Source organism: Pseudomonas sp. YA1, assembly GCF_058680555.1.
In genome coordinates this window covers 1-55,345 of record NZ_JBZWBG010000005.1, presented here as the reverse complement: position 1 = coordinate 55,345, position 55,345 = coordinate 1, and the positions used below count along the sequence as shown (strand labels likewise).

53 protein-coding genes and 2 pseudogenes (1 of these 55 cut by a window edge) are annotated in these 55,345 nt (G+C 65.0%); 20 read left to right on the top strand and 35 right to left on the bottom strand.

Going from position 1 to position 55,345, the window contains the following annotated elements; genetic code table 11:
* A protein-coding gene (locus AC4OR5_RS08280) for a thioesterase family protein (protein WP_003096359.1) crosses the window boundary here: on the top strand, nt 1-91 show its 3' end. It extends 383 nt beyond the left edge of the window; only the last 91 of its 474 coding nucleotides appear in the window; its start codon lies beyond the left edge, outside the window; it ends in the stop codon at nt 89-91.
* Here the strand turns inward: AC4OR5_RS08280 and AC4OR5_RS08275 are convergent.
* From AC4OR5_RS08275 to AC4OR5_RS08250, 6 genes are all read right to left on the bottom strand, one after another.
* Entirely contained in the window at nt 76-558 is a 483-nt protein-coding gene (locus AC4OR5_RS08275) for a YaiI/YqxD family protein (RefSeq protein ID WP_023097069.1), read from the bottom strand. The two genes, AC4OR5_RS08280 and AC4OR5_RS08275, sit on opposite strands and share 16 nt — an antisense overlap.
* Before the next feature lie 66 nt (nt 559-624).
* Entirely contained in the window at nt 625-2,526 is a 1,902-nt protein-coding gene (locus AC4OR5_RS08270; RefSeq protein WP_058155651.1) for a cytochrome c/FTR1 family iron permease, read from the bottom strand.
* A gap of 104 nt (nt 2,527-2,630) precedes the next feature.
* Entirely contained in the window at nt 2,631-3,260 is a 630-nt protein-coding gene (locus AC4OR5_RS08265; RefSeq protein WP_003096365.1) for a LysE family transporter, read from the bottom strand.
* A gap of 229 nt (nt 3,261-3,489) precedes the next feature.
* Entirely contained in the window at nt 3,490-4,248 is a 759-nt protein-coding gene (locus AC4OR5_RS08260; RefSeq protein ID WP_003123699.1) for a TerC family protein, read from the bottom strand.
* A 6-nt stretch (nt 4,249-4,254) separates the two neighbouring features.
* A complete protein-coding gene (locus AC4OR5_RS08255) occupies nt 4,255-4,833 on the bottom strand; it encodes a mechanosensitive ion channel family protein (protein ID WP_003123700.1) in 579 nt (192 codons plus the stop codon).
* Nucleotides 4,833-6,749 (bottom strand): ATP-binding cassette domain-containing protein, encoded by a 1,917-nt coding sequence (locus tag AC4OR5_RS08250; RefSeq protein ID WP_031693195.1) that lies wholly within the window; start codon nt 6,747-6,749, stop codon nt 4,833-4,835. The genes AC4OR5_RS08255 and AC4OR5_RS08250 overlap by 1 nt, the downstream gene beginning before the upstream one ends.
* 45 nt (nt 6,750-6,794) lie before the next feature.
* Between AC4OR5_RS08250 and AC4OR5_RS08245 the strand changes: the two genes are divergently transcribed.
* Complete coding sequence (locus tag AC4OR5_RS08245) at nt 6,795-7,274, top strand: TIGR02444 family protein (protein WP_023094253.1); 480 nt, start codon at nt 6,795-6,797, stop codon at nt 7,272-7,274.
* Here AC4OR5_RS08245 and algP read toward each other — a convergent pair.
* The gene (gene algP / locus AC4OR5_RS08240; protein ID WP_058161019.1) at nt 7,271-8,293 is read right to left on the bottom strand and encodes an alginate regulator AlgP; all 1,023 of its coding nucleotides are present in this window, start codon (nt 8,291-8,293) and stop codon (nt 7,271-7,273) included. The two genes, AC4OR5_RS08245 and algP, sit on opposite strands and share 4 nt — an antisense overlap.
* 125 nt (nt 8,294-8,418) lie before the next feature.
* Here algP and AC4OR5_RS08235 point away from each other — a divergent pair, with 125 nt between their 5' ends.
* A complete protein-coding gene (locus AC4OR5_RS08235) occupies nt 8,419-9,048 on the top strand; it encodes an FKBP-type peptidyl-prolyl cis-trans isomerase (RefSeq protein WP_058161018.1) in 630 nt (209 codons plus the stop codon).
* 61 nt (nt 9,049-9,109) lie between these two features.
* Here the strand turns inward: AC4OR5_RS08235 and rsd are convergent, their stop codons facing one another.
* From rsd to algZ, 8 genes are all read right to left on the bottom strand, one after another.
* Nucleotides 9,110-9,592, bottom strand: a complete 483-nt coding sequence (rsd, locus tag AC4OR5_RS08230; protein ID WP_003120370.1) for a sigma D regulator — start codon at nt 9,590-9,592, stop codon at nt 9,110-9,112.
* A 279-nt stretch (nt 9,593-9,871) separates the two neighbouring features.
* Nucleotides 9,872-10,363, bottom strand: coding sequence for a disulfide bond formation protein B (locus AC4OR5_RS08225; protein ID WP_003099230.1), 492 nt, complete (start codon nt 10,361-10,363; stop codon nt 9,872-9,874).
* Between the two features lie 179 nt (nt 10,364-10,542).
* Nucleotides 10,543-11,781, bottom strand: coding sequence for a heme biosynthesis protein HemY (locus tag AC4OR5_RS08220; protein WP_058161017.1), 1,239 nt, complete (start codon nt 11,779-11,781; stop codon nt 10,543-10,545).
* On the bottom strand, nt 11,778-12,908 hold the full coding sequence (locus AC4OR5_RS08215) for a uroporphyrinogen-III C-methyltransferase (RefSeq protein ID WP_003096392.1): 1,131 nt from the start codon (nt 12,906-12,908) through the stop codon (nt 11,778-11,780). Before AC4OR5_RS08215 ends, AC4OR5_RS08220 begins: the two co-directional genes overlap by 4 nt.
* A gap of 26 nt (nt 12,909-12,934) precedes the next feature.
* A complete protein-coding gene (locus AC4OR5_RS08210) occupies nt 12,935-13,690 on the bottom strand; it encodes a uroporphyrinogen-III synthase (protein WP_003114032.1) in 756 nt (251 codons plus the stop codon).
* A complete protein-coding gene (gene hemC, locus AC4OR5_RS08205; RefSeq protein WP_015503830.1) occupies nt 13,687-14,628 on the bottom strand; it encodes a hydroxymethylbilane synthase in 942 nt (313 codons plus the stop codon). Before hemC ends, AC4OR5_RS08210 begins: the two co-directional genes overlap by 4 nt.
* A gap of 108 nt (nt 14,629-14,736) precedes the next feature.
* Nucleotides 14,737-15,483, bottom strand: a complete 747-nt coding sequence (gene algR, locus AC4OR5_RS08200) for an alginate biosynthesis regulator AlgR (RefSeq protein WP_003096397.1) — start codon at nt 15,481-15,483, stop codon at nt 14,737-14,739.
* Between the two features lie 4 nt (nt 15,484-15,487).
* Nucleotides 15,488-16,564 carry an alginate biosynthesis two-component system sensor histidine kinase AlgZ gene (gene algZ / locus AC4OR5_RS08195; protein WP_058134490.1) on the bottom strand — a complete coding sequence of 359 codons (1,077 nt, stop codon included), beginning with the start codon at nt 16,562-16,564 and terminating at the stop codon, nt 15,488-15,490.
* A 224-nt stretch (nt 16,565-16,788) separates the two neighbouring features.
* Here algZ and argH point away from each other — a divergent pair, with 224 nt between their 5' ends.
* Complete coding sequence (gene argH, locus AC4OR5_RS08190; protein ID WP_034025728.1) at nt 16,789-18,183, top strand: argininosuccinate lyase; 1,395 nt, start codon at nt 16,789-16,791, stop codon at nt 18,181-18,183.
* A gap of 130 nt (nt 18,184-18,313) precedes the next feature.
* Here argH and AC4OR5_RS08185 read toward each other — a convergent pair whose 3' ends face one another.
* The 6 genes from AC4OR5_RS08185 to AC4OR5_RS08160 form a co-directional block, all read right to left on the bottom strand.
* Nucleotides 18,314-19,387, bottom strand: coding sequence for a hypothetical protein (locus tag AC4OR5_RS08185; RefSeq protein ID WP_029528779.1), 1,074 nt, complete (start codon nt 19,385-19,387; stop codon nt 18,314-18,316).
* Nucleotides 19,388-19,439: 52 nt separating this feature from the next.
* Entirely contained in the window at nt 19,440-22,964 is a 3,525-nt protein-coding gene (locus AC4OR5_RS08180; RefSeq protein WP_058161016.1) for a toxin VasX, read from the bottom strand.
* Nucleotides 22,961-23,842 carry a DUF4123 domain-containing protein gene (locus tag AC4OR5_RS08175; RefSeq protein WP_058161015.1) on the bottom strand — a complete coding sequence of 294 codons (882 nt, stop codon included), beginning with the start codon at nt 23,840-23,842 and terminating at the stop codon, nt 22,961-22,963. The genes AC4OR5_RS08180 and AC4OR5_RS08175 overlap by 4 nt, the downstream gene beginning before the upstream one ends.
* Nucleotides 23,832-25,874 carry a type VI secretion system Vgr family protein gene (locus tag AC4OR5_RS08170; RefSeq protein ID WP_122379275.1) on the bottom strand — a complete coding sequence of 681 codons (2,043 nt, stop codon included), beginning with the start codon at nt 25,872-25,874 and terminating at the stop codon, nt 23,832-23,834. The genes AC4OR5_RS08175 and AC4OR5_RS08170 overlap by 11 nt, the downstream gene beginning before the upstream one ends.
* 195 nt (nt 25,875-26,069) lie before the next feature.
* Nucleotides 26,070-26,588 (bottom strand): Hcp family type VI secretion system effector, encoded by a 519-nt coding sequence (locus AC4OR5_RS08165; RefSeq protein WP_003083317.1) that lies wholly within the window; start codon nt 26,586-26,588, stop codon nt 26,070-26,072.
* Nucleotides 26,589-26,880: 292 nt separating this feature from the next.
* Nucleotides 26,881-27,861, bottom strand: a complete 981-nt coding sequence (locus AC4OR5_RS08160) for a magnesium transporter CorA family protein (RefSeq protein ID WP_003096411.1) — start codon at nt 27,859-27,861, stop codon at nt 26,881-26,883.
* Nucleotides 27,862-27,962: 101 nt separating this feature from the next.
* Between AC4OR5_RS08160 and AC4OR5_RS08155 the strand changes: the two genes are divergently transcribed.
* The 5 genes from AC4OR5_RS08155 to AC4OR5_RS08135 all read left to right on the top strand — a co-directional run bounded on the left by AC4OR5_RS08155 (nt 27,963) and on the right by AC4OR5_RS08135 (nt 33,154).
* Nucleotides 27,963-28,238 (top strand): hypothetical protein, encoded by a 276-nt coding sequence (locus AC4OR5_RS08155; protein WP_003114340.1) that lies wholly within the window; start codon nt 27,963-27,965, stop codon nt 28,236-28,238.
* Nucleotides 28,239-28,370: 132 nt separating this feature from the next.
* Nucleotides 28,371-29,138 carry a substrate-binding periplasmic protein gene (locus AC4OR5_RS08150; RefSeq protein ID WP_003096415.1) on the top strand — a complete coding sequence of 256 codons (768 nt, stop codon included), beginning with the start codon at nt 28,371-28,373 and terminating at the stop codon, nt 29,136-29,138.
* A 42-nt stretch (nt 29,139-29,180) separates the two neighbouring features.
* The gene (locus tag AC4OR5_RS08145; protein WP_003096418.1) at nt 29,181-29,414 is read left to right on the top strand and encodes a TIGR02647 family protein; all 234 of its coding nucleotides are present in this window, start codon (nt 29,181-29,183) and stop codon (nt 29,412-29,414) included.
* A gap of 148 nt (nt 29,415-29,562) precedes the next feature.
* Entirely contained in the window at nt 29,563-32,415 is a 2,853-nt protein-coding gene (locus tag AC4OR5_RS08140; protein ID WP_058161205.1) for a class I adenylate cyclase, read from the top strand.
* Nucleotides 32,416-32,455: 40 nt separating this feature from the next.
* The gene (locus AC4OR5_RS08135; protein WP_034016324.1) at nt 32,456-33,154 is read left to right on the top strand and encodes a glycine-rich domain-containing protein; all 699 of its coding nucleotides are present in this window, start codon (nt 32,456-32,458) and stop codon (nt 33,152-33,154) included.
* 43 nt (nt 33,155-33,197) lie between these two features.
* On the opposite strand, the gene rnk is transcribed toward AC4OR5_RS08135, so the two are convergent.
* The 3 genes from rnk to cyaY form a co-directional block, all read right to left on the bottom strand.
* On the bottom strand, nt 33,198-33,602 hold the full coding sequence (gene rnk, locus AC4OR5_RS08130; protein ID WP_003096424.1) for a nucleoside diphosphate kinase regulator: 405 nt from the start codon (nt 33,600-33,602) through the stop codon (nt 33,198-33,200).
* A 135-nt stretch (nt 33,603-33,737) separates the two neighbouring features.
* Nucleotides 33,738-33,947 carry a DUF1289 domain-containing protein gene (locus AC4OR5_RS08125; RefSeq protein ID WP_071536229.1) on the bottom strand — a complete coding sequence of 70 codons (210 nt, stop codon included), beginning with the start codon at nt 33,945-33,947 and terminating at the stop codon, nt 33,738-33,740.
* A complete protein-coding gene (gene cyaY, locus AC4OR5_RS08120; RefSeq protein WP_003121284.1) occupies nt 33,925-34,260 on the bottom strand; it encodes an iron donor protein CyaY in 336 nt (111 codons plus the stop codon). The genes AC4OR5_RS08125 and cyaY overlap by 23 nt, the downstream gene beginning before the upstream one ends.
* Nucleotides 34,261-34,513: 253 nt before the next feature.
* Here cyaY and lptM point away from each other — a divergent pair, with 253 nt between their 5' ends.
* The 6 genes from lptM to AC4OR5_RS08090 are packed head-to-tail and all read left to right on the top strand — an operon-like array spanning nt 34,514 to nt 39,111.
* Nucleotides 34,514-34,654, top strand: a complete 141-nt coding sequence (gene lptM, locus AC4OR5_RS08115) for an LPS translocon maturation chaperone LptM (protein ID WP_003096430.1) — start codon at nt 34,514-34,516, stop codon at nt 34,652-34,654.
* 10 nt (nt 34,655-34,664) lie between these two features.
* Nucleotides 34,665-35,912: a diaminopimelate decarboxylase gene (lysA, locus tag AC4OR5_RS08110; protein ID WP_058161206.1), complete on the top strand. Its 1,248-nt coding sequence runs from the start codon at nt 34,665-34,667 to the stop codon at nt 35,910-35,912.
* Nucleotides 35,913-35,922: 10 nt separating this feature from the next.
* Nucleotides 35,923-36,753, top strand: a complete 831-nt coding sequence (gene dapF / locus AC4OR5_RS08105) for a diaminopimelate epimerase (RefSeq protein ID WP_003098223.1) — start codon at nt 35,923-35,925, stop codon at nt 36,751-36,753.
* Between the two features lie 30 nt (nt 36,754-36,783).
* On the top strand, nt 36,784-37,485 hold the full coding sequence (locus tag AC4OR5_RS08100) for a DUF484 family protein (protein ID WP_003096433.1): 702 nt from the start codon (nt 36,784-36,786) through the stop codon (nt 37,483-37,485).
* Between the two features lie 19 nt (nt 37,486-37,504).
* Nucleotides 37,505-38,416: a tyrosine recombinase XerC gene (gene xerC, locus AC4OR5_RS08095; RefSeq protein ID WP_003096434.1), complete on the top strand. Its 912-nt coding sequence runs from the start codon at nt 37,505-37,507 to the stop codon at nt 38,414-38,416.
* Nucleotides 38,413-39,111: an HAD family hydrolase gene (locus tag AC4OR5_RS08090; RefSeq protein WP_003123715.1), complete on the top strand. Its 699-nt coding sequence runs from the start codon at nt 38,413-38,415 to the stop codon at nt 39,109-39,111. Before xerC ends, AC4OR5_RS08090 begins: the two co-directional genes overlap by 4 nt.
* Nucleotides 39,112-39,141: 30 nt before the next feature.
* Here the strand turns inward: AC4OR5_RS08090 and AC4OR5_RS08085 are convergent, their stop codons facing one another.
* Nucleotides 39,142-40,311 carry an MFS transporter gene (locus tag AC4OR5_RS08085; protein WP_023100054.1) on the bottom strand — a complete coding sequence of 390 codons (1,170 nt, stop codon included), beginning with the start codon at nt 40,309-40,311 and terminating at the stop codon, nt 39,142-39,144.
* A 162-nt stretch (nt 40,312-40,473) separates the two neighbouring features.
* Here AC4OR5_RS08085 and AC4OR5_RS08080 point away from each other — a divergent pair, with 162 nt between their 5' ends.
* Nucleotides 40,474-41,850 carry an aminotransferase-like domain-containing protein gene (locus tag AC4OR5_RS08080; protein ID WP_023876172.1) on the top strand — a complete coding sequence of 459 codons (1,377 nt, stop codon included), beginning with the start codon at nt 40,474-40,476 and terminating at the stop codon, nt 41,848-41,850.
* Nucleotides 41,851-41,874: 24 nt separating this feature from the next.
* On the opposite strand, the gene AC4OR5_RS08075 is transcribed toward AC4OR5_RS08080, so the two are convergent.
* The 5 genes from AC4OR5_RS08075 to glnK all read right to left on the bottom strand — a co-directional run bounded on the left by AC4OR5_RS08075 (nt 41,875) and on the right by glnK (nt 46,070).
* Nucleotides 41,875-42,789, bottom strand: coding sequence for a fimbrial protein (locus AC4OR5_RS08075; protein WP_058161207.1), 915 nt, complete (start codon nt 42,787-42,789; stop codon nt 41,875-41,877).
* A gap of 493 nt (nt 42,790-43,282) precedes the next feature.
* Entirely contained in the window at nt 43,283-43,600 is a 318-nt protein-coding gene (gene sutA, locus AC4OR5_RS08070) for a transcriptional regulator SutA (RefSeq protein WP_003096440.1), read from the bottom strand.
* A 77-nt stretch (nt 43,601-43,677) separates the two neighbouring features.
* Nucleotides 43,678-44,103, bottom strand: a complete 426-nt coding sequence (locus AC4OR5_RS08065; protein WP_003096441.1) for a secondary thiamine-phosphate synthase enzyme YjbQ — start codon at nt 44,101-44,103, stop codon at nt 43,678-43,680.
* Nucleotides 44,104-44,363: 260 nt separating this feature from the next.
* A complete protein-coding gene (locus AC4OR5_RS08060; RefSeq protein ID WP_003109815.1) occupies nt 44,364-45,692 on the bottom strand; it encodes an ammonium transporter in 1,329 nt (442 codons plus the stop codon).
* A 39-nt stretch (nt 45,693-45,731) separates the two neighbouring features.
* Nucleotides 45,732-46,070, bottom strand: a complete 339-nt coding sequence (glnK, locus tag AC4OR5_RS08055) for a P-II family nitrogen regulator (RefSeq protein ID WP_003096476.1) — start codon at nt 46,068-46,070, stop codon at nt 45,732-45,734.
* A gap of 439 nt (nt 46,071-46,509) precedes the next feature.
* On the opposite strand from glnK, the gene AC4OR5_RS08050 reads away from it, so the two are divergent.
* Together AC4OR5_RS08050 and AC4OR5_RS08045 are read left to right on the top strand one after the other, a co-directional pair.
* The gene (locus tag AC4OR5_RS08050; RefSeq protein ID WP_003096478.1) at nt 46,510-46,770 is read left to right on the top strand and encodes an accessory factor UbiK family protein; all 261 of its coding nucleotides are present in this window, start codon (nt 46,510-46,512) and stop codon (nt 46,768-46,770) included.
* Between the two features lie 40 nt (nt 46,771-46,810).
* A pseudogene (locus AC4OR5_RS08045) lies at nt 46,811-47,881 on the top strand (YifB family Mg chelatase-like AAA ATPase); the annotation flags it as partial.
* A 399-nt stretch (nt 47,882-48,280) separates the two neighbouring features.
* Here AC4OR5_RS08045 and AC4OR5_RS08040 read toward each other — a convergent pair.
* The 5 genes and pseudogenes from AC4OR5_RS08040 to AC4OR5_RS08020 form a co-directional block, all read right to left on the bottom strand.
* The gene (locus AC4OR5_RS08040; RefSeq protein WP_019485048.1) at nt 48,281-48,538 is read right to left on the bottom strand and encodes a hypothetical protein; all 258 of its coding nucleotides are present in this window, start codon (nt 48,536-48,538) and stop codon (nt 48,281-48,283) included.
* Between the two features lie 468 nt (nt 48,539-49,006).
* Nucleotides 49,007-49,198 (bottom strand): AbrB/MazE/SpoVT family DNA-binding domain-containing protein, encoded by a 192-nt coding sequence (locus AC4OR5_RS08035; RefSeq protein ID WP_010794463.1) that lies wholly within the window; start codon nt 49,196-49,198, stop codon nt 49,007-49,009.
* 112 nt (nt 49,199-49,310) lie between these two features.
* Complete coding sequence (locus AC4OR5_RS08030; protein ID WP_010794464.1) at nt 49,311-49,595, bottom strand: hypothetical protein; 285 nt, start codon at nt 49,593-49,595, stop codon at nt 49,311-49,313.
* Nucleotides 49,592-49,993, bottom strand: a complete 402-nt coding sequence (locus tag AC4OR5_RS08025; protein WP_010794465.1) for a hypothetical protein — start codon at nt 49,991-49,993, stop codon at nt 49,592-49,594. Before AC4OR5_RS08025 ends, AC4OR5_RS08030 begins: the two co-directional genes overlap by 4 nt.
* A gap of 559 nt (nt 49,994-50,552) precedes the next feature.
* Nucleotides 50,553-50,657, bottom strand: a pseudogene (locus AC4OR5_RS08020) (hypothetical protein); the annotation flags it as partial.
* 78 nt (nt 50,658-50,735) lie between these two features.
* On the opposite strand from AC4OR5_RS08020, the gene AC4OR5_RS08015 reads away from it, so the two are divergent.
* Nucleotides 50,736-53,351 (top strand): AAA family ATPase, encoded by a 2,616-nt coding sequence (locus AC4OR5_RS08015; RefSeq protein WP_034082779.1) that lies wholly within the window; start codon nt 50,736-50,738, stop codon nt 53,349-53,351.
* Between the two features lie 228 nt (nt 53,352-53,579).
* Entirely contained in the window at nt 53,580-55,049 is a 1,470-nt protein-coding gene (locus AC4OR5_RS08010; RefSeq protein WP_010794467.1) for an HNH endonuclease, read from the top strand.
* The last annotated feature ends 296 nt before the right edge of the window (nt 55,050-55,345 follow it).

Below are 55,345 nucleotides of genomic sequence, written 5' to 3'. Positions count from 1 at the left end.
GGGCAACAAGGTCGCAGTGGTGCGCTCGGAACTGCATAGCGACGACGGCACGCTGGTCGCCGTCGGTACCGGTACCTATTTGTGCGGCTGACTCGCGCGTAGATCGGCTTCCCGCTGCAGGCGGGTGAGCAGGCGGTCCAGGGCGTTGGCGAACGCCTGGCGGTCACGCTCAGCGTAGGGCGCCTGGCCGCCGCCCATCTGCCCCTGGTCACGCAGGTCGGCCATCAGGTTGCGCATGGCCAGCTTATCGCCCATGTTCCGCGCGTCGAACTCGCGGCCGCGAGGATCGAGGGCGGCAACCTGTTTCTTGATCAGCCGATCGGCCAGCGGTACGTCGCTGCAGATCGCCAGGTCGCCCGGCTCGGCCTGCTCCACCAGGTAATCGTCAGCCGCATCCATCCCGCTTTCCACCACCACCAGACGCACGCAGGCGAACGGCGGCTTGACCTGCGGCTGGCCGGCGACCATCCAGACTTCCAGCTTGCGCTTGAGGGCGAACTTGCAGACCAGCTCCTTGGCCGCCTTGGGGCAGGCGTCGGCATCGATCCAGATACGCATGAACGGACTTCCGTAGAAATGACGACGGCCAGTATCGCACTGGCCGTCGTGGTTGCGCGAACCCGCTCAGTCGGCGGCGTTGGCCGCCGCACGCCGGCGCTCGACGATCCGGCTACGCCCGTAGAGCAGCGCGATGGCCACCAGCGCCATGGCCTGGGCCGACAGCGAATAGGCGTCGGCCTTGATCCCCAGCCAGTCGAAGTCGAAGAACGGCACCGGACGGGTGCCGATCACCCCGGCTTCCTGCAAGGCGATGACGCCATGTCCGGCAAACACCACCGAGAGCGCACAGAGCAACGCCGCGTTGATGCTGAAGAACAACCCCAGCGGCAGTTTCGCCGAGCCACGCAGGATCACCCAGGCCAGGCCGATCAGCAGGACCACGGCGGTCGCCGCGCCGCCGATCACGGCATTGTGCCCGGCCGGTCCGGCCTGCAACCAGAGGGTTTCGTAGAACAGGATGACCTCGAACAACTCGCGGTAGACCGAGAAGAACGCCAGCACTGCGAAGCCGAAGCGTCCGCCACCGCCCACCAGGCTGCTGCGGATGTAGTCCTGCCAGGCTGCCGCGTGGCGGCGGTCGTGCATCCAGACGCCGAGCCAGAGCACCATCACGCAGGCGAACAGCGAGGTGAAGCCCTCCATCAGCTCGCGCTGGGCACCGCCGATATCGATCACATAGGCGGCCAACGCCCAGGTGGCGAAGCCGGCGACGAAGGCCAGCCCCCAGCCGACGTGCACGCCACGCACGGCACTTTCCTGCCCGGTATTGCGCAGGAAGGCGAGGATGGCGGCAAGCACCAGGATTGCCTCTACCCCTTCGCGCAACAGGATCAACAGGGCGGAAACGAAACTGATGGAGAAGCTCAGCGAGTCGCCGCCAAGCTGCTCGGCGGCCTCCGCCAGCTTGCCCTTGGCCAGCTCCAGCTGTTGCGCCACCTGGGTTTCCGGGAGGCCATCGCGCAACGCCTGGCGGTAGGCCATCAGCTGCTTCTCGGTGGAGCGGCGCAAATCGGCGTCGACGTTGTCCAGCGAGCTTTCCACCAGCTCGAAGCCTTCCAGGTAGGCCGCCACCGACAGGTCGTAGGCCTGGTCGCGGTCGCCTTCGCGATAGACCGCGAAGCTCTTGTCCAGGGTGGCGGCGGTATAGTCGATCAACTGCCCAGGACCGCGCTGCTCCAGCGGCGGATGCGCACGCAAGGCGCGGAAGCTCTCCGCAGCGGCCTCGCCGTCGTGCTCGGCGACTTCGGCCGGAGTCTGCGTGGCCAGGGTCGCCAGCGGGTAGGCATGGGCCTTGTCCGGCTGCGCACTGCCAGCGCTCAGGCCGGCCACATAGCTGGCCAGGTCCCAGCGCTGGCGTTCGTCGAGCTGGTCGGCGAACGCCGGCATGTCGGTGCCGGCCACGCCCAGGCCGATGACGTTACGCAGGTCGTAGAGGCTCAGGTGGTCGAGGCGCTGGCGATCGGTGAGGTTCGCCGGCGGCGGTTCCAGGCCGATGCCGGCGGGGCCGTCGCCCTTGCCCGCATCGCCATGGCAGATCGCGCACTGCTGGGCATAGATCGGCGCTGCGCGGCTCGGGTCGGGGGTGATCGCGGGGGTCTGCACCACCTGGTAGATATCCGCCACCCGTGCCTCGAGGTTGCGCGCCTGGAGGGCCACGTCCCTTCCCGGCAAGCGCTGCTCGATGGCCTGGCGCAGGCTGGCGACGCCCCTCTCCAGCTCGGCGCGCTCGGGGCGCATCGGCAGGGTCAGGACCAATGCCTGCAGGTTGCCGACGAACTCCACCTGTTCCTGGTATTCGCTGGGGTCGACGATCTTGCCGTCAGCCACGGTCGGCGGATAGTCGGCCGCCAGGTAACTCAACAGATGCAAGGCTTGGGAGGGGTCGACGGCCGTGTCGGCAATAGCTCCAAGGCTGAACGCGCAGACCAGCGGCAGCAGCCACAGCAGGATTTTCGGAGGGTGCATGGCGAAGACGAAGTGAGAATGGAAGAGATTAAATTGTCCCTTCGCCTTCCCGCCCATGCAAGAAATACTCTGTAACAATCACGCCCGTCGGCGTGTCGGGCGGCTCAGAGCGGCGCTCGGCGTACCGTCGCCAGCAGCCCCGCGGCGCCGACGAACAGGCTGGCGAAGGTACGGTTCACCAGCTTCTGCTGGCGCGGCGAACGCAGTACGCGTAGCACGCGCGCAGCCAGTCCGGTGTAGCCGGCCATGACGATCAGGTCGACGACGATCATGGTGCCGCCCATGATCAGGTACTGCGCCAGCAACGGCTGGTGCGGGTCGATGAACTGCGGCAGCACCGCGAGCATGAAGATCACCGCCTTGGGATTGCTGGCGTTGACCAGGAAACCACGCAGCACCAAGGTCAACGGTCGCCCTAGGGGGCGTTCGCCATCGGTGCTCAAGGCCTGTGGCGGCGCCTGCCACTGGCGCACCGCCAGGTAAACCAGGTAGGCCACGCCGAACCACTTGATCAGGCTGAAAGCCAGTGCCGAGGTCGCCAGCAACGCACCGACGCCGGCGGCGACGATGGCGATCTGCAGGGCCAGGCCGATCTGCAGGCCCAGCGCGTTCCAGTAGCCTCGCGCAAAGCCGTACTGCAACCCGCAGGACATCGAGGCGATGGCTCCGGCGCCCGGCGACAGGCTGATGGCCCAGCAGGCGAGAAAGAAGGCGAACCAGGTACTGACGAGCATTGCACACCTCGGAAAGCGAACGCGGCTGGCGGCGGGAACGAAAAAGCCAGTGTGCACCAAGGCGGAGCAGCCGCACAGGTTTTCCGACCACGCGCCTCGCCCAACCTTTGCGGGCGCAACCTGGCGGACAGAAAAAACCCGGCAGATGCCGGGCTTTCCCGAGGATACGCGCTCAGCCATGTTGGGCGGACCGCCGCGATGCGGCTATTCGCCCTGGCCCCGAACGCTCTCAGTCCGGCGAACCCTTGCGCAGCTTCACCGGCTCTTCGCCGCGCTTGCGCGCCAGGGCCCCGCGCAAGCGGATGTTCAGCGCCTCCACCGCCAGGGAGAAGGCCATGGCGAAGTAGACGTAGCCTTTCGGCACGTGCACTTCGAAGGACTCGGCCACCAGCACGGTGCCGACCACGATGAGGAACGACAGGGCGAGCATCTTCAGCGACGGGTGTTTCTCGATGAAGTCGCTGATGGTGCCTGCCGCCAGCATCATCACGCCGACCGAGATGACGATCGCCGCGACCATCACCGGCACGTTCTGCACCAGACCGACGGCGGTGATCACCGAGTCCAGGGAGAAGATGATGTCGATGATCGCGATCTGGACGATGATGCCCATGAAACCGTGGGCCTTGCCGCCGCTCTTCTGCTCTTCTTCCGCGCCTTCCAGGCTGTGGTAGATCTCCATGGTGCTCTTGAACAGCAGGAACAGGCCGCCGAAGAAGAGGATCAGGTCACGCCCGGAGATGCCCTGGCCGAACAGGTGGAACAGGTCGGTGGTCAGGCGCATGACCCAGGTGATCGAGAGCAACAGCAGGATCCGCGTGCCCATGGCCAGGGCCAGGCCGAAGAAGCGCGCCTTCGGTTGCTGGGCCGGCGGCAGGCGCCCGACCAGGATCGAGATGAAGATGATGTTGTCGATGCCGAGGACGATTTCCAGGGCGGTCAGGGTCAGGAACGCGACCCAGATTTCAGGACTGGCGAGCCATTCCATAGATGGTTATTTCCCGTTTTTTGTTGGAGTTGAAAAACCTGGCCCACGCCAGCGACGCACGGCTTTCTGGAAGAACAGGCTGTTGGGAACCTGCAGCAGCGGGCCCGGCGAGCCATCCTCGAGGGTTTCTTCCAGTGTCGTATACAAGAGATTGATGGCAACCACGCGTCCGGTGACGCCCGGTTTGTCGGCGCTATCGATCAGCTCCACGCGGTCGCCGATGCGGAACGGCCCGACGGTGAAGATCAGCAACGCACAGAACAGGTTGGAGAGCACGCTCCAGATGGCGAAGAAGGCTACCGCCGCCACCGCGGCGAAACCGGTCAGCGCGGTCCACAGCACTTCGGCGGACACGCCCAGGCGCTCCAGCACCATGATCAGTGCGCTGACCATGATCAGCCAGCGCAGGCCGCCACGCAGCGGCAGGAGCAGCTCCGGCGGCACCGGATAACGCTCGCCGATACGGGTCACCGTGCGTCGGACCAGGCGCTGGAGCAGCCAGGCGACCAGCAGGATGAGCAGGATCTGCAGCGCCACCACCAGCGGCCCGCTCCAGGTCTGCGTCAACATCTGCAGGTTATCCATCACTCACTGGCCTCCAGTTCTTTCTGCAAGGCTTCGAGGGTTTCCAGGGCCTCCAGCCAACGTTCCTCCAGCTCGCCTTCGCGAACCTTCAGGCTCGATTGTTCGGACAGCAACTCGCGCAATTCGTCCTTTCGCGATACGTCGTACAGGGCGCTGTCGCCCAGCCGCGCCTCGATAGCGGCTAGCTTTTCGTGCAGGCCGCCGAGTTCGCGCTCCAGCTTGTCGGCCTCGCGCTTGTGCGGCGCCAGCTGCTGGCGCAGCGCGGCCGCTGCCTGGCGCTGGGCGCGCTTGTCGGTGCGTTCGGTCGGCGCGCCCGGCGCGGTCTCGGCCTGCGGCGCCTTGCGCGCGCGATAGTCGACCAGCCAGCGGGCGTAATCGTCGAGATCGCCATCGAACGGCACCACGCGCCCATCGGCGACCAGGAGGAATTCGTCGGTGGTGCTTTTGAGCAGGTGCCGGTCGTGGGAAACCACCAGGACCGCCCCGGAAAACTCCTGTAGAGCCAAGGTCAGGGCCAGGCGCATTTCCAGGTCGAGGTGGTTGGTCGGCTCGTCGAGCAGCAGCAGGTTGGGCTTCTGCCAGGCAATCAGCGCCAGGGCCAGGCGCGCTTTCTCGCCACCGGAGAAGTTCAATACCGGCTCGTCCACCCGAACGCCGCGGAAGTCGAAGCCGCCGAGGAAGTCCTTGAGGGTCTGTTCGCGCTCGCCGGGGGCGATACGCTGCAGATGCAGCAACGGGCTGGCCTGTGGGTCCAGCGAATCGAGCTGGTGCTGGGCGAAGTATCCGATGGCCAGGTTCTCGCCGCGCAGCAGGCGGCCGCCCAATTCGGGCAGGTCCCCGGCCAGGGTCTTGATCAGGGTCGACTTGCCGGCGCCGTTGGGACCGAGCAGGCCGATCCGCGCACCGGGCACCAGTTGCAGCTTGACCTTCTCCAGCACCGCCTTGTCGCCATAGCCGAGACGGCCTTCGCCGAGATCCAGCAACGGCCGGGAGATCTTGTCCGACTCGCGGAAACTGAAATTGAACGGCGAATCGACATGTGCCGGCGCCAGTTCCTCGAGACGCTCCAGCGCCTTGATCCGGCTCTGCGCCTGGCGCGCCTTGGTAGCCTTGGCCTTGAAGCGGGCGATGAAGCTTTCCATGTGCGCACGCTGCGCCTGCTGTTTCTCGTAGGCCTGCTGTTGCTGAGCCAGCCGCTCGGCGCGGGTCCGCTCGAAAGCGGAATAGCCGCCGCGATAGAGGGTCAGCTTGCGGTTTTCCAGATGCACCACGTGGTCCACCACCGCATCGAGGAAGTCGCGGTCGTGGGAGATCAGCACCAGAGTGCCGGGATAACCCTTGAGCCACTCTTCCAGCCAGAGGATGGCGTCCAGGTCGAGGTGGTTGGTCGGTTCGTCGAGCAACAGCAGGTCGGACGGGCACATCAGCGCCTGCGCCAGGTTCAGGCGCATCCTCCAACCGCCGGAGAAATCACCGACCCGGCGCTCCATCTGCTCGCTGCTGAAGCCAAGCCCGGCCAGCAGCTTGCGCGCCCGTGCATCGGCGGTATAACCGTCGGCGTTGTCCAGTTCGGTATGCAGGCGCGCCAGGGCAGAACCGTCGTGCGCCGCTTCGGCGGCGGCCAGTGCCGCCTGGATCTCGCGCAGGCGACTGTCGCCGTCGAGCACGTAATCCACCGCCAGGCGATCCAGGGTATCGACCTCCTGGCGCATGTGCGCGATGCGCCAGTCGGCGGGCAACAGGCAGTCGCCGGCATCCTGGCCGAGCTGGCCGCGCAACAGCGCGAACAAGCTGGACTTGCCAGCGCCATTGGCCCCGATGAGACCGGCTTTCTGGCCGGCGTGCAGGGTCAGTTCAGCAGCTTCCAGGAGGCGCTGCGGCCCGCGCTGTAGCGTAAGATTGAGGAGTCGGATCATGGCGGCGGAGTTTATCAGTTTCGCCCTTGCGGAGCGTGAGGCTGTATGACTGGAAATGTCTGGAAATTCGCGGTGGACGTCTATGCCCAGCCGGGCGTGGAAACGGCTTGCCTCGCGCTTCAGGAGCAAGGTGCGGACGTCTGCCTGTTGCTGGTCGCCGCCTGGCTTGGCAGGCGCGGTGTGAGCTGCTCGAAAGAACGCGCCCAGATCCTGGAGAACGCCGCGCGTCCCTGGCGCGAAACGGTCATCGAACCCCTGCGCAGATTGCGTTGCGCCTGGCGCGAAGCGGCAACCCACGACGCCTGCCTGGCCGAACTCCGCGAGGAAATGAAGGCCCAGGAACTACGAGCGGAACGGGAACACCTGCAACGCCTGGCCGACCTGGCCACAGCCTGGCTGGAGGGCCAGGAGGCGAACCGCAGTGCGGATGCCTGGCTGCAGGCCTGCAGCCGGGACATCTGCACGGAAGCAGAGCGCCGGGCTTTGCTGGTGCTTGGCTCGGCGGCTTTGCAGACAGCGCCTTAGGAGGCGCTGGTCGGGGCGGCGCCGTTGTTGCCCGCGGCAGGCGTTGCCGAAGCAGCGCTGGAGGCGGCTGCCGGGGCGCTGGGAGTCGCCGCAGGCTTCGCAGCAGGAGCGGTGGCGGGCTTGGCTGCGGCAGGTTTCGCGGCTACGGGTTTCGCCGCAGGCTTGGCCGCCGGTTTTGCCGCAGGCTTCGCAGCCGGCTTGGCTGCAGGCTTCGCGGCCGCGGGTTTCGCCACAGGCTTCGCCGCCGGCTTGGCTGCGGGCTTCGCGGCTGCGGTTTTCGCCGCGGGCTTGGCCGCCGGTTTCGCCACAGGCTTCGCCGCCGGCTTGGCTGCGGGCTTCGCGGCTGCGGTTTTCGCCGCAGGCTTGGCCGCCGGTTTCGCCACAGGCTTCGCCGCCGGCTTGGCTGCGGGCTTCGCGGCTGCGGTTTTCGCCGCGGGCTTGGCCGCCGGTTTCGCAACAGGCTTCGCCACCGGCTTGGCTGCGGGCTTCGCTGCCGCGGTTTTCGCCGCAGGCTTGGCCGCCGGTTTCGCCGCAGGCTTGGCCGCAGGCTTCGCCGCTACGGTTTTCACCGCAGGCTTGGCTGCCGCCTTCGCAGCAGGTTTGGTCGCGGGTTTCGCCTTGCGGCTCTCCAGAGCCTTGCCAGCAGCTTCCTTCACCTTGCCGACACCCTGCGCCAGCTTGAGGCTTTCCTGTACGTCGCGCTTGAGGCCGACGATGTAGGTACGGGTGTCCGCCTGCCGGGCCTTCAGGGTATCCAACGCTTCTTCCAGGTCGCTGATGGTCTCGCGCGCCTTGGCCTGTGCCTTGGTCTTGCCGGCCTTGGCAGCATCCTGCAGCTTGGTGCGAGCCTTGTGCAGTTTTTCCTGGGCTTTGCCACGTTGCTTTTCAAGTTTGGCCAGGAGCTTTTCCGAATCGACCAGCGCTTGTTTGCACGCACCTTCCAGGTGCTCGACAAGGCTGTGGGAAAGTTGCTGCAACAGGTGCAAGGGGGTGGTGACGGGCTTCTTGTTGGCCGACATGACGTGCCTCCAGGCGGACGTGGTTGCGCCCATACTAGACCCGCACACCCCCTCTCGCCAACGGGTTCGATGTGCTACAAGCGACGTGCGCCAGGATTGCCCGCCGATTCGTCTGGAGAAACCGCATGCCGCGCCGCCTTTTCATCGGTCTTTTTCTACTGCCGCTGCCGCTTTTCGCCGCGCCCCCCAAGGACGAACTGGCCTATGCCGTAGGCGCCCGCCTGGGCACGCGCCTACAGCAGGAAATGCCCGACCTAGAGCTATCCGAACTACTTCTCGGACTGCGCCAGGCCTATCGCGGCGAGGCACTTGAAATCCCCCCCGAACGCATCGAACAACTTCTGCTGCAACACGAGAACGCCACGACGGAAACACCGCGGATCACACCCGCCGAGGCCCGCTTCCTGGCCAACGAAAAAGCCCGCTTCGGCGTCCGCGAATTGACCGGCGGCATCCTCGTCAGCGAATTACGTCGTGGCCAAGGTAACGGCATCGGCGCGGCAACCCAGGTACACGTCCGCTACCGCGGCCTGCTCGCCGACGGTCAAGTGTTCGACCAGAGCGAAAGCGCCGAGTGGTTCGCCCTGGACAGTGTGATAGAGGGATGGCGCACAGCATTGCGAGCGATGCCTGTCGGCGCGCGCTGGCGAGTGGTGATTCCTTCGGCGCAAGCCTATGGCCACGAAGGCGCTGGCGACCTGATCCCGCCCGACGCTCCGCTGGTCTTCGAGATCGACCTGCTGGGCGTCCGCTGAAATGCAAAAACGGCGCTCTCCCGCATGGAGACGCGCCGTTTCGTAACGACTCGCCGGTGAATCAGACCGGTACTGCCGAACCCTCTGCGCCGCTCTGGCTGTGGGCGTTGTGCAGGACTTCGATGAGGCAGTCCTCCAGCTCGAAGCGTTCGTGCAACTGTTGCCGCAGGACCTTCAGCTCCGCGATGAGGCAGGCTCCTTCACGGCAATCGCCGTTGTCGCAGCGATCGTTGAAGTTCAGCGCGGATTCGGTGATGGCTTCCAGCCGGGGGAAGATCTGCTTGGCCAGCTCCAGGCCGCGCTGATCGCCGAAGGCCTTGCCTTCCGCCGTCAGTTGCTCGTAGACCTCGAAGTGTCCGGCAGATACGTAGTCCAGCAGCAATTGGCAGAAATGCTGGAGTTCTTCGGCGTTGGGCGCCGGTGCCTGAATACCGCTCAGGGCATCGAAGGCCTGCACCAGTTGCTGGCGCTCATGCAGCCAGCGATCGATCAGTTGGTGCACGCCCCCCCACCGCTCTTGGGCATTACGGCAGCTTTCGAGCATGTTGTCCTCGCTTCCCTCTTCGGACGTCCCGGAGAATCATCGTCCGCTCCGAGACGCATTGCTGACGCACTCTCTGCGCTCTGTGGGAGAACGCCTGTGCAAGGGGCGGACTCCGGCGCTACGGAAAGCCAGATTATGCCCCCGGGATGACCCCATCAAGACGCCCGTACAGAAAAATTCATACGGATGTTTGATCGGTATCCCGCATCCGCTCTGGTTTTCGCCAAATCGATACGGCCGACGCTCGAGAGCTGACGAAAGGCCACGGGACAGCCCGCGTCAGGCACGTCGGAGGAACTGCACGATGGAGAAACCGAGATAGGCAACGAACGCCAGCAGGCTCCATTCCGGAATGCTCAGGGTGAACAGCGTCCAGCTCACCTGGGCACAATCCGCGGTGCCATGCAGGACCAGGCGGATCACTTCCTGGAAGGGAAGCGCCTGCATCATGTAGTCGAGGCTGGGCAGGCAGGCCGGCAGTTGGTCCAGCGGAACGGTCTGCAACCATACCTGGCGGGCGGCCGTGGCCCCGCCGCCGAGAGCGAGCAGGAACACCAGCACGGAGTAGATACGCCGCCCACGCAGGCCGGGCCCCTGGATCGCGCCAGCGAGGCAGGTCAGGCCGATCAGGATGAAGAAGATCCGCTGCACGACGCACAGCGGGCAGGCCTCCAGGCCAACCACATGTTCCAGGTACAGCGCCCCGCCCATGATGGCGACGCAGGCCAGGAACGCGAGAAGGAAAAGCTGACGGGGGCTGGCCAGGGGCATGGCGAATCCACAGGTACACAGGGGAAAGGCCGCCTACGGTAGTGGAAAGCCTCCGGCCGTTTCAAGCCGCAAGGCAGCTCTGCGGCAAGACATCCCGAATCATGCCGGGCGCCCGCGACAAGCCGCCACAGTCCTGCCGATGGAGCCGAACGGGGAACGCCGGGTGGCGTTCCCCATGCTCAAATGCCCGCCACCACCACGGGCAGCCCCGGAGTACGCCGATCGAGCAGGACCAGGCCCTCCTGGAACAACTGGTTGCTGCGCTCGACCTCGCCGAGCTGCGCCAGCAGGCGTCCCAGCTCGGCGCAGGTCTCGGCACTGCGCTGGAAGCTCAGGCTGGCCTCCAGGTATTCCCGGGCCTTGCCCCAGAGCTTGTTGACCAGGCACAGGCGCCCCAGGGTCAGCAGCAGGCCGGGATCGTTCGGATGCTCCTTGAGCCAACCTTCCGCGGCCTGCAATTGCTTGCCCGGATCGCGCCCGCGCACCTGCCCGTAGAGTTGCACCAGGGTCGCGTCGAAGCCTTGCTTGAGCGCATGGCGGAGGACTTCTTCAGCCTCTTCCTCGGCGCCCAGGCGAAGCAGTTGGGCGGCATAGCCCGCGACGATCGCCGGGTCTGCACGCAGCGCCGAAGGCACGTTCTGCCAGCGCTGGGTCAGCGGCTGCAACGCCGTCTCGCCCTCGTTCAGTCCACGCTCGCCGGCTTCCTGCAAGGAAGCCACCCAGGCACGGCGTTCAAGGTCGCGCAGTTCGGAATCCTTCAGCACACGCTCCTTGCGCAGCTCCGGCAGCAGGACGCAAAGGGCCTGCCAGTCGTGCTGGGTGACGTACAGCTGCTGCATCAGCCGCAATACCGTGCGGTGCTGCGGCTGGAGCCCGTGCAGCTCTTCAAGGGAATTGCGTGCCTGCGGGTAGTCGCCGCGATTGATCAGCAGTTGCGCACGGGTCAGGCCGACCAGCAATTGGGCGTCCGGCTCGCGCTCGCGAGCCCGGTTCAGCAGGTCGTCGGCCTCGTCGTAGCGTTCGAGTTCGTTGGCGGCCCGCGCCGCGCCGAGGTAATGCATCAGCGGCCGCTCGCCCATCTCCGCCGCCCGCCGCAAGTGACGCAGTGCCTGCGGCCAGTTGCCTTCGCCGAGATCGCGCAGGCCGCTGTGCTCGGCCATCTGCACGCGACGCCGGCGGTTGTAGCGCGACCAGGGGTTGACCACCCGCCCCGAGCTGCCAAGCAGGCGCAGGACCAGGCGCACCAGCACCACCAGCAGCCAGACCACCGCCAGCAGGGCGAGGAACGACCACAGGCTGGATTCGTAACGGAAGCTCTTGTAGGCGATCAGCACATAGCCGGCCTGCTCGGAGATCGCCAGCCCAACCAGCGTGGCGACCAGCACCACCGCCAGGACCAGGAGGTAGATGCGTCTCATGGACGGCCCTCCGTGGCCGGAGCCGCCTGCGCCTCGGGCACCAGGTTGCCGGCCGCCTCGCGGCGCGACACGTAGGCCTGCAAGGCGCTCAGGGCCGGTGCGAGGTCAGGGACCTGCACGGTGACCGGCTGCTTCGCCAACTCATCGATACGCAACTTCAACGCGCGGCTGTCGGCCAGCTCTACGTTGAAATAGCCGTCCAGCACGTCCTGGGCCTGCTTCAGCGCCTGCTCGTAGACTTCCTGCTTGCCATTCAGCGCCGCCCACTGGGCTTGCTCCAGGGCCAGGCCGATGGTCAGGCGCACCTGCGCCAATTGCTCGCCGGCCAGCAGCGGACGAATGTCCTGGCCGGCATTGAAATCGATGCGGATGTAGCGCGAGATCTTCTCCCACCACAGCTCCCAGGTGCTGTTGCCGTCGCCCCAGGCGACATTGCTGGCACCGCTTTCGCCTTCCTTGAAGGTCGGCGTGAGCGGTTGCAACTGGTTGACCTGCTCGCGCAACGCCGCCAGTTGCACGAACAGCCCGGTACGGTCCGGCTCCGGCAACGCGCGCAGGGCCTCGAGGCTGGCCGCCAGCTTGGCGCGGGCGGCATAGGCGCCGGGATCGTTCTGCGCGCGCAGGATGTCATCGGCGCCCTGCACCAGTTCGGTGGCGCTGCCCACGTCCTGCAAGGCGGACAGGCGCAGGCTGGCCAGGCGCAGCAGGTGTTCGGCCTCGGCCAGTCGCCATTGCTGGCGGCTCTGGCCGAGGACCTTCTTCAGTTGCTCGCTAAGATGCTGCTGGTCGCCCTGCAACTCCACCACAAGGCGTCGCCGGGCCTCCAGTTCGTCCGCGGTGGGCAAAGCGTCCAGGCGGGCAGCCAGTTGCTGGTTGCGCTGGGCCAGGGATTCAGTCTTGCCACGGGCATCTTCCAGCTGCGCCAGCTGGTCGCGCTCGGTGCCCTGCAACTGCTGGACCTGCCAGAAGCTCCAGCCACCCGCGCCGAGTCCCGCCACGCCAACCAGCAGGGCGAGCAACGCCAGGCCGGTGGCGGTACCGGAACGCCTGGATGCATCGGGTGCAACGGGAGAAGGGGTGGAAGTGGAAGTTCTTGCGTCGTCTTGGGGAGTGACTGCTTCGCTCACAGGTCCATCCTTTGGTCAAGAAAGTTCTAGGCGGCGCTCGTCAGGGCCGCCAGCAAGGCCGGCGCGCTCGCGCCCCGGCAATCAATCACCCGTTGCGCCCCCAGTTCGCGCGCCATCTCGGCGACCCGCGGGCTGGGTACGAACAGCGGCAACCGGCCTATCTCGGGCCAATCGGCTGCCGCCAACTGATACAGATTTTGCAAACCCTGTCCACTGCTGACCACCAGGCCGTTCAGGCGTTCCGCCCGCACCCTTGCCAGCAGCTCTCCGGCCGGATAGTCCGGAGCCCGGCGCCGGTAGAGTGGCAGGTAGTCCACCTGCACGCCTTGGCCGCGCAGGCGCTCGGCGAGGAATTCTCGGCCACCTTCGCCGCGCATGATCAGCACTTTCGGATCGTGCACGCGCAGGGAATCCTGGAACGCCGGCAGCGCCAGCAACGCTTCGCTGTCGTCGCCCTGTTCAGGGTAGGTTACGTCGAGGCCGTAGGCCTCGAGGATCGCCGCGGTCGCCGCGCCGACGCTGCACCAGGTCTGCTGCGGCGGCTGCGGCCAGTAGCGGTCGAGCCGCTCCAGCCCCAGGCGCGCCGCCGGCTTGCTGACCACCACCACCGCGCAGTAGCGGTCCAGGTCGAGCATCAGCGTACGCTGCTCCGGGGTTTCTTCCAGCGGATCGATCGCCAACAGCGGCAGGCTGCTGCTATGGACGCCCGCCTCGCCGAGGCTGGCGGCCAGGGCCGCGCACTCCTCGTCGGGGCGCGTCAGCAGGAGCCGCCAGCCGCTCACGGATGTCCGGCCTCGCCGTAGACGGCTTCGAGAATCGCTTCGGCGCCCTGTTCCAGCAGGTCCTCGGCCACCCGCACGCCCAGCGCCTCGGCTTCCGCCAGTGGCGCCCGCCCCTCGGCGCGCAGCAACTGGGTGCCATCAGGCTGGCCGACCAGGCCGCGCAGCCACAGTTGGTCGCCCTCGCGGATGGCGTAGCAGGCGATCGGCACCTGGCAACCGCCGTTGAGTCGCTTGTTCAGCGCGCGCTCGGCAGTGACCCGCAGAGCCGTGTCGGAATGGTGCAAGGGTTCCAGCAAGGCATGCAGGTCGCTGTCGGCAGTACGGCATTCGATGCCGACGGCGCCTTGTCCGCCGGCGGGCAGGCTGTCGTCGACATTGATCGAGGAGCGGATGCGCGACTCGAAGCCGAGGCGGATCAGGCCGGCGGCGGCGAGGATGATCGCGTCGTATTCGCCGGCATCCAGCTTGGCCAGCCGGGTATTGACGTTGCCCCGCAGGAAACGGATCTGCAGGTCCGGCCGGCGCGCCAGCAGCTGCGCCTGGCGGCGCAGGCTGGAGGTGCCGACCACGCTGCCGGCGGGCAGTTGCTCGAGGCTGGCGTAGGTGTTCGAGACGAAAGCGTCACGCGGGTCTTCGCGCTCGCAGATGGTGTAGAGGCCGAGCCCCTCGGGAAAGTCCATCGGCACGTCCTTCATCGAATGCACCGCGATGTCGGCGGCGCCTTCGAGCAGGGCGGTTTCCAGTTCCTTGACGAACAGGCCCTTGCCGCCGATCTTCGCCAGCGGTGCGTCGAGCAGCTTGTCGCCGCGACTGGTCATCGGCAGCAGGGTGACGGTCAGGCCAGGATGAGCCTGCTCCAGGCGCGCCTTGACGTATTCGGCCTGCCACAAGGCGAGGGCGCTCTGGCGAGTGGCGATGCGGATTTCGCGGGACGACATGGGATATTCCGTGCACAGGGATGCGCCCATGATAACAGTTCGAACCCGAGTGCGCGGACGCTGGGCCCGATAGCCGCACCCGGGTCGCTGGCGAACCGCCGACCGCCGTCAGAGCTGATGCATCAGACGCCTGACCCCGGCCACGTGCCGCCGGCTGACGGTCAGTGCATCGCCGTCGAGGCCTTTCAGGTAGAGCTGGAAATGCCCCAGCGGCGTACGCTGCAGGCGTTCGATCCGTTCGCGGGCGACCAGCGCGTTGCGGTGGATGCGCACGAAGCGCTCGCCGAACTCGTCTTCCAGCGCCTTCAACGGCTCGTCCAGCAGCACCTCGCCCTGCGCATGGCGCAAGGTCACGTACTTGTGGTCGGCAATGAAGAAGATCACCTCTTCCAGCGGGATCAGCTCGATCCCCTTGCGGGTCCGCGCACTGATGTGGCTGCGCGGACCGCTGCCGCCGGAGGCCGGGGGCTTGGTCAGCGCGGCCAGTTGCACGCGGTTCGGTCGCGAGGCTTTCTTCAACGCCTCGGCCAGGTCTTCGCTGCGCACCGGCTTGACCAGGTAGCCCACGGCGCTGACCTGGAAGGCTTCCAGGGCGAATTCGTCATGGGCCGTGCAGAAGATCACAGCCGGCGGCGCTTCCCGCTCGCAGAGTCTGGCCGCGACCTGGAGGCCGTCCAGACCGGGCATGCGGATATCCAGCAGGACGATATCGGGCTTGAGGCTGTCGATCAGCGTCAGCGCTTCTTCGCCATTGCTGGCCGAGGGCTCGAGGACGCGATAGCCGTCCAGTTGCCCTACCAATCGGGCCAGGCGCTCTCGCGCCAGAGGTTCGTCATCGACAATCAGGACATTCATAAGCTCAGGCTTCCTGCATGAGTCGCGCACATGGATAGCGTAGACAGGTGTAGTGCCGTCCGTCACGGCGCTCGACGCTGAGACTCGCTTTAGGCCCGAAAAGTGCCCCAAGTCGTGCATCGATATTGTGTAACGCCTGTCGCGTGCCTTTCGACGGGGGCGACTCGAGCGCCTCGTCGTAGGGGTTGCTCACACATAGCTGGAACACTCCTTCACGATAAACCGCCTCGACCTGCACCAGGCCACCTTCGACCCGCGGCTGGATGCCATAGATAAGCGCATTTTCCAGCAGCGGCTGCAAGGTCAGTTGGGGGATCGGCAGGTTGGCCGGCACCCCGTGCACCTGCCAGTCCAGTTGCAGGCGATCGCCAAGACGATACTGCTCAATGGAAAGATAGCGCCTTGCCAGCGCCAGTTCCTCCTCCCAGGAAACTAAAGTACCGGGCTTCGCCAGGCTGGCCCGGAACAGGTCGGACAGGTCCAGCACCGCATGCTCGGCCTTCAGCGGGTCCAGCTCGATCAGGCTGGCGATGCTGTTCAGGCTGTTGAACAGGAAGTGCGGGCGAATCCGCGCCTGCAGCGACTCCAGGCGCGCCTGCAACTCGGCCTGCTGCTGCCGGCGCCACTGGCTCTGCAGGTAAAAGTAGCGCAGCACCAGGGCGGACATGATCAGCGCGATCAGCGCGTGCCGCAGATACAGATTGACCTCGCCGGCACGCGTCAGTTCTCCGCCCAGCTGATAGTGCTCGGCGACCGCCGTGCAGCCCAGGGTGAGGGCCACCACCAACAGGCAGCAGGCACTCCCCGCCAGCGCCACCGGCAGGCGCGCGAGCAATGGCCGCAGGCGGCAGAACAGCGCCGCCGAGAGCAGTACGATCCACTGCACGAACAGCGACGCCAGGGCCAGGCGCACCCAGTTGAAGCTCGGCGTCATCGGCTCCGCCAGCACCAGCACAAGCACCAGCAGCTCCGCCAGCAGCACCAGGGTGAACAGGGCTTCGGCTTCGCAGAGCTCGGGAATGAAGAAGTCGTCTTGGACGGCCGGCCGGGTCGAGCGGCCGGGCTTGGATCGGATAGGCATCGACAGAGTTTCCGCAAGGCCCGTGGCGCCCGCAAGACAGCCGCGGGCGTACGGGCGAAATAAAGCACCGAAATGCCATCTGCCGCAAAAAACCGCGAAACAGCGCTCGTTCCGGCTTCGTCGACGAGCCGCCGGTTTTTCCTCCCGGCCTGCTATCATCGTCGCACTTTGCCCGTCACGCAGGCCGCGCGGCCTGTCCGTTTCTTGTTGCAGCGAGAGATACCATGAGCGTAGAGAAGACCAACCAGTCCTGGGGCGGCCGCTTCAGCGAGCCCGTCGACGCCTTCGTCGCCCGTTTCACCGCCTCCGTCGACTTCGACAAGCGTCTCTACCGCCACGACATCATGGGTTCCATCGCCCACGCCACGATGCTGGCCAAGGTCGGCGTGCTGAGCGACGCCGAGCGCGATGCGATCGTCGACGGCCTGCAACAGATCCAGGCGGAAATCGAAGCCGGCAGCTTCGACTGGCGCGTCGACCTGGAAGACGTGCACATGAACATCGAGGCGCGCCTGACCGACCGCATCGGCGTCACCGGCAAGAAGCTCCATACCGGTCGCTCGCGCAACGACCAGGTGGCCACCGACATCCGCCTCTGGCTACGCGACGAGATCGACACCATCCTCGCCGAGATCACCCGCCTGCAGGAGGGCCTGCTGGGGCTGGCCGAAGCGGAAGCCGACACCATCATGCCCGGTTTCACCCACCTGCAGACCGCCCAGCCGGTGACCTTCGGCCACCACCTGCTGGCCTGGTTCGAGATGCTCAGCCGCGACTACGAGCGCCTGGTCGACTGCCGCAAGCGGGTCAACCGCATGCCGCTCGGCTCGGCGGCCCTGGCCGGCACCACCTACCCGATCCAGCGCGAGATCACCTGCCAGTTGCTGGGCTTCGACGCGGTTGGCGGTAACTCCCTGGACGGCGTCTCCGACCGCGACTTCGCCATCGAATTCTGCGCCACCGCCAGCCTGGCGATGATGCACCTGTCGCGCTTCTCGGAAGAGCTGGTGCTGTGGACCAGCGCGCAGTTCCAGTTCATCGACCTGCCCGACCGCTTCTGCACCGGCTCCTCGATCATGCCGCAGAAGAAGAACCCCGACGTGCCGGAGCTGGTACGCGGCAAGTCCGGCCGGGTATTCGGCGCCCTCACCGGCTTGCTGACCCTGATGAAGGGCCAGCCGCTGGCCTACAACAAGGACAACCAGGAAGACAAGGAACCGCTGTTCGACGCCGCCGACACCCTGCGCGACAGCCTGCGCGCCTTCGCCGACATGGTCCCGGCGATCCGGCCCCGGCGCGAGATCATGCGCGAGGCGGCACGCCGCGGTTTCTCCACCGCCACCGACCTGGCCGACTACCTGGTGCGCAAGGGCCTGCCGTTCCGCGACTGCCACGAGATCGTCGGCCACGCAGTGAAGTACGGCGTGGACAGCGGCAAGGACCTCGCCGAGATGAGCCTCGACGAACTGCGCCGCTTCAGCGAGCAGATCGACGCCGACGTCTTCGACGTGCTGACCCTGGAAGGCTCGGTCAACGCCCGCGACCATATCGGCGGCACCGCGCCGAACCAGGTCCGTGCCGCCGTCGCCCGCGGCCGGCAGTTGCTCGCCCAGCGCTGAGGCTCGCGACAATCCGAGCTCGCACCCAGCAGGGTCGGGCGACACGCGGAGCGCAGCCTTAGCGCTCCGTATCCCCCACCTCCGCAGCCGACGACGCTCCGCCAGCTATGCTTCCGGAAACGACGGGCGCTCAGCGCACGCCAGTCGCCGAAGCCTCTCGCCGTACCTCGGTAAATATCTCGATGATCGAGCGTTGCGGATCACGCTGTCGCAAGGCCCTCACCCGTTGACTCTGACGTTGCAGCTCCTCGCTGGGCCTGACCCACTGTTCGGATGGCAGGGGCTGTGACCAGGCACGCATGGCCTCGGGCAACTCCTGGCGTTGCATGCGCTTGACCCGGCGGATTTCCCATTCGACTAGATGGAATGGCAGCGTCCATAAATCCATTGCGTGGTAGAGATACCAACCGACCATATACCAACGCCCTACTTCACCCTCCCGGTAGCGACGATGAGCACGCGCGCGGGCATTGCGGAAGGTGTGCAGCCCCTCGTGAGGCGGGTCGTCCGGGCCTTGCAGGTCGAGTGGGTCCTGGATTTCCTTGAGGCTGTGCACCTCATGCTCCATATAGGCTCGGATGGCCTCCCAGTTGGCGATGGCCAGAGGCAGGCCGGCACAAGGGAACTCCAGGGAGAAGTCCTCGCCGCTGGCGGCATGATGGAAGCCCACACCCATGCCGTATTGGCGCTGGATGCCGTACTGGGTGGCACCCTGGGCCTGGATCACCCAGGCCGATAGGGACTCCCAGGGGACGAAGATGGGGGCGGAGTGGCTTTCTGGGACGAAGCAAACTTCGCGGCGCTGGCGATTGAAGCGAGTAGGGATGATCTTTTTATACTTTATATGATTGGACCACCACGCACTTAACAAGATAAGAAAGCCAAACAGCGCACACCCCGAGCCATATGTTATTCCTATATCAAACAACCCTACAGCCAACTGTTTAGCCGTGCTTATATCACCACCTAACAAAGGCGTGCCGACCATCATTAGGGTTGGAATTAAAAAAACAGATATTATCCAGAGAGTAAATGGGCCACCTAATCTGACCTGCCAGGCAAATGCATTGGGCAGCCCTGTCCCGAAGTCAAGATAAGTATCATTCATTTCCCCCACGGCATGAGAATAGTCCTGTGCGGGCTGGACTGTAGGTAGAGGTAAAGGCGCGAGATAACTGACCAGCCCGCTGGAAAAGGGAACCACATCACCTGCTCGGTGGCTCTCCATCAGTCGCAACGGCGGCACATCCATGGGCTTATCGTTCTGGAGCATCGGCAAAATCCGGCAGCAAACGGGGGTCAATTAGCATCCAGGATGCTTCCTGCCCCTGGATACGTTGTGGCGAAGCAGGATAGTCTCCTTCGCTGTGTGGCGACAGGCGAACCATGTGCCGATCGGCATGATATTGACCCTGCGGGTTCAGTCGTTCGATCTGTACAGCCAGTAATAGATCCTCCGTGACCGAGCCCCCGGTCACACCCTCCAGCGGCGCTAGCCGCGGCACCAGCAACACCAACGGTTCGGCGGACACGACCTGTAGACTGTCGCCGACAACTTCGGTGACGGGGAACCAACGCACCATGGGCGAACCTCTTTCGTATTTCACGCTACGAATGCGGTAGGCCGCCAGGCTCAAGCGTACTTCAGGGCGCCCGGCCAAGGTCTGCTGCAGTGCTCCCAGACTGATACCAGGCAAGGCTAGGCTGATCTCCGCAGTGGCAGGTGAGGAGAGCAGGTCTCGCCACCAACTGCCATGACTCGCGTGCTTGACCTCACCTCTTGGCGTCTGGACGATCCCCAGAAGTCGTTGCTGATAGATTTCCAGGGACTGGTTCAGGCGCCCTCCGATGTCGCGGCTCCAGGGTGTGCTGAGCAACCAATCGTCATGGGGCGTGGTATTACTGCGGTTATACCAATAGGTTCCTACCAGTTCGAGGGCGGTGAAAATGGCGCCGGCGATATTGAATCGAGCAAATATGCTCGAAAGTCGCGTGCCAGCCAATGCCCAGGCTGTACGCTCGGCAGCAGGTGTTGCAGCCCTGAGCACACCTTTTAAAGCATACCCCGTATGCCATACCCCGTAGGCGCTGCTGGCCAGCATTCCGCTGGAGCCAACCATAGCTAAAGCGGCACCTTGCTGGGCTTGAGCATTTCCGCTGCGTATAGCACCAAGCCACTCGCCATAGTGGGTTTGAGTAGCAACAGCTGCTGCAAAAAAACCTGCCGCATATCCCACAAACCCTAGGCGTAAGTGCAGTTTTCCCATTTGTACATGAGCAACTTCCACAGCGTGGTTCTGCAGCCCCTGTGCCAACTGAGCACTTCTGGCCTGAAGAGCTGTATCGGCAATGGCCTGAGCTGCCGCTACGCCCGCAGATATTGTGGTGAAAATAGAACCAGCCAGCGGCATTAGCTCACGCTTATCCGGCGAAGTCGCGATAACCCCCCGCCATACCTGCACCATATTGACAAACTGCGCCACAAACACAGCCAGACCAATTCCATCCCCCACCTTATTGAACGCGGCTGCACTGCTATAGCCATTGCGCAGGTTACGGATACCACTGGCAACTTCCTGTACCTGTGCAGACGGCAGGATCAAGGTGATTCCGGCGCGGCCTGGTGTCGCACCGGCGAGACGGATGCTGTTGTCCGGAAGCTCGGCGATCGGGCTGAGGGCGGCGGCCAGGCGCGGCTCCAGGGCGTTGAGCTGGAGGCGGACACGCTGGATGTCGGCGAGCAAGGCGCGGGCGTCCATCGACTTGTGTCCGGCCTGGCTCTTCACCTGCTTGCGCTGGCGGACCAGCCGGCGCAGCTCCGCGCGCTGTTCGAGCACTTCCTTCAGGTCGGCCTGGAGGATGGCCTTTTCCGCTTCGCTGGCAATGGTGAAGGTCACCCCTTCGCGGACCGCGGCGTCGAGCAGGCGACCAGGAAGGGCCTTGGGCAGCTTGCGGAACAGCGCGTCGAGATCCGGCGCCTGCTGCTGGCCTACGCTCTTGAAGAAGCCCTCCATGGTCCGGCTGATGCCCAGGGTCAACGCCGGGTTGAGCGTGGCCTGGGCGCTGTCGGCAAGCGCTCGGGTGGCCTCCGGCAAGCCGTCGAGAGCGGGCAGCTTGCCCAGCTCCAGCGAGTCGCGCTGCTGCGCCCACTCTTTCAGCTTGGAGAGCCAGAGATGGCCGGGCGGCCCGAGCTGCGCGTATTGCGCGATCAGTTCGGCCTGGGTGTTCAATGGCAGAGTCTGGAACAACGGGCGATCGTATTGCGGGTTTTCCTCCAGGAAGGCGAGCACGGCCTCGCTGGCCTCGTCGCTGCGGCAGATATCCTTCAGGCAGGCGTACTGGGTGGCGAAGGCCAGTCCCAATTGCTCGGCCTGCTGGAAATCGTAGTACCAGGCGGCGCGATGGAATCGCTGCTCGGTAAGCATCTGCGTGCGGTCTGCGCTGATCTGCTCGAGCAGGGCGTTCCAGCGCGCCAGGTTGGGCCTGTTGGCGGCGAGGAAGGCATCCATGGCAGGACGGTCGATCAGGTCGTCGATGCCACGCTGGCCGAATTTGGCGCCATGCAGCGCGTCGTCGACCTTTTCGCCGTGGCTCTTCTTCAGGCGGATCAGGGCGTCCAGGTTGCGTTCGACGAAGGCCGGATCGGCAACCGCCATTTTCCGCTTGGTGAAGTGTCGCTCCACAGGTCTGTGCAGCGGCTCCGGCATGGCGGGGTCCATCGGCTTCGGCAACGGCTCGCCGTTGAGGTAGTCCAGCAAGGCCTGGCGCGATCGCTCCCGCTCGGGAGGTGGCAGCCGGTCGAGATCGTCGAACAGCGGCTGGGCACCCTCGTCGGCCAGCTTGGGCAGTTCCGCGGCGCGGATCTGGGTCAACGACTCGATGTAGCAGGCGATCACGTAGTCGCGCTCGTTGGCCCCGGCCTGGGCGCCGCCCTGCAGCCATTCCTCGAGCCAGCCGACCACTTCGTCCTGGTAGGCGGCTAGGTCGCGCATCACGCCGATGTCGTCGCGCAGCGCCAGGAACAGGGCATCATGCTCGTACTGCGGGAGTACCTGCGCAGTCAACTCGCCGAGCTGGGTATCGCGGAACAGCGGCGGATCCTCCCAGACGTAGTCGCGTCGTTCGTCCGGATGGGCGGCGGGTGGACTGGCCGGGCGCTGCTGGTGGGGCGGGAAGCGCTGCTGGCCCTGCCCGTCGCGATGCACCTTGTTCTGCACCACTTCGGCGAGCCAGGTTTCCGCCTGCCGTCGGGTCAGCAGATGCGGCCCCCCCTGCTGCGGGTCGGCGCGGCGCAGATCGACGGCCTGCATGAAGTGCTCGCGGTCCTTCGGACTGGCGAGCACCTGCATGCACTTGCGCGCGGTCCATTGCAGTTCCGAATAGGCCACGTACAGGATGCTGGTACGGGGAAAGACCAGTTGGGGCTCGCCGACCGCGCGGCTGCGTATGTCGGCGCGAACCTCGGCGTCCTGCCACAGCAGCTTGTCGATAGCGCCCTTGTCGATGCGGTATTCGTGCAGCTTTCCGGTTCCGCCGTCGATCACGTAGAGATAGCCATTGCGCACCAGCCGCAGACCCAGCGGCCGGCTTTTCAGGGCGAAAGGCATCGCCAGCTCGGCGCTCGGATCGACGCCTTCGGTCAAACCGTAGCGCAGCGGCAACAGCTGCACCTTGGCGTTCATCAACGGACAGGTGCCGCTCGGCGAACGACTATCGCTGGACGAGGCTTCGTTTGCCGCCAGGTTGGCGCTGTCTCGCCGGGGTGTGGCCTGCGCAGTCATGAATGCATCCTTTCTGTCTCGGCGGCGCGACGCTCCGCCAGCTCGGCCGCAGCGGCCACCCGCTGCGCCGGGGATTGGCTGGAGGGACCATCGAGCAGCACGGCGATGTCCGCATGCGCGTCCAGCGCATCCTCGCCCAGGTAGCCGAAGATATTGGCGTAGAGCAGGATGTCCCGCGCCGAGCACATCCCGCGACGGTAGGCCTGCTCGGCCAGCATACGCAGGTGCTGGAAGCGCTCTCGGCCGCACAGGGCCGGGCGATAGCCGGGGAAATACAGATTCATGTGGCGATCCATGTCCATGAGGGTCTGGCGGAAGCTGACTTCGCCAAGTGCATCGAATTCGGCCTCGCTCAGACGGTAGGGCTGCGTGCGGTCGCGAGCGATCGCCGAACCGCTTCGCCGGTGTTGCCACCAGCGGATTTCCAGGGCATCTGGAGCACATGCCTGCTCGATCGGACCGAACAGTTCCATGCGTTCATGTTCCAGCAGGCTATGCATCACTGCCGGGTCGGCCAGGCGCAGCAGCACCGGCTCGCCATGGGGAGGTTGGACGCACAGAAGGTCCCGCAGGTGCTGCGACAGGATCGGCAAGCTGACGCGGGCGAAGAGCAGGTAGCCCCATTCCTGTGCGGCGTTGTCGAGGAACGCCTGCAGGATAGGGTCCTGGCGGCCGTCGAGGGCGACCAGGCAGGGCGACAGGTCCAGCAGTTCCTGCCAGCGGCTGTCGCGGTACAGCGGCTCGAAGGTCGGAGTATCGCTCCATTGGTAGAGCTTGCGCGGCAGTTCCGTGACGCTGACGCCATCGAGCAGCAGGTAGGCATTCAGCGTCCAGGGCAGGTCGGCGGGCAAGGCGGGCAGCATCGGTTCAGTGCGCATCGGTTTTCGCCCTGGCCGCTTCGCAGATGGCGCAGATCGGTTTCTTCTGCAGCAATGCCTGGCGCTGCGCGCGGATCAGCAGGGCGCCGGCCTTGTCGCTATCGGCCTGCCGCAGCGGCCCCGGCAACAGCGGCGCCGCGCCGCTGCCGCTGCCCGGGCTGCCGCCGGAGTTGACCCGGACGTTGGCCCCGGAGAGGGTCACGCCGCTGGCGTCGAGCTTGAGGAAGCTGCCGCCGCCCTTCAGGGTCAGTTCGGCGCCGGCCTCCAGCACCACCTTCAGGCCGCTGCTCAGGTGGATCTCCTGGCCGGCCTCGACGAACTGGCCGCTGGCGATCTTCAGGTGCTGGTCGTTGGCTACGGTGAGGTGGTCGTTGGCGCGGATCTCCACCTTGCGCTCGGCGTGGGTGGTGCGGTGTTCCTCGGCCTTGAACTCGCTGTAGCTGTTCGCCTCCACGGTGTCGTGGCGTTGGTGACCGACGCGGATCTTCTGGTCGTGCTCGATGTTTTCGTCCCAGTCGCGCTGGGCATGGACGAAGATCTGCTCCTGGCCCTTGCGGTCCTCGATGCGCAGCTCGTTGTAGCCACCGCCGCCAGGACTGCTGAGGCTCTTGAAGACGCTGCGGGTCTTGTGCGCCGGCAGTTCGTAGGGCACTGGATGTTCCCTGTGGAACAGGCAGCCGGTGACCAGCGGCTGGTCGGGATCGCCTTCGAGGAAGGTCACCAGCACCTCCATGCCGACCCGCGGGATGGCGATGGCGCCGTAGTTCTTTCCCGCCCAGCCGGAGGCAACGCGTAACCAGCAACTGCTGCTGTCGTCGGCCTGGCCCTCGCGATCCCAGTGGAATTGCACCTTCACCCGACCGTAGCGGTCGCAGTGGACTTCCTCGCCCTTCGGACCGGTCACCACCGCGCTCTGCGTGCCGAGGATGCGCGGCTTCGGCGGCGTCGGTGGGGGACGGAAGAACGCCTCCCAGGGCGTGGCCTGGAAGCGGTTGCGGTAACCCTGCCGGAAGTCGTCCGGGCTCGCCGAGGCGTCGGAGACGATGCTTTCTTCCAGCACCTGCGGCTGCCGCCCCTCGTGAATCACCTCGGTGAGCAGCCAGAGGTCGTTCCAGCCCGCCTGGGGATGGGCGGCCAGCGGCAGGAAGTGGCCGCTGAGCAGCAACGGCTGGTCGCTGCGGCCCTCGGCCAGACGGTAGTCGCTGCGCTGCCGTTCGAGGGCACGCCTGGCCAGGTGCTTGCCGCGCTCGCGGTCGACGAAGCGACCGGGATAGTCGTAGTCCTCGAGGTCCGGCCGGGCTTCGCCGCGGGCGGCGCTTTCCAGCGTCAGGCGCGGTTTCTCGAAGTCGTAGTCGCGGCGGGTGACGCGGCTGGTGCGGGTTTCCAGGCGTACGCCGAAGCGCTTGACCGCCGGCCGGTCGGCGACCAGGCCGGAGTCCTGCTGGTAGGCCACCGGCGCGAGCCGCGGGAACACCGTCTGGTCGTCGCCGAATACCAGCAGGTGCGCCGTGGCGCTGTGCTGGAAATGAAAGTGGATGCCCTCCTCGCAGCACAGGCGCTGGACGAACTGCAGGTCGCTCTCGTCGTACTGCACGCAGTATTCGCGCTCGGGGTAGCGGGTGCCGAGCTGGAAGCGGTATGCGTTGGCGAGGATGCCGTGTTCCTCCAGCACCCGGCCGACGATCTGCGGCACCGTGAGGTGCTGGAAGATGCGCTGGTTGGTGCGTTGGGCGAGGTAGGCCAGTTGCGGGACGAGGGTGATGCGGTAGCGGGTCAGGCGCTTGCCCGAGTCGCCCTGTCCGGCGCTGCGCACCAGGCCGTGGATACCGTTGCCGGCGGGCCCGAGGGTAAGGAAGGCGGGTTTGTGCAGCAGGCTTTCGAGGTCCGGCACGGGGCGTTCGCCGACCAGCTCCAGGTCGAAGGCGAACGGCTGGCTGATGGCTTCGCTGCCGCTGAAGGAGAGCACCTGCAGGTCGAGGGCGAGGCCGTCGATGGCGAGGCTGAAGTGGGTCTGGTTGGCTGCTGCGAACATCCGTTGTCCCTCACTGGCGCAGGCGACCGATTCGATTGTCCTGCCTGGCGCGGGCGAGACAAGGGCGCGCAGGCTCGATCGGAAGCTGCCTACAACAAAGCGGCATCGACCCGGCGCGAGCTTTCCTGGCCACGGCGCTATGGGTCATCGAGGGCACGACGGCCAGCGAGGCTGGCCGCGTGCGGCGGTCGCGGCTCAGCCGGCGACCGGGGAGCGCCAGTCGTCGGAGCCGGAGGTGCCGGAGACTTCGTGGGTCCAGGTGATCTTGCGGTAGGTGAAGTGCACGTCTTCCAGGTGGGTGAAGTGGGCGTTGCCCGGGTCCTGGCAGTTGTGCATGTAGTCCTTGATGTCGACGATGATCGCGTCTTCCAGGACGGTGGTGTAGTAGTGCTCCTGGGTGCCGGCGGCGGAGGTGCGGTACCACTGGATCTCGACCTTGGTCAGGCGCTCGCCGGAGGTCAGGGCGGCCAGCAGCAGCGGCGAGGCCTTGTCGAAGACCTTGGTGATGACCACCGGCTTGTGCACGCGCTGGCCGGTCGGCTGGCCGGACTGCGGATCGCGCGGGATGATCACTTCGTGGTTGAAGCCCTGGACCATCACTTGGTCCTCGTGGCCTTCCTGGTAGGTGTTGCCGACCGAATCCTCGGTGAAGGCGCCGGCGGTGATCAGGCCCTGCTTGGTGCCGGTGATGGACATATAGGCGGGTGTTGCCATGGATGCATTCCTTGTCAGTGGTAGCCGGGACGACATGTCCTGGTGCGGCAGCTACCCAACAAGCTTCGTGCCAATAAAATATTTACCTTTTAAATCAAACTGTTGAAGATTTTTCCGGCCCGCACGAACGTTTTTCCCCGGGTTTATCCCGAAAAAGTGAGCAAGTTGTTGCACAGTGCTATGCAAGAACTTGCTCACTTCATCGAAGACCCCGCCAGACCTTGACCCCGTCGTTGTATCCACAGCTTTTCCCGGAGTTATCCAGCAAAAAGTTGCACACCTGCCGAGTGCCTCAGAGCCAGTTCTTGAACTTGAACCAGAGGTACGGAAGGATCGCCGATACCACCATCATCCCCAGCGCCATCGGATAGCCGATGGACCAGTCCAGCTCGGGCATGTCCTTGAAGTTCATGCCGTAGACCGTGCCCACCAGGGTCGGCGGCAGGAACAGTACGGCAGCGATGGAGAACACCTTGATGATGCTGTTCTGCTCGATGTTGATCAGGCCAAGGGTCGCGTCGAGGAGGAAGTTGATCTCGGTGGACATCTTCGCCAGGTACTCGTCCAGCGAGCGCACGTCGCGCTCCACGGTCTTCGCCAGCACCTTGGCCGGCTCGGAAAGCCAGCCGTTGCAACCCTGGCGGAAATAGCTGTTCATCCGATTGATGCTGAGCAGGCTGTCGTTGAGCTTGGACAGCAGCGAGCTGCTGCGCCCGAGGTGCTTGATGATCTGCTGCAGGTCGGTCTTCGGCTTGCGGGTCTGGGCGGTGGACTCGGCGAAGATCTCCCGCGACATGCTGCTCAGTTGCCCCTGTACGGCCTCCAACACGTCGGCGATGCGGTCCACCAGGCTGTCCATCATCAGGGCGAACAACTGGGTGCTGCTGCGGTTGGCGTCGAGCTGGCGGATGCAACGGTTCTCGAACTCGCGGAACGAACGCAGGTCGGCGTAGCGCACGGTAATCAGCCATTTCTCGCTGAGGACGAAGGTCACTTCCTCTGTGCTCGGCCGGTGCTCGGTGATCCCGCCGACCACCGAAGTGGTCATGTAGAGGACGTTGCCGTCCTCGTAGAAGCGCGACGAATCCTCGATCTCGGCCATCTCCTCGCGGGTCGGGATGTTCACCTGCAGGTGGGATTCGAGCAGGCGCTCCTCTTCGGGGGTCGGGTGATGCAGGTCGATCCACAGGGTGCCCGGCGGCAACCCCCGCTGGGCATCGTCGTGCTGGCGTCGCTCCAGGCGGTCGCCGGAAAGGATGTAATAGGTGATCATGTCGGGTATCGCTACCTTCGCGGCCATCCGTTGGCCAAGCAGGGTGGACAACTTCCCGCCGCTGCACAAGCGGTACTTTGCGCCAGAACGAGGAACGCCCGATGAGCGAACAGGACGACAACCAGGAAGACGGCTTCGCCGAGGAAAAACTGATCCAGGCCATCGAGAACCAGATCGAAAGCGAGAATCCGCCGGCGGCGCGCGCCGTGTTCAACAAGCTGACCCTGGTCGGCTACGAGCGCGACGAGGCACTGGGCATGATGGCCTACGTGCTGGCCCACGAGATCAACGCCATGCTCGCCGCCGACCGCGCTTTTGACAGCGCCGGCTACGAGCATGCGCTGCGTGCCCTGCCGACGTTGCCGGACGACGAATGAGCGGAGCCGGGCCGACTGGTGCCGGCGAATGCCCCTCGTATCCATACGGTTTTGTTTCGCCAAACGCCTGCCGCTCTGGTAGAAAGGTGGCGCCCACTCTCCGTGCCACCTGCTTTCGCGGAGCGATACCGGATGCGATCCTGGTTCCACTTCCTGCCCATCTGCCTGCTGCTGGCCCTTTCCGGCCCGGCGGCGGCCGTCCCGACAGAACCCCTGGTGCTCGGCGCCGAAGACGACTGGTATCCCTATACCGCCTACAAGGACGGCCGCATCCAGGGCATGAGCGCGGACATCGTGCGGGCCGCCTTCAGGGCTGCGGACACGCCGGTCCAACTCAATCCCTACCCCTACTCCCGCTGCATGAAGCTGGCCCTGAAAGGCTTGATCGCCGGCTGCTTCAACACCTCGCCGAACCCGCACATCCTCGCCGACTACCGTCTGCCCCGGCATCCGTTGTTCCGCGCGGAGATCCAGCTCTGGGCGCGACGCGACGAAGCGCGGCCGGTGAATGCGGAGCAGGCGCTGAGCGGACGGAAAGTCGCGGTGACCCTCGGCTATGAATACGGCGACGGCTTCGATCGCCGCCACGACCTGGTGCGCATCCCGGTGCGCAAGGACTACTACGGTTTCCTCATGCTCCAGCGCGGCCGCGTCGACTACGCCCTGGCCTACCGCAATACGGCTCGCCAGTTGTTCAGCGAACATCCCGAACTGGAAGGCCAGTTCCAGCCGGTGGCCACGGTCCACCGCCCGGAGCTGTACCTGTCGTTCTCGCGCCGCCACCCGCAGGCCGAGCATCTGCTCGAACGCTTCGACCTCGGCATGCAGCGCATCCTCGCCAGCGGCGAGTACCAGAAGATCCTCGACGGCTGGAGCCAGGCCGCCGACGCTACGCCCTAGTCCAACTACACTCACCAGTGCTCAACACCGCAAGGAGCCGACATGGCCTTCACTCCCGAGCTGATCGACGAACTGGAACTGCTGGCGCTCTTCAACCTGAACAACACCCAGGAAGGACTCAAGGTCCATCACACCGCCGACGGCAAGGCCGTCGCCGCCGCCCGACGCCTGCACGACAAGGGGCTGATCGACCAGCCCGACGGCGGCTACCTGACCAGTCTCGGGCTGGACGCCGCGGAGCAGGCACAGGGCCTGCTGACCATCCTCAAGGGTTGACGGAAGCGGCCATCGCGACCTGCTCCCGACAGGCCGCGACGGTTGCCCCGGTTCGCGGTGCGGCGCTCAAGCCGCCGCGCTTCCGGGCGATACAATGGCATGACCGGAGCCAGGCACGGCGCCTGGCCTTGCCTGTGCCCGGACGCCCATGAACCGACACCCCGCACTCAGCCTTGATCTCGACGATGGCATCGACCGCAAGGTCCTCGGCCAGTTGCGCCAACGCTTCCTGGCGGTCAACGCCGGTCGCCTGCAACGCGCCCGACAGGCGTTGTCCAGCCGCCAGGAGCGGGTCCTGCGCCTGCTACCGCTGCTGTTCCACATCAACCATCCGCTGCTGCCGGGCTACCTGTCGGCCAGCACGCCGGCGGGCCTGAGCGGTTTCGAGGCGGACGACGAAGTACTCGCCGAAGCCCAGCGCCTGGCCCGTTCGTTTGTCTACAAGCCACGCAGGCAGGAGCCCGCACAACAGCCGATCCACGGCCTGTTCCTGATGGGCAGCCTGGGGAGCCTGGCCCAGGAGGAACAGAGCGATCTCGACCTCTGGGTCTGCCATGCCCCAGAACTGGAGCCCGGCGCGCGCCAGGAGCTGCGCCGCAAGTGCGCGTTGATCGAGGACTGGGCGCGCAGCCAGGGCAGCGAGGTGCACTGTTTCCTGATCGACGTCGCCCGCTTCGGCCAGGACGAACACGAAGACCGGAAGGAGCCCGGCGGCGACGGCAATACCCAGCACTTCCTGCTGCTCGACGAGTTCTACCGCAGCGCGATCTGGCTCGGCGGACGCACCCCTCTGTGGTGGCTGGTGCCGCCGGCCCATGAACGGCGCTACGACGAATACTGTCGGACCCTGCTCGGCAAACGCTTCATCCGCGCCGAAGAGGTGCTCGACCTCGGCCACCTGGCGCACATCCCCGCCCGGGAGTTCATCGGCGCCGGCCTCTGGCAGTTGTCCAAGGCCATCGATTCGCCCTACAAGTCGCTGCTCAAGCTGCTGCTCACCGAGGCCTACGCCAGCGAGCACCCGCGGGTCCGCTGCGTCGCCCTGCGCTTCAAGGAGCAGGTATTCGCCGGCCAGCTCGATCTCGACGAACTGGACCCCTACGTCCTGGTCTATCGCCATCTCGAACGCTACCTGCGGGAACAGCAGGCGCCGGAACGCCTGGAACTCGTGCGGCGCTGCCTGTACCTCAAGGTCGGGCGCAAGCTCGGCGGTCGCCAGCGCCAGGCGCAGAAGGGCTGGCAGCACCTGTCGATGGAGCGGCTCGTCGCGGAATGGCAATGGGAGCCTCGCCGCTTGGCCCTGCTCGACAGCCGCAGCCAGTGGAAGATGCGCCAGGTGATGGAAGAGCGTCGCACGGTGGTCAACGAACTGACCTACAGCTACCGCCTGCTGTTCCAGATCGCCCGCCAGCAAGGCGCTGACAGCGGCATCGACAGCCGCGACCTGGGCCTGCTCGGCCGCCGCCTGTATGCCGCCTTCGAGCGCAAGGCAGGCAAGGTGGAGAACATCAACCCGGGGATCGCCCCGGATCTCGGCGAAGACGTCCTGACCCTGGTCCAGTTGCCCGCCGACGACGACCGCGAGCAGGCGCAGTGGGCGATCTTCCCCGGTGCCCTGGGCGCTCACCAGTGGCCTGACTACGCGCCGCTGAAACGCAGCCTCAGGCTGGTCGAGCTGCTCGCCTGGTGCCATCGCAACGGCGTCATCGACAGCGCCACCCGGCTGTCCCTGCATCCCGGCCAGAGCGACCTCGGCGATGCCGAACTGGACAATCTCCTGGGCAGCCTGCGGCAGTTCCTGCCGGTCCCCCTGGCGACCGTGGACGACGCCGACCTGCTGCAACCGCGTCGGCTCAAGAGCGTCCTGCTGCTGGTCAACGTCGGTGTCGACCCGCTGCGCCACCACAGCCAGATGAACCTGCACATGGCTACCGGGCGTACCGACGTGCTCGGTTATGCCGGGGTGCGCGACAACCTGGTGCTGACCCTCGACCAGCTCAGCCTCAACAGCTGGAACGAACTGACGGTGCGCCATTACGCAGGCCCCCAGGCGCTGCCCGAGTGCCTTGCCGAGTTCCTCGACGCCGTCCGCGAAAAGCCCGGAAGCCTGCCGCAGCCGCCCGAACTGATGGTGCGCTGCTTCTGTCGCAACCGGGCCGCCGCCATCGCCGTGCGGGTCGAAGAGCTGTTCCGCGAAACCTACGGGCAACTGCTTGGCGGCCAGCCGAGCCGCTACCTGCTGCAGATCCGCCAGCAGTACCACCTGCTGGAAATGTCGCCGGAAGCGGTCAGCCACGAGAGCCTGCCCGACCTGCCGAGCCTGCTCCAGCACCTGGGCCGCGAGCGCGATGGCTACAGCGCCCTGAAGCTGGATCGCCACGCCCTGGAAGGCGAGGACCTCGGGCTGATCCTGTCCATGGGGCGGCCGGACTGCATCCAGGTGTTCTACCGGCGCGACTTCGACAGCGCCGAGATCAGCCTGCTCGACGAACGCAACGCGCTCTGGCGCCAGCGCCAGGCGTTGCGTGACGAACGCAGCCTGCTCGCACCGCTGCAGCGCTTCCTGCAATCGCTGCTGTACCGGCGCAACGCCCTGTCGCTGGCGGAACAGGTGCCGGCCTCGCTGGATATCCGCTACTACGAGTTGCTCTCCAACGACGGCAGATTGCACGTCGAGCCTCGCGAAGCGCCGGAGGCCCTGGCCGGACCCACGTTGTACGAGCTACAGGCGCTACTCGAGCGCGGCGAACGCAAGCGCGTGCAGGTCACCCTGTACTGCGACCACCAGGAGTTTTCCGAACTGGAGTACGGCGCCGGCCTGTTCAAGGCGGTCGCCCGGCATATCCTGGCGCATCGCGCGGAAAGCGAACCCTACCCCTGCTACCTGACCGACCTCGACCTGTCGCGGCTGTTCGCCGACGAACAGCCGCAAACGCTGCACTATCTGCGTTATAAAAGCGTCCTGGAAACGGCGCTGAACCAGGCGCTGCTGGAACAATGACCCAGCGCCGCACCGCGCGGGGCTCGACAAGGACGTACGGATGGCACTCCTCGGTATTACCCTGCTCGCTGGCGCCGCATTCGTGGGCGGCTATCTCTACCGCCGCGGCCTGGATCGCCGGCGCTACCGCTTCATCCAGCAATTCCGCCTGCCGCCGCGGGTCGCCCAGGCGGTCCGCGAGCGCTATCCGCAGCTCAGCGAGGAACAGGTCCAACGGGTGCTCGACGGCCTGCGCGAATACTTGCTGCTATGCCGCGCCGCCGGCAAGCGGATGGTCGCGATGCCGTCCCAGGTGGTGGATGTCGCCTGGCACGAGTTGATCCTGCATACCCGGCTCTACCAGCACGTCTGCCGCAAGGGACTCGGGCGCTTCCTCCACCATACGCCGGCCCAGGCGATGCGCAGCCCCCGACAGGCCCAGGAAGGCATTCGGCGCGCCTGGAAGCTGGCTTGTCGCCGCGAAGGCATCGACCCCCAGAACCCCACGCGCCTACCGCTGCTGTTCGCTCTCGACACGGAACTGGCGATCGCCGACGGCTTCCGCTACACCCTGAACTGCGCGCAGCGGCAAGACGGCGGCGCAGCGGTGTATTGCGCCAGCCATATCGGTTGCAGCAGCGGCTGCGCCAGCGATAGCGGCAGTACCTTCGGTTCGGACGGACAGGATTCGCGCCACGGCTGCGGCGGCGATAGCGGTGGGGACGGCGGCAGCGGTTGCGGGGGCGGTGGGGGCGACTGAGGGTCGCGAAGCCCGTCGCCGGGAGGCGACGGGCGAAAACCGATCAGCGCGCGTAGTCGCCGGCGGCTTCCGGCTGGTATTCGATTTCCAGCAGGGTCAGCTTCAGCGTCTTGCCGCTCGGCGCCGGCCAGTCGATGGTCTGGCCGATGGTCAGGCCCAGCAGCGCGGTGCCCACCGGCGCGAGGATCGAGACCTTGCCTTCGCCGGCGACGTCTTCGGGATAGACCAGGGTCAGGGTGTACTCCTTGCCGCTGCTTTCCTCGCGGCAACGCACGGTGGAGTTCATGGTCACGACGCCCGGCGGAATCTCGTCATGCCCCACCACCTGGGCGCGCGACAGTTCGGCCTCCAGCGCCTCGGCGGCGGGTCCGAATTCGTCCAGGCCATCCAGCAGGCGCTCCAGGCGCTGCAGGTCCAGACGAGTGATGGTGATCGGCGGCGTGCTCATGATCGCAGGCGTGCTCCTTGGTCCGGTTCGGTTGATCGATGAAAAGCAGGAATCGCAAAAAAGCAAAAACCCCGCCCGAAGGCGGGGTTTTTCCGGACACTAACACAGTCGCAGGAATTAGCAACATCCCCCCTATCAGGAGAGACGGCCCGCCAGCGACTGGCGTCGAGCGGCCTGTGACCTGATCTGCAAGCGGCGGGAATCGTCGGCCTTGCCCCACTCGCGGATTTCCGCCAGGGAACGTCCGCAGCCGACGCAAACGTCCGCATCGTCGAGGCAGCACAGGCGCCGACAGGGCGAGGCCACCGCCGGCGGCGAAGCCTCAGAGACCGGGGAACTCGACATCCTCGCCCCCCTGCTCCAGGGTCGCCCGGTTGAGCAGCGCGCCCAGCGGTTCCTGGCTGCCATCGTGGCGCCAGAGACCGCTGGCCTCGTCGTAATCGAAGTGGAAGCCGCCCGACTTCGCCGCCACCCACAGCTGGCGCAACGGCGCCTGGCGGCTGAGGATCAGCTGCGAGCCGTTCTCGAAGCGTACGGTGAGCACGCCGCCGGCGTTCTCCAGGTCGAGGTCCAGGTCGCTGTCATCGAAGGCGTCTTCCACCTGCTGCTGGAGCGCATCGACCAGGTCGTGGAAACGCGCTTCATTCATCGTACTCATGCATTGCCTCGGCATTCGCTAACGGGAAAAAAGGCGGGCGACTACCTTCGTCTTGCCCTATTCCGACAATTCTACGCTGGTATTGCCGTAGTCCGCGCTGTTTTGCCGCGACGCTCGCGGAAAACGCCGGCGCCCCCTCTGCCTCAGGCCATTCCCCTGCAAGCCCCGGCACACCTGATCCGGCTCGCATAGGCAAGGCGCCGGGGGGTCGGTATACTCCGGAACAATTCACGTTTTCTACAAGGATTCCGTCATGAAGCGGCTGTTCCTGTCCTTCGTCGCGCTCGCCCTCCTCGCCGGCTCCATCGCCGCCTGCGGCCAGAAAGGCCCGCTGTACCTGCCGGACGACGAAAAAGCCAAGAAAGAACACAGCAAAGACCGCTACGGTTTCTGAGAGAGCGCCCATGGACACATTCAGTTACCGCGACGGTGAGCTGTTCGCGGAAGGGGTGGCGCTTTCCCGCATCGCCGAGCGTTTCGGCACGCCCACCTACGTCTACTCCCGCGCGCACATCGAGGCCCAGTACCGCGCCTATGCCGACGCCCTCGCCGGCATGCCGCACCTGGTCTGCTTCGCGGTCAAGGCCAACTCCAACCTCGGGGTGCTGAATGTGCTGGCGCGCCTCGGCGCCGGTTTCGACATCGTTTCCCGCGGTGAGCTGGAGCGTGTCCTGGCCGCCGGCGGCGATCCGGCCAAGGTGGTGTTCTCCGGCGTCGGCAAGACCCGCGACGACATGCGCCGCGCCCTGGAAGTCGGCGTGCACTGCTTCAACGTCGAGTCCGGCGAAGAGCTGGAGCGCCTGCAACGGGTAGCCGCGGAACTCGGCGTGAAAGCGCCGGTATCGCTGCGGGTCAACCCGGACGTGGACGCCCAGACCCACCCCTATATCTCCACCGGCCTGAAAGAGAACAAGTTCGGCATCGCCATCGACGAGGCCGAGGCGGTCTACGCCCGCGCCGCCGAGCTTGACCACCTGGAGGTGATCGGCGTCGACTGCCACATCGGCTCGCAGTTGACCCAGCTGGAGCCCTTCCTCGACGCCCTCGAGCGCCTGCTCGGGCTGGTCGACCGCCTGGCCGGCAAAGGCATCGGCATTCGCCACCTGGACCTCGGTGGAGGCCTCGGGGTGCGCTACCGCGACGAACAGCCGCCGCTGGCCGGCGACTACATCCGCGCCATCCGCGAGCGCCTGCATGGCCGCGACCTGACCCTGGTGTTCGAGCCGGGCCGGTCCATCGTCGCCAACGCCGGCGTGCTGCTGACCCGTGTCGAGTACCTCAAGCACACCGAGCACAAGGATTTCGCCATCGTCGACGCGGCGATGAACGACCTGATCCGCCCGGCTCTCTACCAGGCCTGGATGGACGTGCAGGCGGTACGCCCGCGCGATGCCGTGCCGCACCGCTACGACCTGGTCGGGCCGATCTGCGAGACCGGCGACTTCCTCGCCAAGGATCGCGACCTGGCGCTCGCCGAAGGCGACCTCCTGGCGGTGCGCTCGGCCGGCGCCTACGGCTTCGTCATGAGCTCGAACTACAACACCCGCGGCCGCGCCGCCGAGGTGCTGGTGGATGGCGAGCAGACCCACGAGGTCCGTCGCCGCGAGACCGTCCAAGAGCTCTACGCCGGCGAAAGCCTGCTGCCGCAGTGAGGCCCAGACCATGCTTTTGCGCTTCACCAAGATGCATGGCCTGGGCAACGACTTCATGGTCCTCGACCTGGTCAGCCAGCACGCCCATGTGCAGCCCAAGCACGTCAAGCTCTGGGGCGACCGCAACACCGGAGTCGGCTTCGACCAGTTGCTGATCGTCGAAGCCCCGAGCAGCCCCGACGTCGACTTCCGCTACCGGATCTTCAACGCCGACGGCTCCGAGGTCGAGCAGTGCGGCAACGGCGCCCGCTGCTTCGCCCGCTTCGTTCAGGACAAGCGCCTGACGGTGAAGAAGAGCATCCGCGTAGAAACCAAGGGCGGCATCATCGAGCTGAATATCCGCCCGGACGGCCAGGTCACGGTGGACATGGGTCCGCCGCGCCTGGCCCCGGCCGAGATACCGTTCCAGGCCGAGCGCGAAGCCTTGTCCTATGAGATAGAGGTGAATGGCCAGCGCGTCGAACTGGCCGCGGTATCCATGGGCAATCCCCATGGCGTGCTGCGCGTCGAGAACGTCGACAGCGCACCGGTACACAGCCTCGGTCCGCAACTGGAAGTCCATCCGCGCTTCCCGAAGAAGGCCAACATCGGCTTCCTCCAGGTGCTCGATCCGCACCATGCGCGCCTGCGCGTCTGGGAGCGCGGCGTCGGCGAGACCCAGGCCTGCGGCACCGGCGCCTGCGCCGCGGCGGTTGCCGGGATTCGCCAGGGCTGGCTGCAATCGCCGGTGCAGATCGACCTCCCCGGCGGCCGCCTGCACATCGAGTGGGCAGGTCCCGGCCAGCCCGTTATGATGACCGGGCCTGCCGTCCGCGTGTATGAAGGCCAGGTCCGCCTGTAAGGGCCGTCGCCCGCGAGAACCGAGACGCTTATGACCGAGAAAAGCCAGGAACCGACAGCAGCGCTGGACGCCGAGCAGGTGGCCGCCTATCTGAGCCAGCACCCGGAGTTCTTCGTCGAGCACGACGAGCTGATCCCCGAGCTACGCATCCCGCACCAGCCCGGCGACGCCGTGTCGCTGGTGGAGCGCCAGGTACGCCTGCTGCGCGAGCGCAACATCGAGATGCGCCACCGGCTCTCGCAACTGATGGACGTGGCCCGCGAGAACGACCGCCTGTTCGACAAGACCCGCCGCCTGGTCCTCGACCTGCTCGACGCCACCAGCCTGGAAGACGTGGTCAGTACCGTCGAGGACAGCCTGCGCCACGAGTTCCAGGTGCCCTACGTGAGCCTGATCCTGTTCAGCGACAGTAGCGTCTCGGTGGGCCGCTCGGTGAGCAGCGCGGAGGCGCACCAGGCCATCGGCGGCCTGCTCTCCGGCGGCAAGACCGTCTGCGGCGTGCTGCGCCCGCACGAACTGGCGTTCCTCTTCGGCGAGAGCGACCGCGACGAGATCGGCTCCGCAGCGGTGGTCTCCCTGAGTTTCCAGGGCCTGCACGGCGTGCTCGCCATCGGCAGTCCCGATCCGCAGCATTACAAGAGTTCCCTCGGCACCCTGTTCCTCGGCTACGTCGCCGAGGTCCTGGCCCGCGTGCTGCCGCGCTTCTCCTCGCCGCTGCGCTCGGTCCGCTGAGCGCGGCGGGCGGTCCCAGATGCGCGCCGACCTGGATGCCTTCCTCGAACATCTGCGCAGCGAGCGCCAGGTCTCCGCGCACACCCTCGACGGCTACCGGCGCGACCTGCTGAAGATCCTCGCCCTCGCCGAAAAGGCCGGGCTCTCCGACTGGAACGCCCTCGACACCCGCAGCCTGCGCACCTTCGTCGCCCGCCTGCACCAGCAGGGCCAATCCAGCCGCAGCCTGGCACGGCTGCTCTCGGCGACGCGCGGCCTCTACCAGTACCTGCTACGCGAAGGGCGCTGCCGGCACGACCCTGCCAACGGCCTGAGCGCGCCGAAGAGTCCGCGCAAGCTGCCCAGGACCCTCGACGCCGACCGCGCCCTGCAATTGCTCGACGGTGCCGTGGAGGATGACTTCATCGCCCGCCGCGACCAGGCCCTGCTGGAGCTGTTCTATTCCTCCGGGCTGCGCCTCTCGGAACTGGTCGGCCTCGATCTCGAATGGCTGGACCTCAAGGAAGGCCTGGTGCGAGTGCGCGGCAAGGGCAACAAGGTCCGCGAGCTGCCGGTCGGCAAGGCCGCGCGCCAGGCGCTCGAAGCCTGGCTGCCGCTGCGCGCCCAGGCCGCTCCGGAAGACGGAGCGGTGTTCATCGGCCGCGGCGGCAAGCGCCTGACGCCACGGGCGATCCAACTGCGAGTGCGCCAGGCCGGCGTCCGCGAGCTGGGCCAGCACCTGCACCCGCACATGCTGCGGCACTCCTTCGCCAGCCATCTGCTGGAGTCGTCCGGCGACCTGCGCGCCGTGCAGGAACTGCTCGGCCACGCCGACATCGCCACGACCCAGATCTATACCCACCTGGACTTCCAGCACCTGGCCTCGGTCTACGACCGCGCCCATCCCCGCGCCAAGCGCAAGGGCAACGCCGATGGAGGCAACGACCCATGAGCAGCCTGCGACTGATCACCTTCGACCTCGACGACACCCTGTGGGACGTCGCCCCGGTGATGAACAACGCCGAGGCCCTGCTCCGCGAATGGCTGGCGAGCAACGCGGCGCGCCTGGGTCCGGTGCCCATCGAGCACCTGTGGGCGATCCGCACCCGCCTGCTGGATCGCGAGCCGATGCTGCGCCACCGTCTCAGCGAGCTGCGCCGGCGCATCCTGTTCCATGCCCTGCTCGACGCCGGTTATCCACAGGCGGAGGCGGAAAGCCTGGCCGAGGCCGGTTTCCAGGTATTCCTCGAAGCGCGCCACCGGGTCACTCTGTTTCCCGAGGTCCACCCGACCCTGGAGATCCTCGCCGACCGCTTCACCCTCGGCGTGCTCACCAACGGCAACGCCGACGTGCGCCGCCTGGGCCTGGCCGACTACTTCCGGTTCGCCCTCTGCGCCGAGGAACTGGGCGTCGGCAAGCCCGACCCGACGCCATTCCGCGAAGCCCTGAAGCGCGCCGGCGTCGAGGCCTCGGCAGCGGTACACATCGGCGACCACCCCAGCGACGACATCGCCGGAGCGCGCCGCGCCGGCATGCGTGCCATCTGGTTCAACCCAAACGGCAAGCCCTGGGCCGGGGAGGAAGAGCCGAGCGCGGAGATCCGCAGCCTCGCCGAGCTGCCGGCCCTGCTCGCCCGCCTGCAATGACGAACCGGGCCCCCGGTCGCGGGTAGCGCCCTAGGCACGCGAAGCGCTGGCCTTGAAGCGCCCTACCCCGCGCAAGATGGAAAGCGCCACCGCAACGGCAGCCAACGTCAGCGACACGCCGAAAAGCAGCAACGCCGTCGACGCACCGAAGCGATCCGCGATCAGTCCGGTGAAGATCACCGGCAGGCTGAAGCCGAGGTAGGCCAACAGGAAGTAGCCCGCGCTGGCCCGCGGCTTTTCCGCACCGGCCAGGACATTCACCGCCGACAGCCCGCCCAGGTAGGTGAAGCCGTAGCAGGAACTGCTCGCGCCCAGCGCGCCGAACAGCACCGCAGCCAGCGAGCCGTGGATCGCGCCCCAGGCCAGCAGGGCATAGCTCGGCGGCAGGATCACCAGCCCCAGGCAGGTCGCCGAGGCCGGCGCCATCCGCCGCGCCAGCGGCTGGAACAGCAGGCCGCAGCTGATCACGGTGAAGGTCGAGAAGCCCGACCAGCGCGCCAGCCCGTGGGCCGCCAGCAGCGAAGGCAGGACCGCGATGACCAGGCCCACAGTGGCCCATGCCAGCAGGATCGAGAAGCCGTACGGCAGGCTGCCGGCGGGAAAGAACGGCAGCCGCAGCATCGGCGTATCGCGCCCGCGCGGCGCCTCGTCTGGCAGGCCCGCCACCGCCGCCAGGGCCACGCAGGCCAGTCCCAGCTGGACCCAGAAGCTGCCGGGCACCAGGCTCTCCCGGAACAGCAGGAACAGACTGGTCAGTGCCGCGCCGAGGCCGAAGCCGAGCGAGGTGCTGGCGGTCACCCAGTTGGCCGAGGTGCGGGAATCCCCGCCCGCCATCAGTTCGCTCATGTAGGCCGTCCCGGTGGCCGATGCCAGGGCCGTGCCGACGCCGAGCAACAGGCGCGCCACGCCGAGCGCCTCCAGGCGCGGCCAGAGCGCCATCACCAGGGTGGCCACCATCGACAGCAGCAGCGCGACGACGATCGGCGGCTTGCGCCCGATCCGATCGGACAACCCGCCGAGTACCAGCAGCACCGGCAGTACGCCGAGCACATAGCCGGAGAAAGCGCTGGCGGTGGCCGCCGCGCCGTAGCCGGAAAGCTCCGCGTAGGCGGTGTACAGCGGCGCCTGGAGGTTCACCGCCAAGGTGATCAGGCACAGGCCGAAGGCCAGGCATGCGGCGTGGCGACGGGTATTGCTCATGCGTTTCTCCGTACAAGGGCCTGCCGCGGCAGAGCGGTGGGCATTGGCTAGCCCGCGAGAAGAGGCGTCGACTATCCGGCGCGGCGGCGCTACGGAACAAGTAACAGCTGTTCGGATTTGTGCTTAACTGTTCGCCTGAAAAGACCGAACAGTGAGTCAGGCATGCACCTCCGGATCGACCGCAATGCCAGCGAGCCGCTGGTGCAGCAGATCGTCGCAGGGGTCAGCGGCTGGATCCGCGGCAATCGCGTCCGCGCCGGCACGCGGATTCCGTCGATACGCCAGTTGGCCAGGGAAAACCAGCTCAGCCAGTCCAGCGTGATCGAGGCCTACGACCGCCTGGTCGCCCTGGGGATGCTGGAATCGCGGCACGGCTCGGGGTTCTTCGTCGCCGAGGCACCCGCCGCCGCTACCGAACTCGACAGCGAGTGGCACGAAGGCGCGGAAAACGCATGGGGCCAGTTCAGCGGCAGCTCGACGAAACTCAAGCTCGGCTGCGGCTGGATTCCGGACAGTTGGCGGGAAGTCGAGGAACTCAGCTACGCGATCCGCCAGGTCGCCCGCAGCGAACTCGCCGGGCTGTTCGACTACAGCACTCCGCTGGGCCTGCCGGCGCTGCGCCAGCACATCCAGAAACGTCTGCGGCTGATCGATATCCATGTCGACCCGGAGCAGATCCTCACCACCACCGGCGCCAGCCATGCCCTCGACCTGTTGGTACGCACGCTGCTCAAGCCGGGCGACGTGGTGGTGGTGGAGAACCCCGGCTACTACAACCTGTTCAACCTGCTGAAATTCCACGGGGTGAAGATGCTCGGCGTGCCGCGCACCCGCCACGGCCCGGACACCGCCGCGCTGGAGGCGATCCTCCTCGCGCACAAGCCGAAGTTCCTCTTCACCAACAGCATGTACCACAACCCCACCGGCACCAGCCTCAGCCCCTCGGTGGCCCACCGCGTGCTGCAACTGGCCGAGCAGCATGATTTCCACATCGTCGAGGATGACATCTATGCCGACTTCCAGAACGGCCCCAGCACCCGCCTGGCAACCCTCGATTCGCTGCGCCGGGTGATCTACCTGGCGAGCTTTTCGAAGACCCTCAGTTGCTCGCTGCGGGTCGGCTACCTGATCGCCGGCCCCGAGCTGATCCGGCGCCTGGCGGATGTGAAGATGTACACCAGCATCGGCAGCCAGCGCTTCGCCGAATGCGTGGTCTCGACCATGCTCGCCAACGGCAGTTACCGCAAGCTGGTGCAACGCCTGCGCCAGCGCCTGACCCGGCAGATGGCGGCGACCCTGCGGGTGCTTGGGGACAACGGCTGGGAGGTGTTCGCCGAACCGGTCGGCGGGATGTTCGTCTGGGCCCGTATCGGCGACTACCCGTTCGCCGAATTGCAGGCCGTGGCGACACGCCTGGACGTGCTGCTGTCGCCGGGCAGCGGCTTCAGCCCGGAAGGCGAGGAGAGCGACTGGCTGCGTATCAACATCGCCTATGCCAGCGACCCGCGGGCCCTGGCGTTCTTCGAGGCGTTCGGGTGAGGCGCGCTCTTGCCCTCCCCTGCCTCACTGGTAGTCGAGCATGATCACCATCGCGGCCAGGACCGAGCCGGGCGTGATTTTCTCGGCAGTCTGTACGTATGCCGCATTCATCGGGATCCAGTACGCCCCACCAGTGTTCTTCTCGTAAGCGGTCACGGGCAAAGAGGTGCCCATCCGTAGCGGCGCACCTACCTCATCGGTGACCCGGACCGATACGCCGGTCGCGGTGCTGCCCGCCAGGCGCGGCAGCACACCCGAGCCTTCGGCCACCGCGCCCCCCACCGGCTGGACGCTGTAGCCGACGCGGTTGTAGCCGCGAGGACACCCGGCGACTACGAGATTGAACGGGGTAACGGCCGCATAGGTGCCGACGCCGTTCAACTGGGCGGAAGCGATCGGCTGCAGCTTCACCGTCTGGTCGGCGACCTGGCAGGTCGCATCGATGGTAGAGACGCGCCCCAACAATCTGACGGAGACTGAATCGGTCGAGATGAGACCGTCCCTGTAGGCGAGCAGGAAGTACGAGTTGAACGCGCCGCTCGAAAACTGTCCTTCGGAAATCGGCGAAGAATCGCGAACCAACTGGACTTCCGCGACTTGGGAAAAGGCCCCTCTGAAGCTTGTGCTGACCGGCTTGCCATCGATCAGCAGGCGTACGGAGAGGCCCGAAACGTTGGTCTGCAGGTCCGGTCCCTCGACGGGACTCCAGACGCTGCCCTTGTCGTAGAGCGAGGCCGTGAGGATCTCGCAACTGTTCCTGCCGCACGCCTGCAGCGGGGTGAATGTGTAGCGCGACATGATGGTGCCGGGAGGGAGAATCGAAGGCACGGCGATGTCGCGACCGTCGAAAGCGTATATGTCGGCAGCCATGCTCGTACCGGCGGGAACGAACAGGGCAGCCACGACAACCAGGGCTCGACAGAACGTCTTGAGTTGCATGGATTGACAACCGAATGTGTACGATGATTCTGGGAAATTCGCCGAAACCGGTGCGAAGATGATGAGAGTGGCGGATCTTTCCAGAAGGAATGGAAAGGAAACATAAGACAGGACCGACACATCCCCGCGAATTTACCCAAGAACTGTCAGGAAAATTCCCAGGCAGGCTCTACCGCCCGCTTCCCCTGGGCCTCCAGCAGACGTTGGCAGGCGGATGACACGCCGGCGGCAAGCATCCGGCACGGCACCGCTTGCTACCCGGCGAGCCTGGGCGGCGTGTCAATCCAGCTATCGTTCCGAGAAAGAGGATGGCGAGCGCGCCCTCCGCGAGGAGGAAATGGGGTCGGCCCGTCGCCGTCCATGCCTGACTTGGAAAAGGTCGACTCGATGTCCGGGACTGCATGCGGGTGGGCGAGAACCCGAGGAGGCGAGGGCGCCATAGCACAAGGCCCGCCATTCCCTCACGGGTGGCGGGCCTTGGGATGACGCGAAATCAGATGGGGCGGCTGCCGTACTTGCTGTCCGGCTTCTTCGGCGGATCGGCCACCACGTTGGGTTCGATCTCCTGCACCTTTCCACCGCGGGAAAGGAATTCCTCCATCGCCTTGGCGAGGGCGTCACGCTCTTTCTGCTTGGCTTCGACCGAGGGCAGTTCCTCTTCCACCACGGCGGCTTTCGCCTTCTTGCCGGGGGCGGGGGCCTCGTCGCCGTCACTGCTGTCCGCTTCGCCGTCGTCGGCCGCGGCCAGCTCTTCGCCGTCGTCCTCGTCAGCGCCGTCCAGCTCGTCCTGTTCCAGTTCTTCTTCGCTCATGGTCAACCTCTCGGTGCTGCAAAAGCAGGTTAGTTATAGCCCAGCCGCGCGTTTTGATGAGCGCCGCCGGAAAAAATTCATACTGACTCGCCCTGCCAGGTGGCGAGCACGCGCCGTGCCCCGCCCCTGTCCCGGTGTTCACCGAGATAGATCCCCTGCCAGGTGCCCAGTGCCAACCCTCCCGACTGTATCGGCAGGGTCAGTTGGCAGCCCAGCAGGCTGGCCTTGAAATGCGCCGGAAGGTCGTCCGGACCTTCGTCGTTGTGTTCATAGCCGACTTCGCCGCGTGGCGCCAGCCGCTCGAAAAAACGCTCGAAATCCCGGCGTACGGCAGGATCGGCATTTTCATTCAGGGTCAGTGAAGCCGACGTATGTTGCAAAAGCAGGTGCAGCAGGCCGACCCGGCACCGCCGAAGCTCCGGCAAGGCGTCGAGTATCTCCTCGGTGACGAGGTGAAAGCCCCGCGGACGCGGGCGCAAGGTGATCAGGGTCTGCTGCCACATGCTGCTGTTCCAAATCGGCTCCGATCCGTCGCGCCGCGCATTCTAGCGCGGCATTTGAAAAAGCAAAGAGCGTAAGAGACAGACCTGTGAAAGCTGAGGGTTGCGCAGTCCGCCGGCAGTCGCTGAAAGACCGGTTGCGGAGAGGTCGTGGCAGTCGCGGGAAGCGCCCAGGACTTTCGACGCACAAGGGCGTGGCGTTCGGCAAAGGCGAGCGCGGGAGGCAAACCGACGCCCGGCGGAAAGCCGGGCGCCGGCAGGTATTACAGGTTGTAGCCGCGCTCGTTGTGCAGCGCCAGGTCGAGGCCGACCGCTTCCTCTTCCTCGGTGACCCGCAGGCCCATGACCAGGTCCAGCACCTTGAGGATCACGAAGGTCACCACGGCGGTGTAGACCACGGTGAAGGCCACGCCCTTGAACTGCACGAAGAACTGCGCGCCGATGTCCTCCACGCTGCCGAAGCCGCCCAGCGACGGCGCCGCGAAGATCCCGGTGAGCAGCGCGCCGACGATACCGCCGACCGCATGTACGCCGAAGGCGTCGAGGGAATCGTCGTATTTCAGCGCGCGCTTGAGACTGGTGGCGGCGAAGAAGCAGATCACCCCGGAGGCCAGGCCGATCACCAGCGCGCCCATCGGACCGGCGGTGCCGGCGGCCGGGGTGATCGCCACCAGACCGGCGACCACGCCGGACGCGATGCCCAGGGCGCTCGGCTTGCCGTGGGTGATCCACTCGGCGAACATCCAGGCCAGGGCCGCGGCGGCGGTAGCGATCTGGGTCACCAGCATGGCCATCCCGGCGGTGCCGTTGGCGGCGGCGGCGGAACCGGCGTTGAAACCGAACCAGCCGATCCACAGCATGGCCGCCCCGACCAGGGTGTAGCCGAGGTTGTGCGGCGCCATCGGCGTGGTCGGGTAGCCCTTGCGCTTGCCCAGCACCAGGCAGGCGACCAGGCCGGCGATACCGGCGTTGATGTGCACCACGGTGCCGCCGGCGAAGTCCAGCACGCCCCAGTCCCACATCAGGGCGCCGTCACCGCTCCAGACCATGTGCGCGATCGGCGCGTAGACCACGGTGAACCAGACCGCCATGAAGATCAGCATCGCCGAGAACTTCATGCGCTCGGCGAAGGCGCCGACGATCAGCGCCGGAGTGATGATCGCGAAGGTCATCTGGAAGGTGATGAACACGCTTTCCGGGAACAGCGCGGTGGCGGAAGTCAGGCCGTCGGCGGTGAGACCGCTGAGGAAGGCCTTGTCCAGCCCGCCGACGAAGGAATTGAAGTTGAGGACGCCCTTCTCCATCCCGGCGGTATCGAACGCCAGGCTGTAGCCATAGACCACCCAGAGAATGGTGATCAGGCCGGTGATGGCGAAGCACTGCATCATGATCGACAGCACGTTCTTCGCTCGCACCATGCCGCCGTAGAACAGCGCCAGACCGGGGATGGTCATGAGCAGGACGAGCGCAGTGGAGATCAGCATCCAGGCGGTGTCGCCGCTGTTCAGGACGGGTTCCTCGGCGGCCAGGGCGACGCCCGGCAAAGCGAGGGACAATAGGGCTCCTAGCCCTGCGATCTTACGCAGAGTCATGTTGGTATTCTCCTGGGGCTTTTGGGGGTTCGGTTGGGCTTAGATCGCGTCGGTATCGGTTTCGCCGGTACGGATGCGGATGGCCTGTTCCAGGTTCACCACGAAGATCTTGCCGTCACCGATCTTGCCGGTATTGGCCGCCTTGGTGATCGCCTCGATGACGCGGTCCAGCTGGTCGTCGGCGATCGCCACGTCGATCTTCACCTTGGGCAGGAAGTCGACGACGTACTCGGCGCCGCGATACAGCTCGGTGTGGCCCTTTTGCCGGCCGAAACCCTTGACCTCGGTCACCGTGATGCCCTGCACACCGATCTCGGACAACGACTCGCGGACGTCGTCCAACTTGAACGGCTTGATGATGGCAGTGACTAGCTTCATGAAACTCTCTCCCGTGTTTGGTGGACTCGCCCCAGGAAAACGAACCCGAGGACAGTCTAAGCGCAGTGTCTGGCTTTGTAACGCGCCGGTCCCTCTGGGAAGCATGATCGGGACCCTCCGCCCCGACCTGGCCCTGCTGCGGCCGTTCGATGCCGCAACCTGCCGGCCTCCCGCAACCGCCTCATCTGCCGCACCGGTACTGCTTCAGTGCACGCCTCACCCCGGCCAAAGCAGAAAGCTTGCCAGCTCCGGCAAATCCGCCGGATTTCAAGCCCTTAGCCGCCAACCCGGGGATAGTGCGGAACGCCGGCCTCCGGGCGGCGCACCAAATAGGCGCAGACGCGCTCCGACAATTGCGCAAAAAGTGTGCAATGGCCCTCCCGCGAGCGCCGCCGACATCATGCTAGACTGCCGCCCACTCGTTACCGGAACCCTCGCCATGCTGCCGCCCAAAGCCGTCTTCGAAGCCCTCAGCCAACAAGCCAGCCGCCTGTTCGCCGGCGAATCGCCGTTGCCCAAGGCCGAGCTGGAGTCGCAGTTCCGCGCCCTGATGCAGAGCGCCTTCAGCAAGCTCGACCTGGTCAGCCGCGAGGAATTCGACAGCCAGATGCTGGTCCTCGCCCGCACCCGCGCACGGCTGGAAGCCCTGGAGGCCAAGGTGGCGGAACTCGAAAGCAAGCTGACGCCGCCCGCCGACTGATCCTTCCCCCTGCGAGCGGCGTGAGATCAAGGAGCGATCCATGTCCCTGGCGATTGTCCACAGCCGAGCCCAGGTCGGCGTCGAAGCCCCCTGTGTCAGCGTCGAGGCGCACCTGGCCAACGGCCTGCCTTCGCTGACCCTGGTCGGCCTGCCGGAAACCGCGGTGCGCGAGAGCAAGGACCGCGTGCGCAGCGCCCTGCTCAATGCCGGTTTCGACTTCCCCGCGCGGCGCATCACCCTCAACCTCGCCCCCGCCGACCTGCCCAAGGACGGCGGTCGCTTCGACCTGGCCATCGCACTCGGCATCCTCGCCGCCAGCGGCCAGTTGCCCGGCACCGCCCTCGACGGCCTGGAGTGCCTTGGCGAACTGGCCCTGTCCGGGGCGATCCGGCCAGTGCGAGGCGTATTGCCAGCCGCGCTGGCGGCGCGCGACGCAAGGCGCGTTCTGGTGGTACCGAAGGAAAATGCCGAAGAGGCCAGCCTGGCCAGCGGGCTGACGGTGTTCGCCGTGGACCACCTGCTGGAGATCGCCGGACACCTCTCCGGCCAGGCCCCGCTGCTGCCCTACCAGGCCCGCGGCCTGCTCCGCGCGCCCTTCCCTTATCCAGACCTGGCCGAGGTCCAGGGCCAGGCCGCCGCCAAGCGCGCCCTGCTGGTGGCCGCCGCCGGCGCGCACAACCTGTTGCTCAGCGGCCCGCCGGGCACCGGCAAGACCCTCCTGGCCAGCCGCCTGCCCGGCCTGCTGCCGGCGCTCGACGAGGACGAGGCCCTGGAGGTCGCGGCGATCCATTCGGTGGCCAGCCACGTCCCCCTCAGGCACTGGCCGCAACGACCGTTCCGCCAGCCGCACCACTCCGCCTCCGCGCCGGCCCTGGTCGGCGGCGGCAGCCGCCCGCAGCCGGGCGAGATCACCCTGGCGCACCAGGGCGTGCTGTTCCTCGACGAACTGCCGGAGTTCGAGCGCAAGGTCCTGGAGGTCCTGCGCGAGCCGCTGGAAAGCGGCGAGATCGTCATTGCCCGGGCCAACGGCCGGGTACGTTTCCCGGCGCGCTTCCAACTGGTGGCGGCTTTTGTGGGAGAAACTGCTGATCAGGGATTTAGAAGCCAATGCTAGCTTCCCGCTCGCATGCTCGCGTCTGAGAAAAGACAGGTCAGTCGCACTGTTATCGAAGTACTTTGGCCCTGTCACGTCGGATCAGTGATTCGCAGGTTCGCATGCTGGCTGCGAAATAGCGTTGCGAAACAATCCTCATGCTCCTCTCCGTGGAGCAGGAGATGGTCACACCATCTGGATCAAGCAGAACCCTACTAGCCCCGTGAACGAGCCCCTTGAAACACAGGACACCGTTTCCTTAGTCGATGCTATGAGCAGTCGACCAGCCCGGCTCGATGGATTGAGCATATGCTGAAAGTGGAAAACATGGGGCGCCGACGGCACTATTCTGGGGGCCCCTCGCTTGCTTTTGGACAATACCGAGCACTGTCACCGAGAGACGTTAAGACGTGGAGGCTAGGCGCTGATACTTACCCGCCGAACCTGGATAGCATGGCCAACGCTCACCTTGCGGCGGGGCTTGGCGTTACCCACGACAATCGCGGATCCGTCGGCTTTGGTTTCAACGAGATAGTTGCCCTGCACCTTCATGACGGTATGCCCGGCTGCGAGCGCTCGCAGATAGGCCGCGTGAGTCGCATCTGCGGCGACTGCTGGAATCTCGTCTTCAAGATTCCGAATCTCGCGTTTGGTAAGGCGCTTTTTTCTTTGCATACGCTTCTCACGAGAGGAAGCTGGGCGCATCGGTACCGCTCTAGGGCAATGCTACCCACCGCTCACCAGATTCCGGTAGAACCAACCATCACATCTTCATTCCACCAACAACTCGAACGGTGATGTGCTGTGCACGGGGCATTGACTCCTCATGCGAGCCTAACCTTGTTTAAGGTAAAGAACGACGTCCACTATTTTCTGCATCCGGCACGCGACCTGTATGACCTGTTCGTGATCCAAGTACTATTCTCGGCTGAGCCGGATCTGCAGCGGCACTGAAAGGGAGGATGAGGTCGACCGGAATTTCATGAGCGCGCCGTAATAGCGACCTTGCCTGCCCGACCTGATGTGTGCAAGCAAACCATGTCACGGCATCGACGTGAGGTGTCCGCGGGTGGGACGGTTTCCGATCAAAAGGCCCCACGGCTCATACAACCAGATACATCAAAAAAATTACGATGGGCAGGTCTACTCGGCTGGCTCACCGGGCGGGTGCTTAAGTTTCAAGGACAGCACACCCTCGACACGCTCAAGGATCAACTCATCCCCCACGATCCATCCCAGCCTATCCAACAACTCGGAAGGCAGCTCGATGATGGCATCACCACTACCGTCTCCGGGGTCTTGGCAGACCACTCGCCAGCTGTTGAGGTCACCCATCGTCATGTCCTCGTCATATGATTACATCGCAGGCAATCGAGCAGTGGACCCGGCCAAGCCGCGTAAGTCCAAGCTGAGCCGGCCTGCTCTATGACTTACCGGAATCGGCCGCTCATGAGTAGCGGTACTCTTGCGGCGAAAAGCGTCCCTTGGGGCCAAACAGCAGCATGGCCGTAAACTTTTCCAGGTAGGCCATCGCTTCCGCCGGCGCTTGCTGCACGAAATACGCCCGCTGCACCGCAGGAATCGCGGCGCGGTGCGCCAGACAGGCCTTCACCATTTCCGCCAGCACAGAACCGCGAACGTCGTAACGTGCATCCACGGTACGCAGGACAGTGCGATAGCAGGAGTGATAGGCCGATTGATGATCGACCTGCCGTTGGACATCGCGACTCATCCCTGGCTTCCCGTCTGCCATGAGGCCAGAAACTGCAGCACTCGTTCAATCTGACCCTGACTGACCAGTTGCTCCGCGGTCTGCTGTTCGAAGGTCGGTAAAGGCTCGAGGCGAAACCAAGTGATCGCCCGCTCGACAGCGACTCCGCTCTCGGCTACGGCCAAGATCACCCGCAGGACATCCGCGATAAAACGTTGTGTCGCTTCGGCATCGGATGCGCTGGCCGCATCTGGTTGGCTGCGACGATAGACCGCGACCTGGCGGGTAAACACGGTAGGGCTGAGGCCAAAGATCTCGGCATAGTGCTCAACCGAATAGGGCGCCCCGTTCGCGGGACACAGACAGTCGATCAGCTCGGCGGCCGACAGCACCTCTAGCCGGAGTGCTCCCTGGTTCATAGCTTATTCCTCCTGCCACGTCTCGCTCACAGCATGCCCGCAAACCTGCAAGAGGCAAAGCTCCCATTCGCTAGCCCGGGCCATTACCGTCTCCTTTTTCCACGGAGTCCCCCAAAGCTATCTCCCGGAGGAGCGGCGCTGAACCAGGCCCATCCCAATGCTGGCGGAAAGGTAGTTGTGGAGATAGCCATAGATGTAGATCCTCAGCAGAACAGCAGGGGGTACGCAGGGAGTCCAGTTTCGGTGGGAACCACACCACTGAAGCCCAATCAGCCGAAGTCAAGTTCATCGACGAACAACACCGACTACTCGAACCTGGCTAGTGTGTGCGACGTAATCGTCCAGGCTCTAAGGCCGCAACGTGCCTCGATGCTAGCCTTGGATGAAGCGCTTCATGGACTGCCCCGCTATGACTGACGACGGCAGGGATAGCAAGAGCACTGGTCACGTTTTTACACAGCCTGGGCGCTTGGTGTGTCCGTCCGAGGCATTCAGCTATTTCAGGCAAGTGCAGCCCCACAGTCCTGTGCAGCGAGAGCAGTTGGCAGCCCATGAGGTTTCAGGCCTTCATTGCCACCATCAGCGCACTATTGCCCAGCAAGTTCAGCACCCGTTTGAAGTTGTAGGCGAGCACATGCAGGCTCATTTCCGTGCTCACCCGGCTGGTCGGCGACAAGATGTTCTACGTCTGGCGCGGTGATAGTTCCTGTGCTAATCCCCTTTGGGGACACGGAGCATGGATATGGCCATTTACCAGGAAGTACTGACGTGGGCGGACAGGCTGCCGCCGTGGCGCCATGACGCCTTGCGTCGCTTATGCGTTCAGGGCAGCTGGAGCGAAGAAGATCTTGGAGAAATTCTGGACCTCGCCAAGCAGCATCATGGAATTGCCAGTGCATTTGAACCTGCGCCGCAGCCGATCAGGTTTGCTGCAGAACACTTTCCCGCAGAAGCAAATCGGGACCAGGTCGTTGTTCTCAGGTCCCTGCATACGCTGACCAATGTGGGAAAAATCCCGAGCGACCAAGCTTTGGAGTTTCAAGCCCTGGGCCTCACCATCGTGTACGGGGGCAATGGCACAGGAAAGTCCGGTTATGCACGAGTGTTGAAGCAGGCATGCAGAGCCAGGAGCCCGGGAGCCGTCTACGCCAATGCCTACGCTGATGACTATAAGCAGCTCACACCGAGCGCCACTATCGACTTCGAGCTGAACGGCGCCCCAGAGCAGACTATCTGGAGTGGTCAGCAGGGCCATGTTTCGCGGCCCGAACTCAGGGGCATCTCCGTCTTCGATGGCGACTGCGCACGCCACTACCTCCAGTCGAAAGAGACCGCTACCTTTCAACCGTCCGCTCTGAGCTACCTCCAACTACTGGCCAATGGTCTCAATCAGACTCTGCGTCCGCGGCTTCAGGCAGAGATTGCAGGTCTCGCTACAGACGTTACACCCTTCAGTATCATTCCCACCGATACCGATGCCGGCCGGGCGGTGCATCCGATTGGCCCAACTACCGATCTCACGCGGGCCCGTGCGTTAGCCGTGCTCACCCTGGATGAGCAAGCAGAGTTCGCACGACTGCCACAGGAAATCAGCGAGGCAAACCCCACCGCCAAGGCAGCAAATCTCGACAACGCTGCTACGAGGGTCGACGAGCTGGCCAACAACATCACCGCGGCCGCCGGCATTGTGTCTGATGATGCATTGGATGCCAGGCAGTTGGCGCACCGAAGTCTGGTAGAAGCGGAGGCCGCGGAGCGTGCGGCCTCTGAATTGCTGCAGGCCGAAGATGCTTCGCAGTTGCTCGCCGGAACGGGGCAAGGCCCCTGGGCAATGCTGTTTAACGCTGCGCGCGAGTATTCGACCAGTACGGCATATCCCGAGCAGGCCTTCCCAGTTACCGGCGAAGGAGCTGTCTGCGTGCTTTGCCAGCAGGAGCTGACCCCGGAAGCGAAGGATCGCTTGGAGCGGTTTGATCGCTACATTCGGGACAAGGCGGCAGAAGCAGCCCAGCTTGCGCGTAACGCTTGGAAGCAGATCGTACGCAATGTCGGCCAAGAGAGCGTTGCCTTCACCGCTCCGCCGAACATGCTGGAAAGCTTGGGCGCGCGCGTAGCAACGCTGCCGGGCGAGATTCGGCTCTTCCAAGAAGACCTAGCCACTCGGCAGCAATGGCTTAAAGCCTCTGTTCTCCGCGGTGAATGGCAGGGGCGCCCTGCGTACCGGTGTGCAAACCCAACAGCTTTACTTCACCAAGTCGCCGAGGATCTTCGCGCCGAGGCGGCGCGATTGCGTGCGAACCTCGATGCGGCAGCCCTCGCGGCGAAGAGACAACGTCTGAAGGAGTTGGAGGCCCGACGGACACTTTCCGAACATATCGAAGCTATCGCGAGGGTGAGTGAGAACCTCGCTCACAAGGCAAAGCTCCAGCGCTGCCAAGAGGATATCGGCAACACGCGAGCTATCAGCATGCTCGCAGGCCAGTTGGCCAAGACATACGTCAGTGAGGCGTTGGCTGGCACGATGAATGATGAACTCAACAGGCTGGATCTGTACCACGTTCGAGCCGGTATCAGTTCAAGCGGAGATGCAGGAGCGGTGCGGCTAGGCATCCAACTCCAGGATTGCCAGCTTGATCCCCATTTAGTCCTGAGCGAGGCGGAGCAGCGCATGTGTGCGCTCGCGTACTTCTTCGCGGAGCTCCAACAATCGGGCTCCTCATCTGGGGCTGTATTCGACGATCCGGTTTCCAGCCTTGATCACAGCCATCGAACCGCTGTCGCGCGCAGGATTGTTCAGGAGTCCGCCCAACGGCAGGTCATTGTGTTTACTCACGATGCAGTGTTCTTCGGAGAGCTAGTCACCCTTTGCCAAGATGCCCAGCTGGCTCCTGAAGTGAGGTCGATTACTTACCGGGCGGAAGGGCCTGGCTATATCGATGCCGGTTTGCCTTACGACATGCGCAAACACAAAGAGCGTATTGCATACCATCGAGCAGACCACCAGCGAATTGCCGCCAGCTTCAATAACCCACCTGGGGATAATGAGCGGCTCGCGATGCGCAATGCTTACGACGATCTTCGCGTCACGATCGAAGTAGGTATCGAGGACACGATCCTCAATGAAACCGTAGTGCGGTTCCGCGACGGCATCTCGGTCGGCCGACTAGATGGCGTGATGATCGTGCAGGAGGCTGAGTACCGCGAAGTGCAGCGTTTGCATGACAAGTGCTGCCGGAACGTGCGAGCACACTCACATGCAGCCGGCCAGCAGCGTCCTGTAACGCAACCAGCCGAACTCCTGCAGGACATCGAGGCCGTCCACACCCTGTTTCACGATATCCGCCGGCGTAGGGGTTAAGCGCGCCATCACCAAATTGGCGCAGTGAGTGTTTGTTTGGTCGGTAGCTGCCGCATATAGACCGCTATCGGCCAAAAGCAGCCCATCGCCATAAGCTGATATCGCCCCATAGCTGCCGCACCGGGAACCCGTTGAACGATTCTCCATGCTTTGCGGTAATGTGTACTTCAGCCCCTACGGGGCCAGTGCGATCCGCCTTGGATATCAGTTTTTTACAATGGAATGCCCATGACGAGCAGTACCAGCGAAGACAAGAAGAGTCGACGTATCAATTTTTCACCTGATACCAAGCTGGAACTGGCAAAGCGTGCTGGCTTTCATTGCAGCTATCCCACGTGCCTGGTCCCGACCACAGGCCCAACCGTTGATGATGAGGGTAATGATTCCGCCGCTGGTATTGCGATCGCTGCCCACATCTATCCTGCCTCAAAGAATGGGCCTCGGAAAAGGGATGGGCTGACGCCTGAGCAGATCCGGAACATTTCGAATGGCATTTGGCTTTGTCGCACTCACGGCACCCTGATTGACGACTTCCAGGATGAATTCCCGGCTGAGAAAGTCATTGAGATGAAGAAGGTGCGCGAGTTCGCCCAGTGGCTTTCTCTCAAGTTGCCGGATGTGGCCTTCTTCGTTGGCTTCATTGGGGTTAAGCGCCTCGATGCAATCGTCTGGAAGCACTGGCCCAAACCTGATGAAGAGAAGATCAGGGTCGACGTCATTTCCGAAGGTATCAAATGCACGCCAGTCTCTGACGATCCCATCTGGACCCAGATGCCCGTCCCGCCTGCTGAGTTTGATCTCAAGCCGATACCCCGAGCGGCCAGCCCCCGGTCCCTGCATATTGCTGCTCTACCTTCGCCGACTCGGCGTGAATCGTTCCCTGCAGAACGCCGCCGCGCAATCGACATTGTCTCCTCCTGGGGAGAGCATGCGAAGCGCTGGGGTTGGGATGGGAAAGGGCTTCTTATCAACGATTGCTATGTAAAAATCACCGCTCGTGACCCTGAGTCGGGCGATATTGCCGAGCCGTTCCTATGGGTTCGGAGCCGTAGTGCACACGTCTACGACTACAACTTCATCGATGGTGAATCCCTCTTTCTTGACGTCGACCACACCGCCTACCGCGTCTCCAACCTCAACTGGCACCTGAACGTAACCATCAAGGATGGCGAGTGCCGCACTACGAGTACGCTGCGCATGCTGCGCCCCATCAGGTTGCCTAACCCCTACGAAAGGCATGAACACGCGGAGTTTGAGGCATACGCCCAAGTATTGGAGAAATTGGCATGTGGCTGGGAACCGGTTGGCTACGTTGGCCTTGAACCTGGTGAATGGTCTGAGCCCGAAAAAGTGCTCCCCGAGGGTTTTCCGATCCGGAGCGAAATCACCGAAGCGCAGTTTGCTCGGGCTCTTCAGCGCTGCGCGAGAGTGAAGCTTGGTTACGAGCTGGCAGAGGTTTGGGGCATATGCTTCCGCTTCAGCGATGCCTTCTTCAGTGATGCCCTCGACGAGACCATCATTCGGGAGGCTTCTGAAGCTTTACTTGCAGAGGTTGGGCCGGCCCCTTACCCGATCTCTGCCCATGGCAAGGAATTGGTCTCGCTTAACGATCGGCATGGCATCAGGCTGACCACCAAACATGGCGAGCTGTTCTTCGAGGTCGCTCAGACCATCGCGGGTATCCGGCGTACTTTTTAGGGTGAACGAAGGCTTGCGCATTTCACCGCGATGTTACACAGCTGGGCGTAATCGTACCTGGCCACTATCGGCCAACAGCGGTCATCTGATATCTAAGAAAACTGGGGCGATTCATTTCTACTATGGCTAGGCAGGTTTGGCTGGTTGAGCCAAGCTGCGGCGTCGAGCCAGATAAGGGAGGGTGTCCGAAATTTTGTGTAACCGGCTCATGAGCGACACTGTCGCTGAGAACTGGAGACACCATGAACAAGACGCCCCACACCATTACCGACGAACTGCTGGATCAGCTTCTGGCC

Excerpts from the sequence above, each read along its gene's own strand:
- AC4OR5_RS08275 (WP_023097069.1), bottom strand. The coding sequence starts at position 558 with ATGCGTATCTGGATCGATGCCGACGCCTGCCCCAAGGCGGCCAAGGAG.
- AC4OR5_RS08270 (WP_058155651.1), bottom strand. The coding sequence starts at position 2,526 with ATGCACCCTCCGAAAATCCTGCTGTGGCTGCTGCCGCTGGTCTGCGCG.
- AC4OR5_RS08265 (WP_003096365.1), bottom strand. The coding sequence starts at position 3,260 with ATGCTCGTCAGTACCTGGTTCGCCTTCTTTCTCGCCTGCTGGGCCATC.
- AC4OR5_RS08260 (WP_003123699.1), bottom strand. The coding sequence starts at position 4,248 with ATGGAATGGCTCGCCAGTCCTGAAATCTGGGTCGCGTTCCTGACCCTG.
- AC4OR5_RS08255 (WP_003123700.1), bottom strand. The coding sequence starts at position 4,833 with ATGGATAACCTGCAGATGTTGACGCAGACCTGGAGCGGGCCGCTGGTG.
- AC4OR5_RS08250 (WP_031693195.1), bottom strand. The coding sequence starts at position 6,749 with ATGATCCGACTCCTCAATCTTACGCTACAGCGCGGGCCGCAGCGCCTC.
- AC4OR5_RS08245 (WP_023094253.1), top strand. The coding sequence starts at position 6,795 with ATGACTGGAAATGTCTGGAAATTCGCGGTGGACGTCTATGCCCAGCCG.
- algP (WP_058161019.1), bottom strand. The coding sequence starts at position 8,293 with ATGTCGGCCAACAAGAAGCCCGTCACCACCCCCTTGCACCTGTTGCAG.
- AC4OR5_RS08235 (WP_058161018.1), top strand. The coding sequence starts at position 8,419 with ATGCCGCGCCGCCTTTTCATCGGTCTTTTTCTACTGCCGCTGCCGCTT.
- rsd (WP_003120370.1), bottom strand. The coding sequence starts at position 9,592 with ATGCTCGAAAGCTGCCGTAATGCCCAAGAGCGGTGGGGGGGCGTGCAC.
- AC4OR5_RS08225 (WP_003099230.1), bottom strand. The coding sequence starts at position 10,363 with ATGCCCCTGGCCAGCCCCCGTCAGCTTTTCCTTCTCGCGTTCCTGGCC.
- AC4OR5_RS08220 (WP_058161017.1), bottom strand. The coding sequence starts at position 11,781 with ATGAGACGCATCTACCTCCTGGTCCTGGCGGTGGTGCTGGTCGCCACG.
- hemC (WP_015503830.1), bottom strand. The coding sequence starts at position 14,628 with ATGTCGTCCCGCGAAATCCGCATCGCCACTCGCCAGAGCGCCCTCGCC.
- algR (WP_003096397.1), bottom strand. The coding sequence starts at position 15,483 with ATGAATGTCCTGATTGTCGATGACGAACCTCTGGCGCGAGAGCGCCTG.
- algZ (WP_058134490.1), bottom strand. The coding sequence starts at position 16,564 with ATGCCTATCCGATCCAAGCCCGGCCGCTCGACCCGGCCGGCCGTCCAA.
- argH (WP_034025728.1), top strand. The coding sequence starts at position 16,789 with ATGAGCGTAGAGAAGACCAACCAGTCCTGGGGCGGCCGCTTCAGCGAG.
- AC4OR5_RS08180 (WP_058161016.1), bottom strand. The coding sequence starts at position 22,964 with ATGACTGCGCAGGCCACACCCCGGCGAGACAGCGCCAACCTGGCGGCA.
- AC4OR5_RS08175 (WP_058161015.1), bottom strand. The coding sequence starts at position 23,842 with ATGCGCACTGAACCGATGCTGCCCGCCTTGCCCGCCGACCTGCCCTGG.
- AC4OR5_RS08170 (WP_122379275.1), bottom strand. The coding sequence starts at position 25,874 with ATGTTCGCAGCAGCCAACCAGACCCACTTCAGCCTCGCCATCGACGGC.
- AC4OR5_RS08165 (WP_003083317.1), bottom strand. The coding sequence starts at position 26,588 with ATGGCAACACCCGCCTATATGTCCATCACCGGCACCAAGCAGGGCCTG.
- AC4OR5_RS08160 (WP_003096411.1), bottom strand. The coding sequence starts at position 27,861 with ATGATCACCTATTACATCCTTTCCGGCGACCGCCTGGAGCGACGCCAG.
- AC4OR5_RS08155 (WP_003114340.1), top strand. The coding sequence starts at position 27,963 with ATGAGCGAACAGGACGACAACCAGGAAGACGGCTTCGCCGAGGAAAAA.
- AC4OR5_RS08150 (WP_003096415.1), top strand. The coding sequence starts at position 28,371 with ATGCGATCCTGGTTCCACTTCCTGCCCATCTGCCTGCTGCTGGCCCTT.
- AC4OR5_RS08145 (WP_003096418.1), top strand. The coding sequence starts at position 29,181 with ATGGCCTTCACTCCCGAGCTGATCGACGAACTGGAACTGCTGGCGCTC.
- AC4OR5_RS08140 (WP_058161205.1), top strand. The coding sequence starts at position 29,563 with ATGAACCGACACCCCGCACTCAGCCTTGATCTCGACGATGGCATCGAC.
- AC4OR5_RS08135 (WP_034016324.1), top strand. The coding sequence starts at position 32,456 with ATGGCACTCCTCGGTATTACCCTGCTCGCTGGCGCCGCATTCGTGGGC.
- rnk (WP_003096424.1), bottom strand. The coding sequence starts at position 33,602 with ATGAGCACGCCGCCGATCACCATCACTCGTCTGGACCTGCAGCGCCTG.
- AC4OR5_RS08125 (WP_071536229.1), bottom strand. The coding sequence starts at position 33,947 with ATGTCGAGTTCCCCGGTCTCTGAGGCTTCGCCGCCGGCGGTGGCCTCG.
- cyaY (WP_003121284.1), bottom strand. The coding sequence starts at position 34,260 with ATGAGTACGATGAATGAAGCGCGTTTCCACGACCTGGTCGATGCGCTC.
- lptM (WP_003096430.1), top strand. The coding sequence starts at position 34,514 with ATGAAGCGGCTGTTCCTGTCCTTCGTCGCGCTCGCCCTCCTCGCCGGC.
- lysA (WP_058161206.1), top strand. The coding sequence starts at position 34,665 with ATGGACACATTCAGTTACCGCGACGGTGAGCTGTTCGCGGAAGGGGTG.
- dapF (WP_003098223.1), top strand. The coding sequence starts at position 35,923 with ATGCTTTTGCGCTTCACCAAGATGCATGGCCTGGGCAACGACTTCATG.
- AC4OR5_RS08100 (WP_003096433.1), top strand. The coding sequence starts at position 36,784 with ATGACCGAGAAAAGCCAGGAACCGACAGCAGCGCTGGACGCCGAGCAG.
- xerC (WP_003096434.1), top strand. The coding sequence starts at position 37,505 with ATGCGCGCCGACCTGGATGCCTTCCTCGAACATCTGCGCAGCGAGCGC.
- AC4OR5_RS08090 (WP_003123715.1), top strand. The coding sequence starts at position 38,413 with ATGAGCAGCCTGCGACTGATCACCTTCGACCTCGACGACACCCTGTGG.
- AC4OR5_RS08085 (WP_023100054.1), bottom strand. The coding sequence starts at position 40,311 with ATGAGCAATACCCGTCGCCACGCCGCATGCCTGGCCTTCGGCCTGTGC.
- AC4OR5_RS08080 (WP_023876172.1), top strand. The coding sequence starts at position 40,474 with ATGCACCTCCGGATCGACCGCAATGCCAGCGAGCCGCTGGTGCAGCAG.
- AC4OR5_RS08075 (WP_058161207.1), bottom strand. The coding sequence starts at position 42,789 with ATGCAACTCAAGACGTTCTGTCGAGCCCTGGTTGTCGTGGCTGCCCTG.
- sutA (WP_003096440.1), bottom strand. The coding sequence starts at position 43,600 with ATGAGCGAAGAAGAACTGGAACAGGACGAGCTGGACGGCGCTGACGAG.
- AC4OR5_RS08065 (WP_003096441.1), bottom strand. The coding sequence starts at position 44,103 with ATGTGGCAGCAGACCCTGATCACCTTGCGCCCGCGTCCGCGGGGCTTT.
- AC4OR5_RS08060 (WP_003109815.1), bottom strand. The coding sequence starts at position 45,692 with ATGACTCTGCGTAAGATCGCAGGGCTAGGAGCCCTATTGTCCCTCGCT.
- glnK (WP_003096476.1), bottom strand. The coding sequence starts at position 46,070 with ATGAAGCTAGTCACTGCCATCATCAAGCCGTTCAAGTTGGACGACGTC.
- AC4OR5_RS08050 (WP_003096478.1), top strand. The coding sequence starts at position 46,510 with ATGCTGCCGCCCAAAGCCGTCTTCGAAGCCCTCAGCCAACAAGCCAGC.
- AC4OR5_RS08040 (WP_019485048.1), bottom strand. The coding sequence starts at position 48,538 with ATGCAAAGAAAAAAGCGCCTTACCAAACGCGAGATTCGGAATCTTGAA.
- AC4OR5_RS08035 (WP_010794463.1), bottom strand. The coding sequence starts at position 49,198 with ATGGGTGACCTCAACAGCTGGCGAGTGGTCTGCCAAGACCCCGGAGAC.
- AC4OR5_RS08030 (WP_010794464.1), bottom strand. The coding sequence starts at position 49,595 with ATGAGTCGCGATGTCCAACGGCAGGTCGATCATCAATCGGCCTATCAC.
- AC4OR5_RS08025 (WP_010794465.1), bottom strand. The coding sequence starts at position 49,993 with ATGAACCAGGGAGCACTCCGGCTAGAGGTGCTGTCGGCCGCCGAGCTG.
- AC4OR5_RS08015 (WP_034082779.1), top strand. The coding sequence starts at position 50,736 with ATGGCCATTTACCAGGAAGTACTGACGTGGGCGGACAGGCTGCCGCCG.
- AC4OR5_RS08010 (WP_010794467.1), top strand. The coding sequence starts at position 53,580 with ATGACGAGCAGTACCAGCGAAGACAAGAAGAGTCGACGTATCAATTTT.